This window comes from Arthrobacter sp. MYb221 (assembly GCF_002979835.1).
In the GTDB taxonomy this organism is placed as follows: domain Bacteria; phylum Actinomycetota; class Actinomycetes; order Actinomycetales; family Micrococcaceae; genus Glutamicibacter.
The window spans coordinates 230687-287582 of the sequence record NZ_PCPW01000004.1; the positions used below are offsets into that span (position 1 = coordinate 230687).

The following is a 56896-nucleotide window of genomic DNA, read 5'->3' on the forward strand; positions in this document are numbered from 1 at the left end:
CCGACATGGAAACGCTGCTCAAGCTCTTTGTTTTGCTCTCTTCGCCACGGGACCGGTTTGGCTTTGCGCGCCCGCAGCCCTTGATGATGCACGAAACGACCGAAAAACTGGCCGATTTCATCTCTACCTGGGGGCCATTGCGGAGCAAGGAACTGCACCTCGGCGACGCCCAACCGGTGGAACAGGTTGAGATCGACGGCACGCTGAACGGCTACTACCAGCTTCACAAGATTCTCAACGATGCGGGACCCAGTGATGATGGGCAGATTCTGATCGCCGAGGCCGAGCAAGATGGAGAGAACGTTTATCTCGTCATTCTTCCCGGGACTCAGGGGGAGGGCAATGGCAATAATCCCTTTGACACCTACGGCATCATCGATGCGTTCAGCCTCGAATCGGAGAACTTCGCCGGACCGATCAGCGAGGCCCTGCACATCACTGGCGCCCGCGAGGGCGACGAGGTGATCCTCAGCGGGTACTCGCAAGGCGGGATTCATATTGCGAATCTGATGAAGAACAGGTTCTTGCGCAAGAAGTTCAAAATGGAAAAGATGCTGACCCTCGGTTCTCCCATTGGCCACATAGATCTTCCCGAGGACATTCGAAGCCTGTCGATTGAGGATTCCAAAGACATGGTTCCGGGTACCGACGGGGTGGAGAACAAACGCAAAAAGGATCAAATCACCGTGAAATTTGACGGTCCGAGGTTTGAGGAACAGCTCGACGAGGGGTTGTTCGGCAAACCGCACGACCTAGATAATTACGGAGACCATCTCGAAGAGCTGGTGGAGAACCCGATCCCGGATCTGCACGAGAATCTGCGGGAATTTGGGCTTCCTCCGGGACCTTTGAGATTTCGCAAATTCAAGATCGAACGCAAAGAGCGCCCGCGAAACACAAAGCATGAAAACTGGGAGGAAGAGAAATACGGCTCAGCCCGCTAGCGCTTAGCGCTTTTCCTTGCCAACGAAAAAGCCGAGGACTGCCGAAACGATCGAGATGATGATGGTGCCGACAATGGCGTCCCACCAGAATGCGTCGATGCTAAGGCCCACCGGCGTGAACTGAGTCAGCCAGCTGGTCAGCATCAGCATCAGCGCATTAATGATCACGGTGAACAGGCCCAAGGTGAGGCAAGTGATCGGCATCGAGAAGAACGAGACTATTGGCCGCACCAACGCGTTGATCAGGCCAAAGATCACGCCCACGATCAAATAGGCGATCACGGATCCAAGGAGGCCTTCGCTGATGGCGCTGATCTGGATTCCGGGGACAATCCATACCGCTGCGGCAAGGGCCAATGCATTAACAATGACTCGAATCAAAAAGCTCATGAGACAACTTTGCCATAAAAGACTGGAAGCCCGGTGAGCAAAGAATCTGCCGATTGACCTACCGAGGGCTAGGCTTTGATGTATGAGTGAGAACCCCGTGACCCAAGATTTGGTGCAACCTCGTTCAGTAGTTGCGCGCTTGCCAAAATACGCCGCCGGCAAACCACCGACAGCAATCGAAGGACTTGAATCTTTCAAGTTGTCCTCCAATGAGATCCCTTTTGGCCCATTGGATGAGGTGCGTCGGGCGGTCATGGAACAGGACGCGCTGAACCGCTATCCGGACAGCCTCTCCACGAAACTGCGCGAGAGCCTCAGCGATTACCTCGACGTACCAGCCGAAGATGTCGTCACCGGTGCAGGATCGCTCGGCGCGCTGGCGCAGATTCTGACGACCTTTGCCGGTCAGAACGAAGACGGCGTCCAAGACGAGGTTATCTATGCATGGCGCTCCTTCGAGGCCTACCCAATTTTGGTGCAGAGCGCAGGCGCGCTGCCGGTAGAAATTCCCGTGCTGGAAGATGGCCGCCACGATCTTGAATCGATGATCGAAGCAGTCAACGAAAATACCTCGGTCATCTTGCTTTGCACGCCGAACAACCCCACCGGCCCGATCCTGACCCAGAGCGAGGTCGATGACTTCATAACGAGAGTGCCGCGCAATGTGCTGATCGTGCTGGACGAGGCGTACATCGAGTTTGTGCGCGATCCCGAAGCGGTGGACGGAGTCAACACCTACCGCGAGAATGAAAACGTGGTGTTGTTGCGCACGTTCTCCAAGGCCCACGGCCTGGCGAATCTGCGGGTTGGCTACAGCGTCGCGCACCCGGAAATCACCGACAATATTCGTGTCGTCGCCACACCATTTGCGGTCTCTTCAGTGGCGGAAGATGCCGCCGTCGCCTCCTTGGAAAACATCGATAAGGTGCTTGAGCGGGTCAACACCTTGGTGCAGGAGCGCGAACGCGTGGTGGCTGCATTGAAGGCGCTGGGCTGGGATTTCCCGGCAACCCAGGCGAACTTCGTGTGGTTGCCGCTAGGCGGAAACACACAGGCTTTCACCGAACGAGCCCAGAGCCAAGGGCTGTCGGTTCGCGGGTTTGCCGGTGAGGGCGTGCGGATCTCGATTGCCGAGGCAGCGGCCAACGACCGGATCATTGAATTATGCAAGAATTCTCTCGATTTAAAGCAGAGCTGACCTGCTTCTAATTCTCGCGTTTTAGACGCCTTGAGATATAGGCTGTTCATTAGTTAAGCCGCTATATGTCCCATAGGGAATGTATTCCTTGTGGGGCATATAATTGATCGAAGGAAGTTTTATGCCGCGTGCCGCAACCGAGGCAACGGACCAGGATCTGATTCAGATTCTGACCCCGGAAGGCCAGCGTCTGCCCAACGAAACTTATGATTCGTATTTGGGCGATGTTGACGATGACATGTTGCGTGGTTTTTACCGCGACATGGCGTTGACCCGCAGGTTCGACCAAGAAGCCACGGCCCTGCAACGCCAAGGTCAGCTCTGCCTCTGGGTCCCGCTGCGTGGGCAGGAAGCGGCGCAAATCGGTTCGGGCCGAGCCACCCGCCCGAAGGACTACATCTTCCCGACCTACCGCGAGCATGGTGTTGCGCTCACCCGCAATGTCTCCTTCTCCGAGATGCTGCGCTTGTTCCGCGGCATCTCCGGCGGCGGTTGGGACCCGCGGGAAAACAACTTCCACATGTACACCATGGTGCTTGCCGCCCAGCTGCCGCATGCCGCCGGCTACGGCATGGCGATTAATCTTGAACAGCATGGCTGGGATGAAGCGAAACGCGCCGAACAGGGTGACGCGGTGCTGACCTACTTCGGCGACGGCTCCTCCACCGAAGGCGAAACCCACGAATCGATGGTTTTCGCCAACTCCTTCGACGCACCGGTGGTGTACTTCTGCCAGAACAACCAGTGGGCCATTTCGGTGCCATTCGAAGTTCAGTCGAAGGTCCCGCTGGTCACCCGCGCCGCTGGCTACGGAATGCCGGGAATCCGCGTGGACGGCAACGACGTGCTGGCGGTCCTGGCGGTCACCCGCTGGGCCATGGAGCATGCGCGAAGCGGCAAGGGACCGGTGCTGATCGAAGCGGTTACCTACCGCCTCGGTGCGCATACCACCGCAGATGACCCGACCAAGTACCGCCAGAGCGAAGAAGAGCTGGCCTGGGCGCCGAAGGATCCGCTGATCCGCATGGAAACCTACCTGCGAGAGAGCAACATCGTCGACGAAGCGTTCTTCGAACAACTCGAACGGGACGGAAACGCGATGGCCGCTCAGGTCCGCAAGGATGCCATGGCCTTCCCCGTTCCGCCGCTGTCCAAGTCCTTTGAACAGGTGTACGCCGAAGCTCACCCACTAGTCCAGGAAGAACTGCAATGGCATCTGGACTACGAAGCCGGGTTCGCGGACGAAGCCGGACAGGGAGAGAAGTAAATTGACGACAACCATGACTCTTGCCAAGGCCATCACCAACGGCTTGGACAAGGTGCTTGCATCCAATGACCGCGCCATCCTCATGGGCGAAGATATCGGACGCCTCGGAGGCGTGTACCGAATCACCGAAGGGCTGATCGACAAGTACGGTGCCCACCGCGTGATCGATTCCCCACTGGGCGAAGCCGGAATCGTGGGCGGCGCGGTCGGCATGGCACTGCGGGGGCACAGCCCGCTGGTGGAAATCCAGTTCGACGGCTTCGTCTTCCCCGCCTTCAGCCAGATCACCACCCAGCTGGCCAAGATGCATGCCCGCTCCGAGGGGCGGCTGACCGTGCCCGTGGTCATCCGCATTCCTTACGGCGGCGGCATCGGTTCCATTGAGCACCACTCCGAATCCCCGGAAGCCCTGTTCGTGCATACCGCGGGTTTGCGCGTGATCACCCCCTCCAACGCGCACGACGCCTACTGGATGATTCAGCAGGCCGCCGAATGCAAGGACCCGGTCATTTACCTGGAACCCAAGCGCCGCTACTGGCTCAAGGGCGAGGTTGATACCGAAGCCCCGGCGCTGGACGCATTCAAGGCTCAGATAGTTCACCCCGGAGAAGACGCGACCATCGTCGCCTACGGCCCGCTGGTTCCCATCGCGCTGGCTGCCGCGGAAGCCGCCCGCGAGGACGGCCGCTCGGTTGAAGTGATCGACCTGCGTTCGCTCTCGCCGATCGATTTCGACACCATCACCGAATCGGTGCAGAAGACCGGACGGCTGATCATCACCCACGAAGCGCCGACCTTTGGCGGTCTCGGTGGCGAAATCGCCGCGCGCATTTCCGAACGCGCCTTCCTGTCCCTGGAAGCACCTGTGCTTCGCGTAGGTGGATTCCACATGCCATACCCCATCTCGAAGGTCGAATCCCAGTACCTGCCGGACATCGACAAGCTGCTCGAAGCCCTCGACCGGTCCTTCGCTTACTAAGCGCCAAGGAACCAAGGAGAAAAACATGACTGTCTTTAATCTTCCCGATGTGGGCGAGGGGCTAACCGAAGCCGATATCGCCTCCTGGAAGGTCTCCGTGGGAGACACCGTCGAGGTCAACCAGATCTTCGTGGAAATCGAAACCGCCAAATCGCTGGTCGAGCTTCCCTGCCCCTTTGCCGGGGTAGTCACCGAACTGCACGCGGGCGAAGGCGACACCGTATTGGTGGACCAGCCGCTGATCACCATCAACGAAGAAGGCGACCCGGTGCCACCTACCGGTGTCCCCGAACCTTTGGAAGCCGCCAACACCGAAACCCCGGTGGCCTCCGAGGAGCCTGGCCCGTTGGTCGGCTCCGGCCCGGCGGCCGACTCCGCGGTACGCCGCAAGCGCACCAGCCGTCCGGCGCCTTCGGCCGCAGCAGCGCGGCCCACCCCGCCTCGCGGGAGCGCCAGCGCCGCCGGCCTGGCAGATACGATCTCGCGTCGCGCCCAGGGTCTGGGCCAGGCGGTGGCCCGCGAGGTCGACCGCCGCAAGCCTGCCATGGCCAACTTTGTCGACCGGGTGCTTGCAAAGCCTCCGGTGCGCCGGCTTGCCAAGGATCTTGGCGTGGACATCAACGAGATCGTCGGTACCGGCGTGCAGGGTGAGGTCACCCGCGAAGACGTCAATAGCTACCAGGGCCAGCGCGAAGCCGAGCGCGACGCGGCACCAACCTACTGGGGACACGGAGCCGAAGGCGGCGCGCTCATCGAACGCACGCAGGTTCGCGGGGTGCGCAAGGCCACCGCAAAGGCCATGGTGAACTCCGCCTTCAGCGCCCCGCACGTTTCGATCTTCGTGGACGTGGACGCAAGCCGCACCATGGAGTACGTGCAACGGCTGAAGAAGTCCCGCGACTTCGAAGGCATTAAGGTTTCCCCGTTGCTGGTGCTGGCCCGCGCAGTGATCTGGGCGGCCGCACGCAACCCCTCGGTCAACGCCTCCTGGGTGGAGACCGAGAATGGTGCGGAGATCCACCAGAAGCACTTCATGAATCTCGGCATCGCCGCAGCCACCCCGCGTGGGCTGCTGGTTCCGAATATCAAGAATGCCCAAGAGCTGAACATGCGTGAGCTCGCGATCTCCCTCAACGAGCTGGCCACCACCGCCCGAGCCGGCAAGACCAGCCCGGAAGAAATGCGCGACGGCACGTTGAGCATCACCAATATCGGTGCGTTGGGCATTGATACCGGAACCCCGATCATCAACCCGGGCGAGGTAGCGATCGTCGCCTTCGGCACGATCCGCCAGAAGCCATGGGTTGTCGACGGCGAGGTGGTGCCCCGCTGGATCACCACCCTCGGTGGCTCCTTCGACCACCGCGTGGTTGACGGCGACCTGTCGGCCCGCTTCATGGCCGACGTCGCCTCGATTATGCAAGAACCGGCCATGCTGCTGGACTAAGCGGTGAAATCAACCCGCCCGGTGAAGTGCCTGAGCACCTCACAGGGCGGGTTTTCCCGCGCCCGGTTACTCAAACTATTATTGATATACTCGGGGCACTATGACTCGACCGTTCGCTGCAGTCCGTTCCTTGCCCCGATTTGGAGCATTGCTCCTGCCGCTGTTGGCGCTTCTCGCGCTACCGCTCCCAGCACAGGCCCAAGACCTCCGGTCAGAACCGGTTTACCCCACCGTGCAATCAAGCGCCCCGGCGGAAGACGAAGAACCAATCCTCATTCCGCGTGTCACTGCGCAGCAAGAGAACTTCTACCTTGCGGTCAGCGACGCGGCTCAAGGCTCGGTCGATACGCAAGAAATTCTCGATCAGGTACGCCAATCCATGGATCTTTCAAATGCAAAGATTCTGGTTGGAGTCGACCAGAAGCCAAACAACCTCACCGGAGCCGCGCAGCTGGTGCGAGGCATGCTGCTCTTCGGTGACAGTGACGCGCTCAGCGATGACTGGGTCGAAAACGGCCAGGAGCTGGGGTACGTCGGCAAAGGCTGGATTGTTGTCGGGGTCATGCTGCCCGAAGCCCCGGGAGCACCAACTGAGGTTTCGGTGGAACCGGGCCGCAACGTCACGGCCGTCGGGTCGGGCGCCGAAGACCGCATCCAAGGAGCCGGCCAGCAGCAGTTCGACGCCCAGAACTACACCCAAGGCCTCATCGAGGTGGCACGGGCCAGCGCCACCGAGCTGAAGGCGCCCAAAGACAGCACCACCGCAAAAATCATTGGATTCGGCGTGCTAGGCCTGATCGTGGTTGGAGCGGTGCTCGCAACCTTGATCGCGCGGCATCGCAAGAATCGTGCAGCGGCTGCCATAGCGCGCAGCAAACGCGGTGACATGCTCGTGGAGCTGCTCCGCCAGCGCGCCTTGCGACTGGACAAGCATGGCGCGCACCCAGCTGCCGGCAACCCGGAAGGACCCAGCACGCAGGCGAGCGCGGCAATTAAAAACGCGATTCCACCGCTTAATGCTCGCGCCCGCCAATTGGCCGAACAATACCAAGACGGCGGTCCGCTCGATGCCGATCGGTTGGCAACCATGGAAAGCACCTTTGCCGATCAGGAAGTGCTGGTCGCGGGGAGCAAAGCGCTCAATAGCCTGCTTGGCTCGAAGTTCCGGAACAAGGACGACTGGAACGCCATCGTGCTCACCCACCGCGAACGGCTCGAAGATACCGCACAATTCCTCAACATACCGTCAGTCGGGCAGCTGGAGTGTGTGCCACGATTGCGCACATTGATCATCGAGCACACAAACCGGCTGGATGAGGTGCGTCAATGGGCAGGCGGAAGCCAGCAGCGAAACCAAACTACTGGGCAGGTACTGGATGCGCTGTGGATCATGCGCCAAGAACTACAGCGGGAACAATCAATGGCAGTCCAACAGGTAAGAGCCGCAAATTTGAAACTCATCGATTCATTACGCGAACGCATGCTGGGTGTCCCCGGGGCCGAGAATAACTCCGATCCGCTGAGCATAGTGGACCGCGCGTACACGCGTGCTAAAGAGCTAACTGGGAAGAATCAACAGGTGAATTCATGAGCCTGGACAATATGCTCGATTCGCGCGGTCGTCGCTTACGCCGCCCGCGGTCCTGGGCCGCACTTGCCGCGATACTCATGGCCATCATCACCACTCTGGTCGCAGTGCGTGGATACACCTCCATCCCGGAGAAACCCCGCCACGAGGTGTCGATCGTCGTTGAGGGATCGCACGACTGGAATATCAGCCAGTCCACGGTGGACGCGGCTCTTGAAAAACAGCCAATCAAGTCCCATAAACCATTGACGCTCACCGTCACGGACAGGCATCTCAGCGGGGACGAGCTTCTGCGCGGCGAGCTGCCGGACTACGACGTCCTGCTCTCCACCCAGACGCAGAATCTTGAAGCCGAAAACCAAAGCATTGACGAGCGGTTCTCCGGCAGCGCGCTGAAATCCGAATTCGTTTCCGGAGACGACGAGTATACGGATGCACGCTTCGAGATTAGCAATGCATTTTGGGACAATGTCGGGTTAGGCCACGGGCCGCAAGCGGTGCTCGCGGCAGCCGAACGTGCGGCGTTCGTGCTCTCCGATGCCCCGGTGCAAAACCCGCTCTACTGGTTTGGAGCGATCGGCTTGTGCGCCATGCTCACCGCGGTGCTGTTGTACTTTGCACTGCGGTACAGTTCGCGGTGGAGCTCCAGATATCGTCGCTTGATTGCCGCGCAACGCAAGCTGGCCCGAGTAGTCCTAGACCTCGAAGCCTTGGAAGCGACCTATGCAGCCGCGCCGGAGAATTCGCGTCCAGCAGGGTTCACCAAAAACTGGAACGACCTGCGAAGCCTGTCCTTGCAGGCGGCACGCAACGAAGATCCGCTGGTCGCTGCGCTTTTCAGCAAAGCTGAGGCCCTGAACCAGCACACCGGTGCCAAACTGGCCGACTTTGAAAACACCAGTCGGAAGCTCACTCAATTAGCCGATTCGCTGATGGGGGCCGGGTCGGTTCACGCAAATCTCGCTGGAACCGGAAGCACCTTCGATAAGCTCAGCCGCCCGATCTATGAGGCCGCTACCGCATTGCTGATTCGCCTGGATCAAGCGCCAGGGCGAATGGTCTCGGGTCAGGACCTGCAGACTTTGCGCACGGAGCTTGGCGAGCTTTTGGATGCTTCGACGGGGGACACCGACAGCAAGCAGGCGGTCGCCCGGTGGCGGGAAGCCGAACATCAACTTGCCCGGCACACCCGCACGCTGATTACCTCGCTGCGCCGTTACCCGCACGGCCGTATTCCCGCCGCGGCGCAGATTTCCCAAGACCATCGCCAACTGCGTGAAAGCCTGGGCCTCGAAGCACCAGAAAAATCTAGCGCCTTGCACCACCTGCGCTTGGCCAATGCCCTGGTGCGAGCAACGCTTGGAGACACCCTCGCCTCGGACGGCGGCCGGCAAACGCCCGACGCCGGCGCCATGCCCGACACCGCGATTGCTTCGGCTCGGGGAAGGCGAGGTACCGCCGGTACCGAGGAACCGGCTCCGCGCCGTCGCGGGCTGCTGATCACCCTCGCGGTGTTGACGCTTCTGGGCAGCATGGTTGCCGCCGGATTGCTGGTGGCCAAGCTGACCGCAAGGCCCGAAGTGGCCAGCGATGGCAGCGGGCAAGGCGTGAGCTTTGAGGTAGATGACCCAGCGGGGATGCTCGTCGAAGAGGATGTCTTGCGCTATATGGACACCGACTTCGAAAGCGACAGCAGCTTCACCCTCGCGGTACGGGATGCCGAAAGCTATCTTGAATTCCGTCCCCCGGAGTCCGGGAGCACCTTCCGCGATGTTCGGCCCGTCAGCATCCTGGAGGCGAAATGGCGTTTGAAGGGTGAATTCAAGGACAAAGTAGATCCGGTTACCGGTGAGCTTCTGCCCGAGGAGGCGATCATCCCGGTGCTGGTCACGGACGCCGAAAGGACCGTCGTTCCGGGAATCATCAGCTCCGAGGTGCAACGCGGCGAGTATTCCTGGGGTCGCTTGAACGCCTGGGAACACGGGTCGATCAGTGAATCCAGGTATTTGGAGATGGAGGTCGCCGGAACCCTGGACGACTACAACGAGGCGCTGGAACGCAACGGGTATGAGCGAGCCGGGTTCTCCTCGTCGAGCCTCTTCTGGATGCTCAGCTTCATGTTCTTCTTCACCGTCGTCAACCTGGTGCTCGTCGTGCGGTACCTGCTCGGTGCCACGAGCCGCATCAGCCGATTCGGACGCGGTGCGGGGGCCTTGGCTCGGGCGAAGAAGCAGCTCGAAACGTTGATGCTCGGCTTGGACGATGCACAGCTCAACGCGGTGGCGGTGCTCGGTTCCGGCGGCCAAGGGCGCGCAGATGAAGCCGGGCAGCGGCTCTTCGAACGCGCTCTGGTGATGGCGTGGCACGAAGCGGAAGAACTCTCGCAGCTTCCCATGTCCGAACGCTTGCACCAGTCATATGCTCACCGGGTGGCCCACCTGGAACGCTTGGTGGCGATGCTGGGTGAACGCGATGCAGATGTCGCCCGCCGCGCCAAGGCCCTGGTGGCCGCGACTCGTGGTGCTGGCGGAGATGAGCCGGCCTCGGTCATCCTTCCCGGAAATTTGGGTATTAGGCTTCCAGAACAATAAAGAGGAAGGCGAGGAACCGCGGGTCTTGGCGGCCGTTGAAAAAATCAGGGAACTTCTCCACGGCTTCTGGAGAGGGGGCAGGCTCTTCGAGGTGCGTCAGGCGAAAACCTGCTGCTAGGAAGGATGTCAGCATGGCCGACAAGGACCTGTCCCAGAAGGTCAGTTCGGTTTCTTGCCCGTTCATCTGCCAATTCTCGGTTCTTGAACGGGTTTCGAAGTAGTTTGTCTTCACTCCGGCCTCACGCTGGCCGAGCCAGGTCGCGAACGGGTGCTCGACCGAGAGGATCAGGCGACCGCCCGGTTTAAGCACACGTTTCATCTGGGCCAGGGTGTCCTGCCAGTCTTCGAGATAGTGCAACGAGAGCGAACAGAGCACATCATCAAAGGTATTGTCTTCGAAGGGCAGCGGTGCAGCTAGATCGGCGACTCTCAGGTCCGCCTCGGTCCCCAGCCGATCGCGGGCAATTTCGAGCATGGCGGCGCTGCCATCGATGCCGATAACTGTTGCCCCGAGTCCAAGCAGGTCGACGATATTTGGACCTGATCCGCAGCCCGCGTCCAGCACGCGATGGCCTTTGACCTCGCCAAGCAGCGCGCGGATGGCCGGACGATTGTAATACTCGTTGAGCAGGCTTGAATCGTTTTCGGCGGTATAGCCATCGGCAATGGCGTCGTAGGCCGCAGCGGCGGACTTCTCTTCTACATCTGGGAGCTCCATGCAGCTATCTTGGCACAGATAGCTGTCTTTGGAGCAGGACTTTTGATCCTGCTCACCTAGGGATATGTGCTGAAGATGATGGGAGCTACCTGTGATCGCGTCATCCCTGGCGGGCGGGCACCGCAGGAGCCAGAAGCGGGAGCGGCGGCCAAGCTCCCAAAACTTTCAGAGAGGCACGACCGCCGCCTGAGCTAGCAGTATCGGCTAGCCGAGCACCTCGGGCAACGGGTTGGGCTCGTTGCCTAGGACGTTTTGTGAGAGGAACTCGAAGATCACCTGGTACCAGATCTTGGCGTGTTGCGGAGTGAGAACCCAGTGGTTTTCATCCGGGAAGTACAGGAACTGATGGACGGTGGTTCCGTCCGCCTCCTGCGGAAGCCCGGACTCGGCCAATAGCTCGTACCACAAGCGCAAGCCCTCCCCAATGGGTACGCGATAATCCTTGTCGCCATGAATCACCAGCATGGGCGTCACAATATTCGCCACCGAGTTATGCGGGGAATTGACCTGGATCATTTCCTTGCTCATCTCACGTGTCCAATAGAACGAGGCATCGGTGGTCTTGCCGAAACCTTCCAGCGCCCACAGGCTCGCATGAGTCACGATTGCCTTGAACCTATCGGTGTGCCCGGCGATCCAGTTGGCCATGTAGCCACCGAACGAGCCACCCATGGCCGCGGTCCGGGTCTCGTCGATATCCGGGCGGGACTCGGCGGCATCGGTGATGGCCATCAAATCCGTATAAGGCTCGAAACCCCAACGCCCCCAACCACGCTGGATGAACTCCTGGCCGTAGCCGGTAGACAGCGAAGGGTCGGGCAAGAGCACCGCGTACCCTTGAGCGACCGCCAGCCATGGATTCCAACGCCAGCTCCAGGCATTCCATGAACCCAGCGGGCCGCCGTGGACCCACAGCAGCAACGGTGCCTTGGACTTCGGACCGGCAGTTTCGGGAAGCGCCAACCAGGCACGCACCGGGGTTCCGTCCTCGGCGGTGGCCGTGACTTCGGTGAGCGTGCCCGGAAGCTCGGGCCGCGCTGCGGGGGAACGCAGCTCGGATACCCGCGCGTATTCGTTCTCTTCCAGATCCGAGAGGTGGGTAAGTTCCACCGCCACCGGTTCCGCCGGATATTCGTAGCTTGAGCGCAAAGCGTAAGCGGTCCGCGAATCCGGGCTGATCAGTACGTTGGCGTATGCTCCGGCATCGGTCAGGCGAGTGATCTTGTCCCGGTCCAGCGACAGGTGGAAGATCGGGCTATGCCCGTGCTCGTCGGCGACGATCAGCAGCGAGTGGCCGTTAGGGAACCAGATGATGTCTTCCGCCCAGCGGTCCCAACCCACTGCGATTTCGTGGGTTTCTCCGCTGGCCAGTTCCATAAGCCAAAGGCTCATAACCGGCGCGGTCTCGGGTGTGGATCGGGTCCAACGGCAGTAGATCAGTTTGGTCGAGTCCGGGCTGATCTTGCCTACCGTGTACTCGTAGTCCTGGTCCGGAGACAGGAGCATCTCCTGTTCGCCGGAATGCAGATCGATGCGCATCAATCCTGTAGCCACCGAGCCGCGGCCTTCCGGTACCATCCACTCGGTAATCAGGAACTCGCCGCTATCCGCGGCAGTGAACTCAGCTTCTGTCTGATTCGCACCGATGCCGGGAGTTAGGTCCTTGAGCGTGCAAGCATCGGCGCTTGAGCTTTCCGGCAGCCGGGTGGCATAGAAATGTGGTGTTTGCGGTCCAAGATCCGCATCCCAATATCGCACCGGATAACTGGTGTGCAGGATGGCGGAGATCTTCTTCTCTTTGCGTTCGCCGAGGATTTTTTCCTCGTGTTCCAGGTCCTTCGCGCGCGGCAGCCCGGCGGCGCGTACCAGGAGGTCCTTCTGGTTCCGGGCGAATGTGGTGACCGATTCGATGCCTGCCGGATGCGACAGGATCGACCGCGCCTCGCCTCCCGCCTTGGGCAGCAGCCAAGCTTCGGGCTTGGCGTCATCCTTGGCGGAGCGCTTGGACAGGAAGAGCAGATCGCCGGTGGCGGTGAAGTTCGGCTGCGATTCGCCGTTTTCGCCAAAGGTCAGCCGGCGGGCCGGTTCGTGCCCGCTGGGGTCGATCTCCCAGAGGGCAGAGCTGTATTTTGTTGTGTCCTCGGCAAGCGTGCTCACCGAGGTGACTAGCCGGGTGCCATCCGGTGAGAGCGCCAGCCCGCCGAGCCGGGAGAGGGAAATGTAGCCATCAAGATTATGAAATGGTTGCTTTGCATGTGCCATAGGACACATCATTCCACTATTGCCGCTCAGGCACTAGTGCAATGCACAGATGCGTTCCAGGCAGAAGCTGCGTCGCATCACGCGAGTTGCGTCCAAGACTTAATGCTTTTGATATTGGAATGGCGTGCCGGATAGGGGATCGTGGGAGCGAAGGGCCCCGCACCCGCTAACCGCGGTGTGCCGGCCGGCTCGCCGATCCGCAGGGACTGCTAAGGAGCAAAGGGTGAAACAACTACAACTATCGCTGCGACTGCTGTCGCTAACGGCACTCTCCGCGCTCGCGTTGGCTTCGTGCTCGACGAATGATCCAAGCCCAGAACCGGCACCGAGCGAGAACACCCAAGCCCCGGACGCCTCGGAAGCAGCGCCCGCGCCAAGCCCCGGCGCCGCGCAGAGCCCAAGCGCGGACGAATCCGATAATTCGAGTCGAACCGGAGAAACCGACCTATCTCAAACTCAAGAGATTATGGGCATCGGCTTCCAGCTGCCCGCGGAGTGGTACGTCGAAGAAGATTGCGATGGCGAATGCATCGAGTACGACAAATGGGAGATCAAGGATCGCAGCGGCGCACACGTGATGACCCTGCTCCCGAATACCGCGACCTCTCCGGACGGCGACATGAACCTCTATGAACGCGAGCTGCTCAAAGAAGTTCCGATACCCGCACTGGAAACTCCAACGAGTCTAATCGCCGAGTTTTGGACGGGCACCAGCCAGGAAGACGGCGAAAAGGAAAGCGGTTTCTCCTTGGCGCTCGTCGATGACCAGGTCCTGAAAGAGCGCACCGAACAACCCGATCTGGACTATTTCAAAATCGGCGACAGCCAGGCGCCGATGCTCTGGGTGGAAGAGGAATATATGGAGGATCAAGGGATCGGCGACGATCCCACTCGTGAGGGCGTGGACAACTTCCTGGCCGGCGACGAGTACCGAACCATCGAAAACATCCTGCTCACCGTGCGCCATGCGGCAGGTTAAACACCAATGGTGTGGAGCCCGCTAGGACTCCACACCATTGCCGAATCACTAGACCAAGGCCTTCTCATTTCCCGAGTCGTCATTGCTTGCGCGCTCTGCAGCCAGGCGTGCGCTTGCCAGCTCGTTGATCCGCTTCCGGCTGGCGTACCAGCCGAGAACCAGCAGCGGAACGATGATCGCCAACGAAGCGATGGTCCAGGTACCCACCGGATTATCGAAGGCCATCATGACCAGCACCGCGGCGAGGAAGACCAGCGTTACCCATCCGGAGATGGGAGCCAGCGGCATCCTGAAGCTCGGACGCTCCAGGCTGCCGCGGCGTGCGGCCTTGACCAACGCCATCTGGCACAACACGATCATGCCCCAGGAGGCCAAGATTCCCACGGCGGCGAAGTTCAAGACGATTTCAAATGCTTTTGCCGGAACAAAGGCATTGAGGACCACGCCGAATACCGCGACGGCCGCGGTAATCAAGATGCCGCCATAAGGCACACCGGACTTGTTCATGCGTCCGGCGAAACGCGGGGCCGAACCGTTCAAGGACATGGAGCGCATGATGCGCCCGGTGGAGTACAAGCCGGCATTCAACGAAGACAGCGCGGCGGTGAGCACCACCAGGTTCATCACCACATCCATGCCCTGAATGCCGATGGAGCCGAAGAACGTCACGAACGGGGATTCGCCGGCCTTGTAGGCGGAGTAGGGAAGCAGCAAGGAAAGCAATACCAGCGAGCCGACGTAGAACACCGCGATGCGGATGATCACCGTGTTCACCGCCTTCGGCATGACCTTCTCGGGATCCTTTGCCTCGCCGGCCGCGGTGCCGATCAGCTCGATCGACGCGTAGGAGAAGACCACACCCTGCATGAGCACCAGCACCGGCAGCAAGCCATTGGGCAGCAGTCCGCCATTGTCACTCAGAATCGAGAAGCCCACCTCGTGGCCGTCGATCGGGGTGCCGAAGATGACGAAGTAGCAGCCAACAATGAGGAAGCCCACCAGCGCGACAACCTTGATCAAGGCGAACCAGAATTCCATCTCGCCGAAGGCCTTGACCGAAACCAGGTTCATGCCGAGCACCAGGGCAAGGGCCGCCAATGCCCAGACCCACTGCGGAACCGCGCCAATCCAGGAAACGTATTTGCCGAAGAACGCCATGTACAGGGCCACCGCGGTGATATCCACAATTGAGGTCATGACCCAGTTCAGCCAGTACAGCCAGCCGGTGGCGAAGGCTGCCTTCTCGCCGTAGAACTCGCGGGCATAGGAAACAAACGAACCCGAGGTCGGGCGGTGCATGACCAGTTCGCCCAGTGCGCGCAGGATCAGGAATGCGAAGAAGCCGCAGACCGCGTAGCTCACGACGATGCCCGGACCGGCAGCCGCCAGGCGCCCGCCGGCGCCCATGAACAGGCCAGTGCCGATGGCGCCGCCAATGGCGATCATCTGCATCTGGCGGGAAGAAAGTCCCTTGTGGTAATCGTCGTCACCGGCGGTGAGTCCCGCCTCGGGCACGTGCGCCGCGGTGGCGTGGGTGGTGGAATGCTCCATCGGAATCCTTGCGTGTTAGTCGGAGAGATTTGCCAGGCGCTCTGGCTTGAGCAGTTCGTTCAGGTCTGCGGCCGAGAGCAGGCCGCGTTCGAGCACCAGCTCGGCCACGCCGCGTCCGGAATGCAACGCTTCCAGCGCGATCGAGGTGGACTGGGCGTAGCCCAGCCGTGGGTTCAACGCGGTGACCAGGCCGATGGAGTTCTCCACCTCGCGGCGCAACGCGTCCTCATCGACGGTGATTCCATCGATGCAGCGGGTGGCCAGGGTGAGGCAACCGTTGGTCAGGTGCTTGAGCGAAAGCCCAATGGAGTGCGCGATCACCGGTTCGAAGGCGTTCAGCTGGAGCTGGCCGCCCTCGGCCGCCATAGTCACCGTCATATCGTGGCCGACCACCTGGTAGGCGATCTGGTTGACGACCTCCGGGATGACCGGGTTGACCTTTCCTGGCATGATCGAGGACCCGGACTGCACGGCCGGCAGCTGCAGGTCGTTGAGTCCGGCACGTGGTCCGGAAGAGAGCAGGCGCAAATCGTTGCAGATCTTCGAGATCTTCAGCGCCACACGCTTGAGCACTCCGGAGAGGTGCACGAAGGCTCCCACGTCGCTGGTGGCCTCGATCAGATCGGGACTGGTGGTCAACGGCAGGCCGGTCAAAGCGGCCAGGTGGCCGCGCGCCGATTCGGCGTAGCCTGCCGGTGCGTTCAAGCCGGTGCCGATCGCGGTGGCCCCGAGATTGATCTCGGTGACCAGCGACAGCGATTCGGCCAGCCGATCGCGGTCCTCGCGCAAGGTGACGGCCCACCCGCCAAATTCTTGGCCGACGGTCATCGGCACCGCATCTTGCAACTGGGTGCGGCCCATCTTCACCACGCTGCGGAATTCGCCGGCCTTGGCCAGGCAGGAATTCTCCAGCACCAGCATGGCTTCAAGCAGCGGCTGGGTGGCGAAGTGCGTGGCGATGTTCACCGCGGTCGGGTACGCGTCGTTGGTGGACTGCGAGAGGTTCACATGGTCATTGGGGTGCAGGTAGGAGTACTCGCCCTTTGAATGGCCCATGATTTCCAAGGCGAGGTTTGCAATGACCTCGTTGGCGTTCATATTGGTGCTGGTGCCCGCGCCGCCCTGGATGGGGTCGATGATGAACTGTTCGTGCAGGGCGCCGGCGGCGATCTTTTCGCAAGCCTGGTCAATGGCCCCGGCGCGCTCGGCGTCGAGCAGGCCCAGCTCGTGGTTTGCCCGGGCGGCCGCCTGCTTCACGCGGGCCAGCGCGGCAATCAGGTGCGGGTTGCCGGTGAGGCTGGTGCCGGTGATATCGAAGTTTTCCTTGGCGCGCAGGGTATGCACGCCCCAGTAGGCGTCGACCGGGATGTCGCGGTCGCCGATCAGATCGTGTTCGCTGCGTGTGACGGGAGCCTGAATGGTTTCAGACATGAGTGCTCACTCCTGATTTTAGGCGCACTAAATGCACCATGGGTGTTGGATAGAAATTGAAAATCGTCGGGTTAGAGTGCTGTCAGTTCGCCGACAGGCTCTCCGCCGCCCAGGGCGGGGGAAGATGCCAAATCTTCCAGCGCCGTGGGCGTCTGGTCTCCAAGATGGCTGGCCAGCAGCTTGACGGTGATCGGCATGCGTGCCCGGTCTGAGCCGTCGGAGATCTTGACCGCCAGCGAGGAACCGTCGGGCAGGCCAACGGCCTGGATTCCTTCGAAACCATCCTTGGCCACGGCACCGGGCACCGCGCGCATGAGCTCGGTGACGTCGCGCCCTTCGCCGGCGACCAGTTCTGGATAGGCGCGCATGGAAGCAGCTACGCGGCCCTCGGCGGTGTCCGGCGCGGCCTTGGCCAATTTGGCGAAGCCGCGAGCCAGCGCGGCGAGGGTCATGGGGTAGACCTGGGTGCCGCAGCCGTCGGTGCTGATCGTGGTGATGCGCTCTTCGGTGAGTTCTTCAACGATCTCGCGCAGTGCCGCCGCCAGCGGGTGGGCGGCAGCCAAATAGTTTTCGGTCGCCCAGCCGTTGTGCTTGCACATGGCCAGCAGCGCCGCATGCTTTCCCGAGCAGTTCTGCGCCAGTTGGGTGGCGCTACCGCCGTCGGCAAGCCAGCTGGCCCGTTCGGCCACACCGTAGGGCAGGTCGGTGGAGTTCCCCAGCTCCGCGAGCTCCAGCCCTGCGTCGCGCAGCGTCGAATGGGCCACGTGCTGATGGCGCGGCGCACCGGAATGGCTGGCGGCAGCCAGCGCGATCTGCTCCTGGCTCAGTTCCAGGCCGGAGCGCAGAATGGCCACGGCAAAGAGCGGCTTCAGCGCCGAACGCGGGTAGAAGCGCGCCTGCTGATCTCCCAGCGCGGTGATGACCTCACCCTGCGGATCGAGCAGCACCGCCGAACCGTAGTGGATCGATTCGAGCATTTCGCCACGGCTGGCGGAGACCAGCGGCACATGTTGTGGAAGCTCTGCACCAGCGCACTGCGCCAATCCCGCGGATGCGGCGGCTGAGGGGGTCACTTGGAACTCCTGACGATAGTTGAAACTGCTTGTTGCACGGCGCTCAGGTGTTCGGCCATCGCCTGGCCGGCGGCTTCGGCGTCGGACGAGCAGATGGCTTCCAAGATCTTGCGGTGCTCGGAATTCGAGGGGGAGCGGCGTCCGGTGACGAGGTTGACCGTTTCGGATTGGCGGGCCATGGCCTCGCGGATGTCGCCCACGACGCGGTCGAAGACGGAGTTGCCGCTGGCGCGGGCGATCGCCGCATGGAAGGCGGCATCGAGTTCCACCCAGGCTTCGGCGCCGTCTTCGGCTTCCATCTCCTCGATGAGTCCGTTCAGCCGCTCCAGGTCCTCGGAGGTGCGCCGGGCGGCGGCCAATTCGGCGGCGGGGATCTCGATATGCGGGCGTGCCTCATAGAGGTCCGCCGAGGAGAAGGTGCCGAGCACCAGATCCCGGGTGGGCCGGTGGGAGATGACGAAGGTGCCGCGGCCGGTTTCGGTGCGGGTCAATCCGAGCGCGGCGCAGGAACGCAGGGCTTCGCGGACCACCGAGCGGCTGACCCCGTAGGTCGAGGCCAGACTCGCTTCGGAGCCGAGCTTTGCGCCGAGCGGGATCTCCTGGGCCTCGATGGCTGCGCGCAGGGTGTTGAAGACCGCTTCGGAGGCGCTGGTCCGGGCGATCGGTTGCTGTCCGGCTGTCCAGCTGTCTGACAGGTTCATGAGTACCAGTGTGCGGGTGTGATGCACCCTACGTCAAGTTGATTCGGCAGGGCTTGCGATCGGACTAGTCAACGGCGTGCGGACACCGGGAGAGTGGGGCGCTGCCCACTCTTCCGGCAGCCTGATTCAGCGTTCCGTGGATTCCAGGATCTGCTTCAAGGCCCGCAGGTCCGCGGCGTTCGCGCGGCGCATCAGCGGTGCCATGAGCGGAGCGAAGATCCGCCCGAAACCCGCCGGCTGGCCATCGTTGCGCAGGCGCACGCGGGTGCTGTGGGCATCGACGGTTTCGAAGCGGTAGCTGGTGCGCATCGGAAACGGGCCCTGCGCGGTGGACATCACGAGCAGCTTCTCAGGCACCAGCTCGATCACCTCGTAGACGTAGGACAGCTCCCGGCCTAGGAAGCGGGCCTCGAAGGCGGCGCGCGCTCCGATCGAGAATTCCCCGTCCGTCAACCGGCGCACCGAGCGGATGTTCCGGTACCAGGCCGGGGCATTAAGCGGATCCACTGCGTAGTCGGCCACCGCCCGAAGCGGGCGGTGGATGACGATGCTGGTGGTGACGTCGACCATGCTGCGTGGCCCCTACGCGCCGCTCGGAACTCGGCCGGTGAAGGCGACCAGTCGATCGAGGCTGCCGGCCGATTCGGCAACCACCGTTTGCGGCCCGAAGGAGCCGGATTCGCGTTGCGCTGCGCCGACGGTTCCTTGGGCAATTCCCAGCACGTAGTCGGCCAACCCCGGATCCACCGCATAGTCCTGGCCGGTGGCTTGGGCCAGGTCCCAGCCGTGCACCAGCAGTTCCAGGTTCAGAATTCCGGCGACCACCGGAGCGGGCAAAACCGCAAAACCGAGGTCGATCTCTCCGGCCAAGCCGCGCGCGTTGAGGGCTTCGAGGGCCGCTTGGGCGAGATTCGCGATGCGCGGTTCCGGCGCCAGCTCGGGAGCGTCGGCTAGCTGGGCGCCAAGGGCCGATCCGATGCCCGCGAGATTGCCGGCCAGGTGGTCAATCAGCTCCGAAACATTGAAATCCTCGCAGGGTGTAGGGCGCGTGGCATCCTCGGCGGTGAGGTGGTACAGCGCGAGCTGCAGTGCCGTGAGGGCGGCTTCGGCGGCTTGGATCGCGTTCTCCGGTTCCGGGGTGGCGTTCCATTCATCGGCCACGGCCTGCCCGGTTTCGGCGAAGCGCGCCAGCCGGTCCAGGAAGTGGTTCCAGCCCTCGGCATGGCCGGCGGACTGCTCGGCGTTCAGCCCCTCGTGCCGCAAGGTGACCGCGGTGCCTTGGGCGAGCGGTTCCAACGTGATGAAGACGGTGGAGTCGCCCGGCGGCACGGCGTCCGAGCCTTCCCAGCCCCAGGTGAAGACGAGGCGGCGGCCCGGCTCGATTTCGGTGAATGTGCCCGATGCCTGGTGGCCCGGACCCATGGTGAAGCGGAATCCGCCGCCAACGGTGAGGTCTACGCGGCAGGCGACGGTTTGCCAGCGGCGCAGGCGTTCGGGTTCGGTGACCAGTGCGAAGGCCGCGTCGGCGTCGACTGGAAGGATGACGGTTCTCTCGTAGCTCATGATGATTCTCCATCTCTCGGGGTTGCTGACGGGGCGGGCAGCTCTGCGGCGAGTTGCTTGGCCTCGGCAACGAGGAGGTCTAGCTCGTTGTTCCAGAATGAATCGAGCAGGGCTTTTAGCCGCAAGACCCCCGTGGTGTTGAGCGAATAGTAGCGGCTGCGGCCTTGCTTGCGGGCGTCCAGAAGCCCGACCTCGCAAAGCAGCAGCAGGTGCTGGGATATCGCGGAGCGAGAGACGGTGAAGTGTTCTGCCAGTTGCGACACCGTGCATTCACCTGAACCCAGCAATTGAAGCAGCCGCCTGCGGTTAGGCTCCGCGGCAACTTCCAGTAAATCCTGCATGGTTAATACGTTAGCGTCGACTAACGCATTAAGGCAAGGTTTTTCTCGGTCTATTTCGCCAGTTCCGTCGATACCCGTGGCGTTTTGATTGGCCGAATCGGGAAAGCAGTAGTCACCCGGGTTGCCTCGCGGGATATTGAGCGGAAAGTTTAATCAAAAAAAGGGGAGGACCGAGCGTACGCTCGGTCCTCCCCTTTGGGGATTCGTTGCTACTACGGGATCGTGATGATCTGCCCGGCGTAGGACAGGCCGCCGCCGAAGGCGAAGAGCAGGGCCTTGGAGCCCGAAGGCAGCGGATCATCCGAGGCCATCAGCTTGGAGAGGGCCAGCGGCACCGAGGCGGCGGAGGTGTTGCCGGAGTAGACCACATCGGTGGCAACCCGGGCGTTCGGTGCACCGATCTTCTCGGCCAGCGGTTCGATAATGCGCAGGTTCGCCTGGTGCAAGACGATTGCATCCAGCTCTTCGGGCTTCATATCTGCGCGCTCGATGATCTTCGAGGCGATCTTTGGAAGCTGCGTGACAGTCCAGCGGTAAACGCTCTGGCCATTCTGCGCGAACTTCATGTCGTTCTCAGCTTCGATGCGCACCGCGTCGGAAAGCGAAGGAACCGAGCCCCAAACCACCGGGGAAATCTCAGCGGTTTCCGAGGCGGTGATAATGAAAGCGCCCGCGCCATCGGCGGTCAGCACGCAGGAGGTGCGGTCGGTGAAGTCGGTGTAGTCGGTCAGCATTTCCGCGCCGATCACCAGCGCCTTGGTCGAGCTGCCGGCAGCGATGGAACCCTGGGCCAGGCCTACCGCGTGGGCAAAGCCGGAGCAGGCAGCGTTGACGTCCATCGTTGCCGGGCCCTGCTCCATGTCCAGCGCCTGCGCCACGCGGGCGGCCATATTCGGCGAACGGTCCTCGGCGGTGCAGGTGGCCACGATGATCAGGTCAATGTCCGTGGCATCGATATCCTCGGCATTGTCCAATGCCATTTTTGCGGCCTTGATGGCCATGGAATCGACGGTCTCGACCCCGGTGCCCCAACGGCGCTCCTGGATGCCAACGCGGCGGGTGATCCATTCGTCACTGGTTTCGACCAGCTTCTCCAACTCGGTGTTGGGCACGATGCGCTCTGGCTGGAAGTGGCCAAAGGCTACGACTTTGCTGCCGGTCATGAGTTTAGCTCCTTGGAAAATTAATACTCTTGCACTCAAGGTTAGTCGTTTTGTTGCCTACTCGCTGTTCACATCTGCTCTGCGGCATATGAGATTGACCGGAAAACCGGCGAAGCCTCCGAGAAAAGCGTACTTTTCACGGCTTTTCGGCCGGATTCATGACGTTGTGGTTCGTTGTTCACCTGTCGGCCAACAGCGTGCGGTGCAATGGTGGGAAAGCTCCGGATCAGGAATCGAGGATAGGGGAGAACGATGTCTGCAACTCACGTAAAGACTGCCGAACTAATGAGCCTACGCCCGGTTCCGGGAATCGGGCCGAACCGGCTCTATCGGGCCGGCGCCCTGAGCAGCTTTGGCCCGCGTGCTATGGAACAATTCCAAGGTTTAGACGTGGGCACGCTCATCGATCTGCGCGAATCTCAGGAGATCCAGCCAGAGTCCATTCCGGTGCTGGCGGGGCTGCGCTACCGAGCGATCTCGCTGTATTCCGGTCAGCTGCCGGTGGACAGGACCCTCGGCGAGGTGCACCGAATCCTCCTGGACGGCCGGGGTGCGCGGCTAGTGGCGGCCCTTCGTGCGATTGCCAATGCCACCGGCGGAAGCACCGTGGTGCAATGCCGAACCGGCGAAGAGCGTACCGGGTTGGTGATCGCTCTGCTGTCGGCGGCCCTCGGCATGGACCGGGCCCAGATCGTGGCCGATTTCGCTCCAGAGTCTTTTCGAACTGCAGACACGCAATGGCAACGTGACCGAGCGACCCTGAGCGACACCCTCGATTGGTTGACCGATAGCTACGGTTCGATCACCGGCTACCTGCTCAGCAAGGGGTTCACCGGGGCAGAACTTCGACGGCTGCAATCGCTGGCCAAGCATTCGGCACCCCGTGAGCTGCGCAGCTTGGTGGCAAGCTGATGAAAACGCTGAACGTAGTTCATCTGAGCGACACCCACCTGTGTGCCGAAGGCAAGCTCCTGCACGGCACCATCGACGCGTGGGCTCGCTTGCGCGCCGCGCTCCACGCGGCCAAGCACTTCACTCCGGACGTTGTGGTGGTGACCGGGGATATCGCAGACCGTGGGGCACCGGTCCATGAACGAGCCGCGAAGCTATTTGCGAAGTTCGAAAATGAACTGGGCTGCCCCATCATTGCCGTGCCGGGCAATCACGACCCCCAAGAGTCGGTCAATGAAGCATTTAATACCTTCCGCCTGTCCACCGGACCCCATATCGCAAATACCGTGCATGAGATCGACGGACTGCGCATTATCGGTCTGGATAGCGGAGGCTATCGCGAGGCTCGCGGATGGCTCGATGCGCCGCAACTTCGCTGGCTATCCTCTCTGCTCACCCAGCCGGCCCCACGCGGTTCGCTGATCCTGATGCACCACCCGCCGGTGGAAGCAATGGCCGCGGAGCTATCCGGACGCGGACTGGCAAATCCCGAAGACCTCGCCCTGATACTGAGCGGCAGCGATGTGCGCGGAATCCTGTGCGGCCACTTCCACCAAGCCGGTGTCGGGCAACTGAAGGGTACAAACGTTTTCATGGCCCCGGCAACCTCCTATAACACCAACGCCTACGCACCACAGGAGATCTTGAGCGGACCGGAAAGCTCATGGTTTTCCTTGCTGCAAGTTGATGCGCAGTCGATCCGGAACAGTCCCATCCCGGTCCGGCACGGTACACGCAAGAACAAGAACCAAATCGCAAGTAAAACGACTAACGCAACACGTGCCAGAATTCCGGCACATTCGAGAGAGACATCATCATGAACGCAACAGAAATCGTCTTCGTGCGGCACGGAGAAACCGAATGGAATCGCGCCGGGCGCCTGCAAGGCCGCAGCGACCTGCCCATGAACGAAACCGGGCGCCGCCAGGCCCAGCAAGCGGGCATGGAACTGGCAGCGACCGGGGCATGGGACGCGGTAGTTTCTTCCCCGCTTTTCCGCGCTCGCCAGTCTGCGCAGCTCATCGCCGATCTGCTCGCCGTGCCCCGTGTGCAAGAGTTCTCGGAGCTGATGGAACGGGATTACGGCGACGCCGAGGGCACCATCGTGGCCGGGTTGAGCGAGGAAAATATCCACCGCCTGATGGACCTGGGGGAGAGCGAAGAGCACCTGGTGGAACGCGCGATCAACGTGCTGTTCAAGATCTCCGTGCAGCACCCGGGGCAGCGAGTAGTTGTGGTCAGCCACGGTTCGCTGATTCGCTCGGTGCTCACCGAGTTGCACGGCCCGGGTCAGGAGAGGGTTGCGAACGGAGCGGTCATCCGGGTAGAGGCCGAGCTGCTGACCAATTATGTGGCCCGTGAGCCACTGTGGCACTGACTCCGTACTGAAAAGAGAAATCCACGTTGACCTCAAGTCAACGTGGATTTCATTTTTCGGCTGGCAACTGCCGCCGAGCTAGAGCGAACGCAGGAGCACCGAAGTGCCCTGACCGCCGCCGCCGCAGATGCCGACTGCCCCGAGCGAACCGGAGCCAAGTTCCTGCAGCTGGCGAGCCAGCGTACCGATGATGCGAGCGCCGGAGGCCCCGATCGGGTGGCCCAGCGCGATTGCGCCGCCGTGCGGGTTCACAATCTTGGCATCAAGGCCCAGCGTGGCCGTCGACTGCACCGAAACGGCGGCGAAAGCCTCATTGATTTCCACGACCTGCAAATCCGCGGCCTTGGCTCCTGCCTTGTCCAACGCGGTATTGATCGCGTTGGACGGCTGGTCGTGCAGGGTGCGGTCCGGGCCGGCGACGAACGCGTGGGAGAGGATTTCGGCCAGTGGCTTCAACCCCAGACGTTCCACGGCGGCATCGCTTGCCAGCACGACCGCGGCGGCGCCGTCGGTAATCTGCGAGGAGTTGCCGGCGGTCACGGTGCCGTCCTTGGCGAAGGCAGGACGAAGACCCGACAGGGAATCGACGGTAGTCTGCGGGCGAATCCCGTCGTCGGCAGCAAATACGGTATCGCCCTTTCGGCTGCTCACCGTGAAGGGGGCGATTTCCCCGGCAAAGAATTCCCCGGAGGCTGCGGCGCGCTGGTGCGAGGCCGCGGCGACCTCGTCCTGCGGCTGGCGGCCCAGCTTCAGCGTGGTGTTGTGTTCCTCGGTGGAGATGCCCATGGAACGCTTCTCATGCGCATCGGTCAAACCGTCATAATCCAGGGTGTCGAGCATTTCAATGGCACCGTACTTGGTGCCCGCGCGGGCGCGCTGCACATGGGGTGCCAAGGACATCGATTCCTGGCCGACGGCCAGCACCACGTCAACCTCGCCGCTGGCGATCAGCCGTTCGCCGGCCACCACGGCTTCGGCGCCCGAAAGGCATACCGCGTTCAACGTGATGGCCGGAACGTCCAGCCCCACCCCGGCGCCGACCGCGGTCTGCCGTGCCGGGTTCTGCCCGGCGCCAGCCTGCAATACCTGTCCGGCGATCACGCGCTGGACCTCGCTCGGTGCAACTCCGGCGCGTTCCAGTGCAGCCTTGGCCGCGTGGGCGCCCAGCTCGGTTGCGGGGATGCTTGCCAGCGCGCCGTTGAAGCGCATAAACGGGGTGCGTGCGTAGCCTACAATTTTGACGCTCATGCTGTGAGGTCCTCCTGGAGTTCGACGATGAATTTTGCTGCGGTGATGTCCTTGATGCTTTCCGGAGTTTCGCCCGGGGCCACCTGGCGTAGCACCAGTTTTGCATTAACTATGTCGAAGACGGCGCGGTCCGTGATGATTCGATCCACGACGCCGACCCCGGTCAGCGGCAGGTCGCACTTTTCCACGATCTTCGAGCTGCCATCCTTGGCCACGTGATCGGTCAGCACGATGACCCGGGGGGTGCCTGCGACCAGATCCATGGCGCCGCCCATGCCCTTGACCAGCTTGCCCGGGATGGTCCAGTTGGCCAGGTCGCCGTTGGCGGCAACCTGCAGGGCACCGAGGATCGCCGTTTGCACGTGGCCGCCGCGGATCATGCCGAAGGACATGGCCGAATCGAAGAAGCTTCCGCCGGGAAGAATCGTCACCGTCTGCTTGCCGGCGTTGATCAGGTCCGCGTCCTCTTCGCCTTCGAAGGGGAAGGGGCCCATGCCCAACAGTCCATTCTCGCTTTGCAGCTTGACCGAGACGCCCGCCGGTAGGTTGTTCGCCACCAGGGTGGGAATGCCGATCCCAAGGTTTGCGTACTGGCCGTCGGTCAGTTCGCTGGCGGCCAGTGCCGCCATCTGATCTCTATTCCACATGCTTAGGCCTCCTGCTTCGGGCGGACGGTGCGCTGTTCGATGTCCTTGACGTCGTCGGCATCGACGAGCGTCGAGACGAAAATACCTGGCGTTTCCACCAAAGACGGATCGAGGTAGTCCGCACTAATGTGCTCGGCCTCGGCGAAGGTATGCCGCCCGGACATGGCGGCAAGCGGATTGAAGTTCTTCGAGGTCATGCGGTAGCGCAGATTGCCTTCGCCGTCCGCCTCATAGGCGCGGACCAACGCGATGTCGGCGACGATGCCGCGTTCCAAGATCGCCAGCTTGCCGTCGAATTCCATGACTTCTTTGCCCTCGGCCACGGGGGTGCCGACGCCGGTCGGCGTGAAGAAGGCCGGGATCCCGGCGCCCCCTGCGCGCAAGCGTTCGGCCAAGGTGCCCTGGGGGACGAATTCAACTTCGAGATCCCCGTCGAGGAACTGCTGGGCGAAGAGCTTGTTTTCCCCCACGTAGGAGGCCAGCACCTTGGAGACCTGCTTGTTCTCCAGCAGCACGCCTAGCCCTTTTCCATCAACGCCCATATTGTTGGACACGATGGTCAGGTTGCGAGCGCCCGAGTCGCGCAGGGCGGTGATCAGGCGGTTGGGTATCCCGCTGAGCCCAAAACCGCCGACGGCAACGGTCATTCCGTCCTTGACCACGGCGGCAAGTGCCTGAGCGGCGTCCTCACGATACTTCGTTGACATTTTCTGACTCCATCCGTCCATATTATGGATTTGAGTGTTCCCTATCTTCGAAGGTAGTAACTCCAAGTCCATAGCTCAATAGATATGGGAAAAGAACCCGATATTGCTCGACAGGTGAAGAGCAATACCCAATTCGTTCACACTATGGACACTTGGAGGAGTAGTAGCCGCGCCGCCCAAAGTGCATCCGCGCCATTGCGTTGGGCCGCTTATTGAATGCGTCATGTTCCTCATATTATGGACTGCTTCGTTCATAATATGGTCATGAGCAAATCTCCTGCCGGTGCACAGGTCGTCGGACGCTTGGCCGCGGTATTGCGTGCGGTCAGCACCTCCATGCCGGAAGGAATCACGACCACGCAGGTCGCGCGGCTTACCGGGCTCGCGCGGCCGACGGTGCACCGGCTGCTGACAGCGCTGGTCGCCGAGGGCTTCTGCGACCACGACCACCGGGCGGGGCGCTGGCTACTGGGCCCCGAGCTCTATCTGATGGGTGCGGTAGCGGCCGAACGCTACGACATCAGCGAGCTCGCCAGGGGGCACGTGACCGCGTTGGCCGAAGAATCCGGGGAGAGCGCCTTTCTCTCAGCCCGGCGCGGAGACGAAACGGTCTGCCTGCTGCGCCAAGACGGAGCATTCCCGATCCGTTCGTTTGTCCTCTATGAAGGCCGGCGCTTCCCGCTCGGGGTCGCCTCGGCAGGCATCGCGATTCTCGCCTTTCTTCCCGAAGAGCTCGTCGAACGCTATCTGGCTAGCAACAACCTCGTGGCCGAGTACGGCCAAGCGCACAGCGCCAAGCAATTGCGCCAAAAAGTGGAAGAGACCCGCACCCTTGGCTACTCGGTTAATCCGGGGCTCATCGTCGAAGGCAGCTGGGGGATAGGCGCCGCGGTCTTCGACGCCTCGGGCCAGCCGGCCTGGGCGCTGAGCCTGACCGGAATCGAATCGCGCTTCGAGGTGGCCCGGCAAGAATCGCTGGGCCAATTATTGCTGCACCACGCGCATGAGCTGTCGCTGAAACTTCGCGGATCGGGACTGCCGGCCAACAGATAGGCCAGGTCGGCCGATCCCACGCCAGGTCGCTGGGACTCGCTGGGTGTCAACGACGAGCCGGACATTTTTCTCGGGTAACGTACGAATCAGATCGTCCGAGCACGAAGAGGAAAGCTGGCATTGGTGAACACCATCCCGCAAGGCTTATTAACCCCGCAAATCCTGGTCGACGTCGATATTCTCGAGCGGAACATCGACCGCGTGGCGCAGAACGTTGCAGGCAAGGGACTTGCCTTGCGGCCGCACGCGAAAACGCACAAGATGCATGAGATCGCCGCCCGCCAGCTCGATTCCGGAGCAGTGGGACTGACGGTCGCAACCATCGGGGAGGCCCTGACCTTCGCGCTGCACGGGGTGGCGGATCTCTTTGTCGCTTTCCCCTTGTGGGTCTCCGAGGTCCAAGCGGCACGCATTCGCAAGTTGCTGCGCTATGTCAGGCTCTCCTTGGGCACCGACTCCGTTGCAGCCGTCGAGCAGCTTGCCCGGCAGCTGGGAGACAAGGCCGACAAATTAGGGTTGATGATCGAGATCGACAGCGGTCACCACCGCAGCGGTGTGCACCCCCGCGGCGCATTGGATGTCGCCCGCGCCGCCCGCGATGCCGGGCTGAACGTCATTGGCATTTTCACCTTCCCAGGTCATAGTTATGCACCGGGCCGGGCGCAAGAGGTAGCCGCGGAAGAACAGCAAGCGCTCGTCGAAGCGGCCGGCTTGCTCCGCGAAGACGGCTTCGAACTCAAACGCATCAGCGGCGGCTCCACGCCGACGGCAGAGCTTGCGGACAATTCGTTGCTGACCGAGGTGCGCCCCGGCGTTTATGTATTTGGCGACGCGCAGCAGTTCGAACTGGGACGCTGCCGCTGGGAAGACATCGCCTTGAGCGTTGCTTCCACGGTGATCAGCCGGCATGAAGGGGACGAACTCATCCCGCGGCGGATCGTCCTGGACGCGGGCAGCAAGATCCTCGGCGGCGACCGCCCCGCCTGGACCAGCGGATTTGGCCGGATCCTTGAAAACCCGGACGCGCGGATCAGCGCGGTATCCGAACACCACGCAACGGTGCTGTGGCCCGAGAACCAGCCGCTTCCCGCCCATGGGGAGCAGCTCCGCGTGATCCCCAACCATGTGTGCGTGGCGGTGAACCTGGTGGATCAGGTCACCGTGCTCCGCGCCGGCGAGGTCGCCGAACGGTGGGACGTGGCGGCACGCGGGCTGAACTACTAGGGTTTCGTATCTCGGATTCACTGAGGGGACGAAAGGCAATATTTCGCGTTCAGGCAGTCTAAGCATCCGGGAAGGCCTGTAGCGCTGATGCGACTTCGCACCAGCGCTACAACGTGGTTAGACGTGTGCGGCGTGGTTGTCTGACCGCACTGTTGCGGCCGGCGAAATCTGGTACGCCGGGTCAAGGTCGATTTGCGACATATGCTCAAGGTATCCGCGCTGGATATCGATTTGCTCCGCGACATATTTGGCATCATGCCAAACTCCCCAAATGAAGCTCGAGCCGCGGCTTGACTGCCAAGGCTGGCCCAAGAAGTAGACGCCGCTCTCTTCGGATACACCTCGCTGATGGAGAGGCCTTCCCTGCTCATCGAAGGTATCCACCTGCAGCCACTGGTAGTCGACAGCAAAACCCGTGGCCCAGATGATAGTCGTAACTCCAGCGGCCTCCAGATCCATCTCCAGGATGGGATGGATAAGTTCTTCCGGATCATCGCCGAGGACTCGGGCCTGCGGCTCTTCGGGGAAGTTCAACCCATTGCGCGCAATGTAGGCATCCGCCTCATCGAGTACTGACAGGTAGTTCGCATCTCCATTGGCAATGTTGCGGGCCAGATCCGGGGCGAAACGCATTCTCCCCATCGAATAAGTTTCGGTGCGTCCGAGCAGTTTGATGCCGCCTGCCGCCAGTTCGCGGAAGTTCACGGTATGTCCGCCGTTGGCGCCGCTGACCGCGATGGTGACGTGCTCGGCACCCTTGGGAGGCGCTGCGGCTGACCATTTATCCAGAACGCCAAGCCACCAGCAGAAGTCCTGGCCGCGATACTGGCGCGGCGGTCGATCGTGGGGACCAACCGACAGGTAGACCTGCCGGCCGGCTGCGCGCAGCTCGTTGGCGATCTGCACCCCCGAAGATCCTGCTCCGACTACCAGCACGCCACCATCGCGTAGCTGCTGCGGGTTTCGGTACGAATGCGAATGCATTTGGGTGAGCGGGGAAGAATCCGCGACGATGGGAGGAATAACGGGTATCTGGAATGGGCCGGTGGCCGCAACGACGAAGCGGGTGTTTATGATCCCCTCGGACGTTTCAACTTTAAAGCCCGGCTTGCCGTTGTTCCTCTGCACGGATTTAACTTCGACGCCGCTGCGAATTGGTGCCCCAAAGCCTTCTGCATAAGCGGCGAAGTAATCCGCAACGCTCTCCTTGGGTGCAAATCCGTCGGCGGGAACATCCGCAAAAGTCATGCCTGGGAAACGGTCATGCCAAGCCGGGCCATTGGCAACTAGCGAATCCCAGCGTCCGGTGCGCCAGCGTTCGGCTATGCGGTCCTTTTCCAGGACGATATGGGGAACCCCTAGATTTGTTAGATGTTCGCTCATCGCGACTCCGGCCTGTCCTGCGCCGACAACTAGAACTTCCGTCTCTTGACTCGACATGCCAACCTCCATTGCTATTAATAGTCAGATTCGATGCGACGTGGCACTGTCGTGTGCTCCCGATTCACCGCGTCGCGGGGAATCTTTCGTCTATTGGGGTACCTTCAGAAAACCGTATTTCAGCACATCATTCAAACATTTGTTCTCGCTAATCTGCATCGGATTTTCAGATGTAGAGTGGCGCTCAAACCAGGGTGCCGGTGCGCCGATAGGCGATTCGAATTCCAGCCATCGAAGAATTCGCGGTTAGGCAACCCAAGCTGAGCGGGAACGATGCTTCTGCGCTTTGCTATGCCAGCGGAACGCTCGCCGCGACGCCAGTTAAGTTAGCGGGCGAGAGCAAGGTGTCGAGGAGGCCGGGATCCACCAGGCCGTAGGACAGCACTAATTCCTTGATGCCTTGCCCGCTGGCTAGGGATTCCTTGGCTAGGCTCGCCGCGTTCGCGTAGCCGATATGGGGTGCTATTCCCGTGATGATGCTGACCGATTCGGACATGCGTCGTGCCAGAACTGGTTCGTTGGCCGTAATGCCATCGACGCATCTGGTGCGCAGGGTATGGCAAGCGGAGGCCAACCACTGCAGCGACTCGAGGAGGCAATCGACCATCACCGGTTCAAAGGCGTTCAGCTGCAACTGGCCGGCTTCTACTGCCATTGTCACGGTTGCGTCGGCACCCACCACCCGGAAGGCAACCTGGTTCACGACCTCCGGAATCACCGGGTTCACCTTTCCCGGCATGATCGAAGAGCCGGCTTGGACCGCGGGCAGGAAGATTTCATTAAATCCTGTTTGCGGGCCGGAGGAAAGCAGGCGCAAATCATTGCAGATCTTCGACAGCTTGACGGCCGAACGCTTGAGCACGCCCGAGAGCAGCATGAATACTCCGGTGTCGGAGGTCGCTTCAACCAGATCGCGGGCGGATACCAATTCCAGGCCGGTCAGGTTGTTGAGTTCTCGAGTTACCAATGCGCGGTACTCCGGGTGGGCGGTGATTCCGGTGCCGATGGCCGTAGCGCCGAGGTTGATTTCCGATAAGTGCGCCGGGAGCTCGGATAGCCGGGCCAAGTCTTCGCGCAAGGTTTCGGAAAATGCAGCAAATTCCTGGCCTAGGGTCATCGGGACGGCATCCTGCAGCTGCGTCCTGCCGATCTTGAGGATCTGGGCAAACTCGAGTCCTTTGGCCGCAAAGGAATCAACCAGGAGCTGGTGTTCGGCGCTGTAGTCTCGCAACGCCGAGAGCAAGGCGATCTTCACCGCGGTGGGGTAGGTGTCGTTGGTGCTTTGGCCCATGTTGACGTGGTCAATCGGGTCGAGCTCGTGGTACGCGCCCTTGGCGAATCCCAGAATCTCCAGTGCACGGTTGGCGATGACCTCATTGAGGTTCATATTGGTGCTGGTGCCGGCGCCGCCCTGGATGCGGTCAACGGGGAAATGCGCGTCGAAGAGCCCGTCGCGGACCTCCAACGCGGCTTGGTCGATGGCGGCCGAACGTTGCGGATCGAGCAGCCCCAGGCTGGTGTTGGCCCTGGCCGCTGCGCACTTGACTGCGCCAAAGGCCCAGACCAGTGAGCGCAGGCTGCCCACGGGGCGCCCGCTGATGGGGAAGTTCTCGACGGCTCGGAGGCTGCTGATGCCCCAATATGCATCGGCCGGCACTAGGCGTTCGCCAAGCGAATCACGCTCAAGGCGTGTGGCGGGAACGTGGCGCTCTTCGGCTCCGGCGGCATTGGGTAGAGAGGTATTCATGATCGGTTCACTCGTTTCCTGCGTTTCGGGGTATCCCGACAAAATCCAGTGCCGTCAGCGCCAAAGCGATGGCACCGTCGTGGATGGCAAGGTTGGCCGCGTCGCCAATGCAATGTGCGGCAAATTCGGGTTGGTGATTGGCCGCAGGAAAGCAGCCCAACCCGATGTAGGGGTGGATCGCAGGGACTATTTGGGAGACGTTGCCCATGTCGGTTGAGGCGCGGTTCATGGTGGCTTGTTCTGGCGGGGCGTCGAAGGTTCGGCCCAGTGCCTGGGCATGGGCCGTATAGATATCCAGGGCCCGCTGCTCTGTGCGGAACTCCGAGTAGGGTTCGGACTCCGGGGTGATCTCCAGTTGGGCTCCGGTTGCCAAGGCCCCTGCTTCGAAGCACTTGTTCACGCGCTCGTGCAGCGGTTCCAGTTCGGCCAGTGTTTCGGCGCGGACGTACCAGCGGCCCCGGGTGGTCTCCGGAATCGCGTTGGGCGCTTCCCCGCCCCGGGTCTGCACTCCATGGACGCGGGTTTCCTGGGGCAGCTGCTGGCGCAGCAGCCCCAGGGCCACCTGGGCGATGACAAAGGCATCGTTGGCATTGATTCCTTGGTCTGGATACGCCGCGGCATGGGCAGATTTCCCGCGGTACTCCACCTGCTGGTGGGCGACGGCGAAGGGATTCGCCACCGCGGAGTCAACGGGGCTGGGGTGGACCATCATCGCCAAGTCGAGGCCTTGGAACGCGCCCTTCTTGAGCATTTCGATTTTTCCGCCGCCGCCTTCTTCCGCCGGGGTTCCGTACAGCTCGATGCACAGGTCGTACTCGTCGGCGAATCCAGCCAAGGCGCAGGCTGCGCCCACCGAAGCAGCGCTGATGATGTTGTGCCCACAGGCGTGGCCCAGCCCGGGCAGCGCGTCATATTCGGCCATCAGTCCGATACGGCGGCTTCCGGTGCCGAAACTGGCGCGCAGGGCTGTGGGAAATCCCAGGTATCCACCTTCGATGATGAATCCGCGCTCCGCCAAGAATTCTGCGGTCCAGCCCGCGGCGCGGTGCTCTTCCCAACCGAGCTCCGGATTCGCATGAATCCTCTCGGAGTAGGCGACCAGCGCTGGCTGTTCCCGGCGGACGGCATCCATCACGCGTTCCCGATTGGTGGCGAGGCCTGCCGTCAAGGGCGATGGTGGATTATCGATCATCGCCGGGCACTCCATAACCCTCGGAGAGCAGTGGATCCAAGCCGCGAGTCACGTAGGCATCTCGCTGCGGCATCCAGATTTCCAGCAGCTTGCCCAATTCGGCAATCGGGCGCTCATGCCAATCCACGCGCAGATCGGTATCCCGCCACCCATGCCCAGAGACCACCGACATGCCTGCGGAATAGACCGGCCCGGCTTCGCCGCCCGCGGCGATGGCAGCCTGGAGGCCCGCCAGCAGCTGCTCTTCAAGTTCGCCATCGGCCGTTTCGAATGCGTCGCAGGCTGCCTGCAGAACTCCCGGGTCGGCCAGCATGTTGCCGGCCGCTACGCAGGAAGCTCCCTTGCCCTGTCCGTAGACGCCCAGCGTCCGGGATCCGTTGAAGACCGCGGAACCGCCCTGGGAGTCCAGGACGACGAGCTGTCGGAAGTCGATGTTTTCGGCCGAGTCGGTCACGGCGTCCAATGCCTGTTGTGCGCTGTCTCCCGCTTCGAGACGGTCAAGCAGGGCCGGCCCCAGCCGGGGGTCGGTGATGTTCTGCGAGCTGACTGCCCCGACCCCGTCGCGCAGATGGATGCATCTGGCCGCAACGGCAGGAGACGAGGAGCAAACTGCCATGCCGAAGCGGCCATTGCCGTCGGTGCCTGCAATGCTGAAAGTCATTTTCTCTATTCCCCCGAAAGCACTGCGGTGGCATCGATTTCGACAAGCCACTCGGGGCGGGCCAGCGCCGAGACTACCAAGCCGGTGGATACGGGGAAGACGCCCTTGAGCCAACGGCCCATGGTCCGGTATACGGTTTCGCGGTAACGTGGGTCAATCAGGTAGACGGTCACCTTGACGATGTCCTCAAGTGATCCTCCGGCTTCCTCCAGCAGCATCTTGATATTGGCCATGGCCTTGTCGGTCTGTGCTTCCACATCGCCGAGGCCCACCGATTCGCGGGTGTCCAGATCCTGGCCGATCTGACCACGGAGGTATACGACGCCGCCGGCTACAACGGCCTGGCACAGGTCGTTGTCCAAGTTCTGTTCGGGGTATGTCTCTTTGGTATTGAAGGTGCGGATACGAGTGTGCTTCATTGTTTTACAACCTTTTCCTCTGATGGGTGGATGTCGGAATGCGCGCTTGGTTAGGGGCCATTCGTTGCCTCGGCACCCGCGCCAGTTGGCACGCGTGCTTTGACTCCAGCATTCACCGCGCCATCAAATCTGTCTAACAGTTTTTTTCGAGAAACTAAATCTGATATTCAGATTTAGTGGAATTTGCTGGTTGGCTGCCATGCCTACGCGGATGGGGGCGCAGCCGGTTTCCGTTTTTCGATGTTGGCGGGCTGCAAGGACTGCCGGCGCGGTTGCCGTAGCCTGCGCGGCATTAAGCGTGGGCTAGTTCCTTTGAGGGGTTCTCGCGGGATCCTTCGCTTGCTCCGCGACTGTGAATCCGCGCTTGGCCGCATCTTCTCGATCCAGCGTCATCAAGTCGATGCCCTTGGTTTCTTTCATGGTCAGCAAGGTCGCCAGGCCGAGGATGCCGATGGCGATCATATAGAAGGCCGGTGCCATGATATTTCCGGTTTCTGCGATGAGCCAGGTCAAGATCAGCGGGACGGTGCCGACGAAGATGGCTGCGGTGACGCTGTAGGCAATGGAAAGGCCGGATTGCCGGGTGCGCGTTGGAAAAATCTCCGCGACGGTAACTGCATGGACGCCAAGGACAATGGCCAAGATGACGCCCAGTCCAATGGTGCTCACCGTACCGGCCCACGCGGTGTCCAGCTGCATGATCGAAAAGAGCGGGTAGGAGCAAACGATCATCAGCACCGCAGAGCCAACCATCAGTGGTTTGCGTCCAATCCGGTCGGACCAGGCGCCGAATAACGGCACAAGGACCAAGGCGGTCACAGAGGCGACGGTCGAGAGCAAGGCGGCCGACTCAATACTCATGCCAATGAATTCTTCCTGGTAGGTCAGCAGGTAGACCAAGACGATGTAGAAGGCGACGTTCATCATGATCTCGATGCCGCTGGTCTGCAGCAACTGTTTCCAGTTGTTCCGGAACACCTCCTTGAGCGGGCTTTGGGCGACTTCATCCAACTTCTCCAAGGCCTTGAACTCTGGAGTGTCCTCTACCTTCGCCCGGATATAGAAGCCAATGATGCCCAAGGGAGCGGTCAGGATGAACGGAATGCGCCAACCCCAATCCTGCACTGCTTCGGGACCCAAGACGTTGTTCATCAGCAGAACCATCAGCGAAGCGCCGAGGAAACCCAATAGGCTGCCGACCTCCAGCCAGCTGACGCCGAAACCGCGATGCCTGGCCGGGGAGGCTTCCGCCAGGAACGCCGCGGCGCTGCCGAACTCGCCGCCTGCGGCCAAGCCCTGGACCATCCGGGCGGCGACCAGCAGGATTGGCGCCCAGATGCCGATCGTGTTGTAGCCCGGGAGCAACCCGACGACGAGGGTAGCGACGGACATGGAGATGATGACCATGGACAATGTGCGCTTGCGGCCGAACTTGTCGCCGATATAGCCGAAGAGCAGCGCACCCAAGGGGCGGACTCCGAACGAGACGGCAAAAACGGCAAAGACGGCCAGCAAGCCTGCGGTCTTGTCCTGTGCGGGGAAGAAGACTGCGGCAATGGTGGAAGCCATGTAGGCATAGATGGCCCAGTCGAACCAGTGGACAAGCACGCCGATGGAGCCGGCGGCCACTGATTTGCGCAGGCTCTTCTGTTCGATCGCAGGAGACGGTGGGATGCTCATGGTGGTCCCTTCGGTGAAGATGAACGCGGGGTCGAAGCTGGCATGGCGGCGGCCCGCTGATGGTCGAATGCTTGGTTCGTCTAAAATGCAGCTGAATTTCAGCTGCATCGATCCGCGGCTCCGGTGCAGTCCCCGCCGCGGAGGCGAGCGTCGTGCCTTGTGGTTGACGTGCAGGAGGCTCAGGTCGAGCGAGTTGCACCCAAGCGTGAAGTCCGCTGTCCGGCGGGCAGCTGACTAAAGTATTCACGGCGCCATGAAACCTGTCTAACAGTTTTTTCAGAGGGCTGGCATCTGATATTCAGATGCAGTGGTCTATGCTGTAGGGATGGATGTCACTCTCACTCAAATGAGGTATTTCGCCGAGGCGGCGGCCCGGCTGTCAATGACTGGCGCCGCCGAGCGGCTAAACGTCGCGCAGTCTGCGGTCTCCAGCGCCGTTGCCCAGCTCGAACGCCAAATCGGTTCGCAGTTCTTCATCCGCCAACGCTCCAAAGGGCTGGTGCTCACTCCCGCGGGTGAGTCATTCCTCAGGGACGCGCGAGCCGTCCTGGCCCATGTCGAAGAGACCGTGGAGCACGCCCGCGGTGAACAGACGGCGCTCGCCGGACGAGTGCGCCTCGCCTGCTTCAGCACCTTGGCGCCATTCCTGCTTCCCGGTGTGCTCGGCAGGTTGCATGCAGAGCATCCGGATCTTGAACTGGAAGTGGTGGAGGCCGATGCGGCAGGCTGCTCGGCGGCATTGCTGAACGGCCAAGTTGACCTGGCGCTGTGCTATGACCTGGGGCTGCCAGAGGAGGTGGCCGCCACCTCGGTGCATGCGGCCCGCCCCTACCTGGCGTTGCCTCCGGAGCACCGTTTCGCGCAGCGCAAGGAAGTGGAGCTCAAGGAACTGCGCGATGAACCGTTCGTGTTGCTGGATCTGCCGCATACGCGGGAGCTGATGCTTTCCATCCTTGCCGCGGCGGGCCTGGAGCCGAATGTACGGTTCCGCTCTGGCAGCTATGAGACGGTGCGCACCTTTGTTGCCAACGGCCATGGGTATTCCATCTTGCATCAGCGCCCGCGCCATGACTTCACCTACGACGGCGGACGGGTGATACCGGTTGCGCTCAAGGGAAAGGTGCCGGAGTTGCAGACCGTCATTGCCCGATTGCGGATTCAGCGCCCGACGGCAAGAACGCGGGCGGTGGCGCAGGCGGTGCGGCAGCAGATCGCCGGGCTTCTGGCAGAATCCCCGGAGGGATCCAGCTAGTTCTTCGCCTAGGAGATCCGCTCCAGCATGAAGTCGATCAGCCGGCGCTGGCGAGAGCCGCTCACGGTTTCTGGATCGAGCATCGCGGTGATGTGCAATCCCATCATCGTGTTCAACAGCTCGTGGGCAACCAGGTCGGGATCCCCGAAGGCCGCCTCCGGCCTGTCAGTTAATTCTTCAGCGAGGCAGGACATGATCGCCGCATGCCATTGGGTAAGCGCATCTCGGCCCACCCTGCGTAATTCGTGGTCGCTCTGTGCCCGTTGCCAGAAGGATACGGCCACCCTGGCCTCCACCGTGGTCAGGTCCTCGGCCGGGATGATCTCGAAGCACAGCGCGCGCAGGGCGTGCCGGCCCCGCTTGGCCTTCGTCGACAACGCAATGCGCTCATTGGTTCGTTGGCAGATGAGTTCATAGGCCGCTAGGAGCAGCGCGTTTTTATTGGGAAAGTAGTGCGCCAGGATCCCGGGGGCCGCGTATCCGCATTCGCGGGCGATGTCACGCATGCTCGCGTTCTCGATGCCCTGCTCGGCAATGATTCTCCATGTAGTCTCGATGATGACTTTACGGCGTTCGGTGTGGTCAACTAACCGGGGCATGGAGTTACTCCTTGAAAGATGAGGGGCTGGTGGAGGCCCTGAGCGTCTCCACCAGCCGTCACTGTACCATCGCCGAAGGCGAGCGCTATGGCAACTATTCGCCGCTGCAGCCGGTGGGGGTGCAATGGCCTGTCGCCGAAGCCGGCAGATTCAGGGTTGGATTCTGGTCGAAGAATCCATGGGGCTTGAGCTTGAAGCCCGTGGTGTCAACCGGCATGATCGGCCAATCTTCGGGACGGGGGAAGTGCGTGAGCCCGAATGAGTGCCACAGCACCAGATCCTGGCCATCGATATCCCGATCCTGCGCGGCGTATGCGGGAAGGCCCGCTCCGCCGGGATGCTGGTTGACGAAGTCTCCGGCGGCGTAGAGCTCGTTTTCCGCGAAGCGGGTGACCCACAGGTGATGGCGGGCAAAGGCGGCGCGTGCGGCAATGGAGGAGTCCTCGGCCATGGCCAGGGTGGGGGCGCCTTCGGGGTAGAGGGTGTAGCCGACCGGCTCGTCCATCTGGTTCAGCGATTCCGGGTTGCTGATATGCCAAACCCTGCCCACGCTGCCGTCCGCGTCGCGGATGGCAGCGGTTTCGGAGCCCAGCACCTTCCGGGTTTGGGTGAACGCATTGCCGTGCGGATTGCCGGGCCCCTTGGGCAGGCGTTTCAGATCCAGCTCCTCCACGCGGTTGGTGGCCCCGTCGATCATCATGTCCATGCGGGCGCTGAACAGGTGCTGGTGGTAAGGAGCGCCGAGGCCCGGCGCGATCTCCGAGGCATATTCGTAGCCCTTGTGCGGCAGCGCGGCGGTGAAGACGATGCCGGTGGCCTTGGCCTCGAACTCGATCGTGCCATCCAGATAGAGGTACCAGTAGAAGCCGTAGTCGTAGTTCCCCACGGTGGTGAAGAAGGAAACTACCAGGCGCCGGTTGCGGCGCACCTCGTTGGATCCGGCCCACTCGTCGGTGTGCTTCCACGCGATCCCGGCGTCTTCCTCGTGGATGCAGATGCCATTGGGAATGGTCCGTGGATTGCCGAAGTCATCGGCCACCACGGGGGAGAGGTAGGTGATCTCGCCCAGGCAGTCGCAGCCGAGCTGCAACGAATTCGCATCGCGGCCGACCAGGTATTCGCCTGAATCGAAGTAGTTCTGCCAGCTGCGGTAGGGCGCCGGGTCCCCGTAGGGGACGACCATTTCGGAGATGGCGGCCCGGTGCATCACCGGACGTCGCCGGCCGTCGAAGGTGTGGTGCAGCTGGTGCAGGACAAGTCCCTCGCGGGCGTCGAAGCCCACGCGCAGGTCCCAGCCTAGCCAGGACAGGTGGTTTCCCTCGAGGGTGAAGCTGGCGCCTTCGGGCTGGATGACCTCGATCGGCTTGAGGTCGGTGCGCAGCTCACCCTGAATTGCCGGATCGGTGTAGTTGCCGTTGACCTCCGGCACCGGGACCGGGCCGTCATCGATCAGGTGGTTCACGCGCCGGTTCTCCACGTCAACGAAGGCGACCAATCCGTCGATCGGGTGTGCCCAGGCGTGGTCCCCGGGATGGTCCTGGCGGAACCCCAGGCCGCGCAGCAGGCGCTTGCCGGTTTCGTTCTCGTACTCGAAGACCCCTGCGGACAAGGGTGCAACCCGGACCTGCTCGGAGGTCAGCCCGCGGGAAGCCAATGCGGCGATCCACTGCTCATCCGCGGCCAGGATTTCCTCGATGATCTCGAACTCTTCGAGCAGCACCGGCATTTGTCCATCCACTGCGGGGTCGAGCTCGCGCTTGGTGAGTACGGCCCGGCTGTCGAGGGACAGGGTGATGTCGAGGGAGCGGGATAGCGCGGCATCCCAGAGCATCACCCGGACACGGCGGTCAATATCGCTGGACGGGACTGGATACAGGGCTTCCTTGGCAGGTTCAAGCAGACCCACATAGGCGAACCTGGTCGAATCCAGCACCAGGCCTGCACCTTCCAGTATGGCGCGAGTTGCCTGGTATTCGTCGGCTGTGAGCTGTTCCAGGGGATGCGCGGGGCGCGTCACTGCGCGATCGCTTTGGAGTGTCATGGGGCTTCCTTAATGCATGGTTTTGATGATACAACTGTTCAATCAACAATTTTATGTTACCCAAGTCACCCCCTCTCGTAAAGGGGTGTCTTGAAAAGAATCAGCCACCTGCCCGGAGAAGTCGAGATCCGAACATGGACCCAAAAAACAAGAGCTCGAAAACGCTGTGCGCGCTGCGCTATTTGCTGAGCATCGTGGTGCTCGCGGTTTCGGCCGCGCATGTGCTCGCCGCGTTTCAGGGGCCCAAGTCCATGTTTTTGGCCATGAGCGCGATGGGGGTCCTGTGCCTGGTTTGCCTGCCGCATCTCGTGTCGGCGACCTGCGAAATCGAGAAGTCGACGCTTCAGGTCATGCTCATGTCCGCTGCAATGGCAGTGGCCCATTTGCTCTGGATCAGCATGTCCGGCCACCGGGGGCACGGGCAGGCGCATGGGCACGTCGCCGAGCGGCTCTCCCCGCTTGCGGCAGACGCTACCGGGCAGCACTCCGCCACGATGCTTGGCCTGATTGCCCTCGAACTTGCGACGTTGGCGGTGGCATCCATCGTGTTGCGCGCTAGCCGTGCACTGCGCAATCAACCAGCTCTGCCAGTCAATTAACCTGTCACCCAACCAACCCAGATACCCAACCAACGGAGATCAACATGAGAAACCAAACCCTTTCCTCCTGGGATGCCGCCGCAAATGCCCTGCGAATCGACGGGCGCGCCTTCATCGGCGGGCGGCGCCAGGAGGCCTCGTCGGGAATCCAGCGACTGACCACCAGCCCTATCGACAACCGTGAGCTGGCCTTGCTGAGCTCGTGCGGCCAAGAGGAGGTCGATTTGGCTGTTTCTGCCGCCCGGCGTTCATTCCCGGCGTGGTCGCGTTCGGGGGCGGAGAGCAGGAAGGCTGTGCTTCTGGCCTGGGCGGACCTCATGGAAGCGCAGGCCGAGGAATTGGCGCTGCTTGAGAGCCTCGACAGCGGCAAGCCGATCCTGCAGACCAGCACGGTGGACGTTCCCGGCGCCATCTCCACCCTGCGCTGGTATGCCGAGGCCATCGACAAGCAATCCGGGGAATTGCCTGCTGTTCCGCCGGGAGCCACGGCACTGGTGACGCGCGAGCCGCTGGGTGTGGTGGCGGCCATCGTGCCGTGGAACTATCCGCTGGAAATTGCCATGTGGAAGCTGGCGCCAGCGCTGGCAGCCGGGAACTCGGTGGTCTTGAAGCCCGCGGAGCAGACGTCGTTGAGTATCTTGCGTACCGCGGAGCTGGCGGCCGAAGCGGGGGTGCCCGATGGTGTGTTGAGCGTGCTTACCGGCTCTGGGCGAGAAGTGGGTTCGGCGCTAGCCCTGCACATGGATGTTGACGCCCTGGCCTTCACCGGCTCGACCGCCGTTTCGCGGACGCTGCTTGAAGCCTCGGGGCGGAGCAATCTCAAGCGTTTGAGCCTGGAGGCGGGTGGCAAAAGTTCCAATCTGATTTTTGCAGACACCGCCGATCTGGCGGCGGCCGCCGAGAAAGCTGCTTTCGGTGCTTTTTATAATCAGGGCCAGGTGTGTTCGGCAAATTCTCGGATTCTGGTCCAGCGGTCGGTCCATGATGAGTTCGCCGAGTTGCTCGAGCAGGCGACAAAAGCCTACCTGCCGGCCGATCCGCTGGCTGGGGTAGGCGGAAATGGGGCACTGATTTCAAGTGCGCACACGGATTCGGTCGAGGCGTGGATCGACCGCGGACGCAAAGAATCCGCAGTGCTTTTCGGCGGGCGCAGGTTGGAGATACGCGGGTCAAGCGCGTATTTGGAGCCGACGGTGCTAGGCGGACTGGATTCCGCGCATGACGTGCACCGGGAAGAGATTTTCGGGCCCGTGGCTGTGCTCCAATCCTTCGATACGGAAGCGGAAGCGATTGCCATGGCCAATGCCACCGATTATGGGCTGGCCGCTTCAGTGTGGACCGCCGATCTTGGGCGGGCGCACCGGGTAGCGGCGGAACTGGTGGCCGGTACGGTTTCCGTCAACACGGTTGACGCGCTGGGCAATACCACGCCGTTCGGAGGCTTTAAGCAGTCAGGGTTCGGGCGTGATCTTTCGCTGCACGCATTCGATAACTACACGGCCGCCAAGACCACCTGGATCCAATTCGGCTAAGCCTGTTCGTGCGGTAACCGCGACCGGAGAGGCTGCATCTATTATTCAGATGACCCGCATCGCACGAAACTTCTTTACGTGATGCGGGTCATAGCTTTAGCGTTGACCTAAGTTCACACCCCCGGTGCCGAGTTTGTTGCACTTTGCCGCTCCCAGTCAGGAATGCCATGAGTACTCACAACTACTCCCAGTTATTTGAAATTGAGCAGGAATCCATCGCGCCCATCCCTGAAAATGCCAGGCACGGCAAGGCAAAAGACCTGTTCACCATCTGGTTTGGCATGAACATGACGCCATTGACGGTAGTCACCGGCGCCACCGCCACGACGTTGCTGGGCCTTCCGCTGCTTGGCTCGCTTATTGCGATCCTGCTGGGCCACGCGCTGGGCGGTGTCGGCATGGCTTTGCACGCCGCGCAGGGACCGGTGCTAGGCGTACCTCAGATGCTGCAGGCACGCGGGCAGTTCGGTTCCAAAGGTGCCAGCCTGATCGTGGCAGTGGCAATCCTGATGTTCGTGGGCTACTTTTCGTCGAATCTCATTGTTTCTTCGGAATCGATTATGACGCTCCTGCCGGGCGCCAACAAGACGTTCTTGATTGTCGCCTGTGCAGCTTTAAGCTTTGTAATCGCCGCATTCGGCTACAACTTAGTTCGAAAGGTAACTCAGCTAGGCGCGGTCATCGTTGGCGGCCTAGTTGTGGTTTCCTTTATTGCCCTATTCCTGAACGGGGACTTTTGGGGCAACATATCCGCCGGAGCATTCACCTGGCCCGGGTTTTTCGCCATGCTGGCCATTGGCATCGTCTGGCAGCTGACTTACGCGCCGTACGTTTCGGACTATTCCCGCTATATGCCCGCCAGCTCGGGCACCAAGGGTGCGTTCTGGGGCACCTATCTCGGCTGCGTTATCTCCAGCGCGCTACTTATGGTGCTCGGCGCGGGCGTCGGACTGGCGGTCAATGGCGTCGATGCGATGGCGGGCCTGCATGGAATCCTGGGTCCGGTTTTGGGCGCGCTGGTCCTGATCGGTTTTGCCCTTGTTGCTGCGTCGGGAAACGCCGTGAACGCATATTGCAGCGCGCTGTGCGCCTTGACATTGGTCGAGACGTTCCGCACCGGCTGGCATCCGGGAGTCAAGGCCCGCCTGATGACTTCGACCATCCTGCATGTGCTCGGGGTCGGCTTGGCGGTGACGGCCGCCAGCAGTTTCGCTTCGTCCTACTTCAGTTTCCTGAGCGTACTGCTCTACGTGTTGATCCCATGGTCTGCCGTAAATCTGGTGGACTACTACATCATCCGCCATGGCTCCTACGCGGTCTCGGAATTCTACGCTGCGGACGGCGGACGCTACGGCGCATGGAATACCGGAGCGTTGCTGGTATTTGCCGTCGGAGTGGCGGCCCAGATCCCCTTTATGGCGACGGCCTTCTACACCGGCCCGCTAGCGGCAGCATTGAACGGCATCGATATCGCATGGTTTATCGGCTTGACCGTCAGCTCGGTCGTTTATGTGGCAGTAGCCCGTTTTGCTCCCGCTCTGGTGCGTTTGGACAACAACACCGAGCCCACCAACTCCCTCCGAAAGTAGGCAGTCATGACATACGCAGATCTGCTGTTCGCCAACGGACCGGTTTTGACAATGGACACCGCCAACCCCCGGAGCCATGCGCTGGCGGTGAAGGATGGACGGATCCTAGCGCTGGGCGATCGAGCCCTCGGTCTTCGCGGTCCCGGAACACAGGTCATAGACCTTTCCGGAAAAGCACTGCTCCCTGGCTTCCAGGACGCCCACGTGCACCCGCTCATGGGCGGGCTGCAGATGGTGGCTTGCGACCTTTCTGAAGTGCATTCATTGTCAGAGTACCGAAGGATCATCGCAAATTATGCCCGCACGCATGCGGAGCAAGACTGGGTTGAAGGCGCCGGCTGGTATGGAGACGTCTTCGACGGTGGATTCCCGCACCGGGACTTGCTCGACGAGCTAGTCCCGGACCGCCCCGCCTATTTTCTGAGTCATGACGGACACGGAGCGTGGGTCAATACCAGGGCCCTGGAATTGGCAGGGATCACCGATTCAACGCCTCACCCCGATGGGGGAATCATTGCCAGGGAAGAAAACGGCCGTGCGACCGGCATGCTCATTGAACACGCCGCCGACTTGGTGTCCAGAATGCTCCCGGCGCCGGATAAATCGCATATTAGAAATGCCTTGCTAGAGGCGCAGAAGTTCATGCATTCCAAGGGGATCACCGCTTGGCAGGATGCCGCGGTGGGAGAGGCCCTCGGTTCCCCGGATGCTTTTGAGCACTATCTGGCATTGGACGAACAAGGACTTCTGACCGCGACCGTGACCGGGGCGCTTTGGTGGCATCGCGAACAAGGACTGGAACAACTTGAGTTGTTCCGGGACCGGCGTTCCCGAGCTCGGGGCAGGTTCCGGGCATCGGCGGTCAAACTCATGCTGGATGGAGTGTGTGAAAATCTGACGGCCGCGATGACGCGTCCCTACGTGGGGCACCCGCAGCAGCGGGGAATGACGTTGATCGAGCCCGAAGTGCTGTGCGACATCACCCGATCGCTGGATGCCGAAGGGTTTGATCTGCATCTTCATGCGGTGGGCGACCAGGCGGTTCGGGACAGCCTTTCGGCGTTGGAACTGCAGGCTAGGACGGGGTGGGATCCACGGCACCAGATAGCGCATCTGGATATCATCGACGCGGGCGACATTGCGCAGTTCTCCCGGGTTGGGGCCATCGCCAATATCCAGCCGTTGTGGGCCCGGCAGGACCCGGTGCTGACGGAGACAAAACTTCCCTATCTCGATTCAGCCCACCAAAGCATGCACTTTGCCTTCCAATCCCTTCACGAGGCGGGCGTGCCGCTGGCTATGGGCAGCGACTGGCCTGTTTCGAGCCCTGATCCGATGTGGGGAGTCCATTCGGCGGTGAATCGTACGGCACCACCAGCCGATCCACATGCCAAAGATGAACGATCGCAAAACAGCCCCCTGCTCGGCCACGAAGCTATTGCCCTGGATGCGGCCTTGCATGCGGCAACCGCCGGAGCTGCATTTGCCAACAGGCTTGATCAGGATCGTGGAACGCTCCGCGAGGGCATGATCGCCGATCTTGCCGTCCTGGAGGCTGACCCCTATGCCGTGCCCGCCCGCGCTCTCGGCGATTTAGCGGTTGAACGAACGTATGTGGATGGGGTGCTGATCTTCCATCGGGCAACTAGCGAATAAATTCTTAATCCAGTTTTTGATGTTTTTCAAACTAGCGGCAACGCAGATCTAGAACCAATTCCTAGATCGTGTCATTTCTCGGTCCCAGCGACCGCAAATTCCACAATCAGTTACGACAGAGGACTGAGCATGAAAAATTCCGAATCGTCCACGTTTCTTGCACAGGAGCAGAGCAAGCATCTGCAAAAATCCCTAGGCAGAATGGACATTCTCCTGCTGGTGGTTGCAGCAGTTATCTCCATTGAAGTCTTGGGCCAGGTCTCCGGTTTTGGAGGTGAGACGTTTACCTGGACGTTGGTTCTCGCTATTACCTTCATGATTCCCTACGGGCTGATCTTTGCGGAGACTGGCGGTGCCTTCACCGAGGAGGGTGGCGTTTATGTCTGGACGAAGATGGCCTTTGGCCGAGTAGTTGCGGCCATCGCTTCCCTCTTCACTTGGGTGACTCAGCCGGTATGGGTTGGCGGTGCGATGGCATTCGTTGCCGTGGAAACCTGGTCGGAGTACGTGGGGCACATTGAGGCTGGTGGGGTGGGCGATTATCTATTCAAGCTCGGGTTCATCTGGATCACGGTCACCTCGGCGGTTATCAGCCTCAAGCATGGCAAATGGCTGCCATCGCTTGGAGCGATACTCAAGATCCTCTTCCTTTTCTGCTTCTTGGTGGTAACCGCAATCTATGGATTCAAGAATGGATTTAACGGTCTGAACCTGGGGTTCTTCTCGCCGACGATGGCCGGCTTCCTCGGGGTCACCCCCTTGCTGCTTTTCTCGTTCCTTGGCTTTGAATCGGGGAACAGCGCCGCAGGGGAGATGAAAAATCCTGCCAAGGATGTTCCGGTCTCTATCGCCCGCACATCCATGCTCGCAGCCGCGAGTTACTTGTTACCTGTCTTAGCTATTTTGCTGGTCGTTCCGCTGGACGAAATTACCGGTATCGGCGGACTCTTCGGGGCAATTGCGACGGTCTTCACGGTGTTCGGACCGGCCGCCGATGCCATGCTCGCGTTGTTTGCCATCGTATTCTGCTTTGTCCTGGTTTCGCAGGGCGCCGCCTGGATGATCATCAGCGACCGCATGCAGGCCATGGCTGCTGCGGATGGGTCGTTCTTCGGTGGATTCTTCGGGCACTTCAATCCAAAACTCGGTACTCCAATCCGAGTTAATACTCTTTCGGGTGTAGTCGCTACCATCTTCATGCTTGCCGCAATGCAGATGTCAGGATCAAACGGGGCGATGTTCGGAGTGGTCCTGACCATCTCGATTTCGACGTTCCTCCTGAGCTATTTGATTGCGATTCCCGCCGTGGTGATGCTCCGGTTCAAGTACCCCTCGGTAGTACGCCCCTTTAGAGTTCCAGTTTCAAACTCAACGTTTGCGGTGCTCGGGGGTATCTGTTTCGCATGGATCCTCATCGGTTCCTGGATCGCCGTATTCCCAGGCAGCCTGGAATATGCCTTTGGCATGGACTATGACTTCGAAGCGATCTGGGGTCTTTCATGGAGCCAGTTTGAGTCGTTTGCGCTAGGCACCTTGGCCAGCATCCTCGCGCTGGGCATCGTCGGATATATTCTCGGCAGAAAAGTCCGCGAAGAAGAGCGAACCGAGGTGGACGCAATGGCGCCTCCGAAAGTTTCCGTTTCTCATAAATAAGCATCCATTGCTATCTACGAGGCCGCCCGAGCAAGGGTGAATGAAAAATCATTCACCCTTGCTCGGGCACCAAGTACGTGGGTGGTTCTCCGGTTGCCAAGACCTTCTATCGGTGGACTCCTAGTTCCCGGAGGTTCTCAGCTGAGGCAACGGGTTGATCGTCGGCTGCTGGAGCAGCTCGAAACCCCCAGTGCAGGTTGCGTTGCCGAGCTAGCCGAGGCCTTGGCGAACTACGCCGAATCGTGAATTCCAATGAGCCAGTTCCCCTGAATAATCACCGAAAGTCCACCTCGCGTTTAACCTGAATCCGTGGGTATCGGGCATGATTGGAGGCATGGAGAATACTGCAGCCCCGGCCTGGGTCGCCAACTATCAGCCAGGCGTCCCTGCCGAAATCAAGCTTCCTACCGAGTCGCTGAGCCATATGTTCGAGCGTTCGGTCCGCGAGGCCGGCGAGAGCCCGGCCACCGAATTCTTCGGTCGACGGATGAGCTACCTCGAATTGGGCCGACAAGTCGAGAAGGCCGCCGAGGGGCTGCGTCAGCTGGGTGTGAAGCCCGGAGATCGGGTTGCGCTGGTCCTGCCCAATTGCCCGCAGCACGTCGTCGCGTTCTACGCGGTGCTTCGGCTGGGCGCGGTGGTTGTGGAGCACAACCCGCTGTACACCTCGCGCGAACTGCGCCACCAGTTCGAAGACCACCAGGCGCGGGTGGTGATCGCCTGGGACAAGGTCGTGCCGAACCTGCAGCAGTTCCCCAAAGACGTGCGGATCGATACGATCGTCGCCGTCAATCTGCTCGAAGCATTCCCTGCGGTCAAGCGCCTGGCGCTGAACCTGCCGGTGAAAAAGCTGCGCGAAACCAAGGACTCGCTGACCGCCTCCACGGCAGGCACCATGGCATGGAAGCAATTGCTGAAATCCGGGCGATTAAATCCGGCACATCGATACCCCGAGGTTCAGGATCTGGCGGTCATCCAATACACCTCGGGAACCACCGGGCATCCAAAGGGCGCAATGCTTACCCACTACAACCTGTATGCCAACGCGTTGCAGGGCGAAGCCTGGATGGAAGGCGCCGAAGAGCGCAAGGAAATCCTGTATGCAATCCTGCCGATGTTCCATGCATTCGGAATGACCTTGTATCTGACCTTCGGGGTGAAAAAGCAGGGGCTGCTGGTGCTCTTCCCGAAGTTTGAACCGCAGATGATCCTGGATGCGTGGAAGAAGTCCCCGGCCACCGTGTACTGCGCGGTCCCACCGATCTACGAGCGCACCGCCATGGCAGCCAAAGAGCAGGGCATTTCGCTGCGTTCGGCCAAGTACTGCATCTCGGGTGCGATGAATCTGCCTGACCACGTGGTGGAGCTATGGGAGTCGATGTCCGGCGGACTGCTGGTCGAAGGCTACGGGATGACCGAATCCTCACCGGTGGCCTTGGGCAACCCGTTCCACCCTTCGCGTCGAAACGGCACCATCGGGGTGCCATTTCCTTCGACGCTGATGAAGGTTGTGGATGTGGATGAACCTGGCCGTGAGGTTGCCCAGGGCGAAGCGGGCGAGCTGCTGATCAAGGGGCCCCAGGTGTTCCGTGGATACTGGAATAACCCGGAGGAGACCGCGAAAACACTTACCGAGGATGGCTGGCTGCACACCGGCGACGTAGTCACCGTCGACCAGGACGGGTTTACCCAGATCGTTGACCGCGCCAAGGAGCTGATCATTACCGGCGGCTTTAATGTCTCGCCCAGCGAGGTGGAGAACGCGCTGCGCCAGCATCCTGCTATCGCCGACGCCGCGGTGTTCGGCAAGGCGCTGGAACGCGGCGGCGAAATGGTGGTCGCCGCGGTACAACTCGACGAGGGGGCAACCCTGGACGAGGCCGACCTGCGCGAACACTGCCGCACCTTGCTGGCGGCCTACAAGGTGCCCAAGCGCATCGTTGCCATCGAGGAAATGCCCCGCTCGATGCTGGGCAAGGTGTTGCGCAAGCAGGTCCGCGAACAGTTCGGTGAAGGGCTCTAGCCCGAACGATACGGTTCGAACCGGCAATGCCGCGGTTGCTAACGCAGCCGCGGCATTGCTGTCAGCAGCGAGCGGGTGTACTCGTGCTGCGGGTCGCCGAACACGTCGGCGGTAGCGCCCTGCTCGACGATGCTTCCCCGGTACATCACCGCTACGGTATCGCTCATATGCTCGATGACCGACAGATCGTGGCTGATGAACAGGTAGCTGGTTCCGGTCTCTTGCTGCAGCCGGTCCAGCAGATCCAAGACGGTCGCCTGAATTGAAACATCCAGGGCCGAGACCGGTTCATCCAAGACGAGCACCTTAGGTCTCGGTGCCAGTGCACGGGCGATCGCCAAGCGTTGGCGCTGCCCGCCGGAAAGCTCGCGCGGATTGCGCGAGCCCAGCGCCGGATCCAGTTCCACCTGTTCAAGGAGTCGGGAGACTTGGGTCCGGTAGCTCGCCCCGCGTTTGCTGCGACCGGCGGAGAGCGCATCGGTGAGCAACTGGCCCACGCTATAGCGTGGGTCGAAAGAACCCAGCGGGTTCTGGTAGATCGCCCCGATGTTTTCGCGCAGGTTTCGGCGCTGGGCTTCGCGTTGCGGTGCAAAATGCTCGCCAAAGAGCCGCACCGAGCCGGTATCCGGACGTTCCAAGCCGAGCACCAGGCGGGCGGTGGTGGTCTTGCCCGACCCGGATTCGCCGACCAGGCCCAGCGTCTGTCCTTGCTGAACGACGAAACCGGCCCCCTGCACCGCGGCATGTTTGCCGAAGCTTTTGGACAGGTCCTCCACCACCAGAGCCGGCATCCGAGCAGGCTTCGCCGGTTCTTGTGCCACGACAGCCGCCTTCGGGGGAGCGAGGCTCAAGGGCTGAAAGCGGGGCACCCCGGACGGGATTGCACGTAAAAGAGTGCGCGTGTACTCGTGCTGCGGGCGGTTCAGCACCTGGTCGGTGTCGCCGGCCTCGACGATCTTTCCGGCACGCATCACCGCGATCCGATCCGCCAGCTGGGCAACCTGTGCCAGATCGTGGCTGATCATCAGCACCGCCCGGCCCGCATTCTTGAGCGCCCGGAGTTGTTCGAGCACCAGGGCGGTCAGCCTGGAGTCCAAGGCGGTGGTCGCCTCATCGGCGATCACAACTTGCGGTTCCCCGATCATCGCCTGGGCAATGAGCACGCGTTGGCGCATGCCGCCGGATAATTGGGAGCTGCGCTGCTTCATCCGCCACGCAGGTTCGGGCAGATCCACCGCTTCCAAGGCCTCGCGGACCTTCTCCGTGCGTTCGGGCTTGGACAGCGAGCTGTGTTCCTTCAGCACGTCGGCGATTTCGCGGCCCACCGGGCGCAAAGGATCCAAAGCCATGAGCGCATCTTGCAGAATCATCGCCACGGAATTTCCGCGCATCTGCTGCCAGGCCCGCTCGCTCATCGCGGTGGCGTCCTGCCCCAAGACCGAGAATTTCTCGGCGCTGACCTTGCCGCCGGACAGGCCCAGCAGGCTACGGGCGGTGACGGACTTCCCGGACCCGGATTCACCTACCAGCGCCAGGCATTCGCCGGCGGACAGCTCGAAGGACACCGAGTCCACCGCGAGCTGCCCGGCGAAGCCCACCGAGAGGTTCTCGACTTCTAATAGAGGACTCATGCGGCGTTGACCTTTCCGCCCAGCGAACGCCCGATCAGTGTGGCCCCGGCCGCGACCACCACGATCGCCAAGCCAGGGAAGAAGCTCAGCCACCAGGCCAGATGCAGATAGGTGCGCCCGGCCGAGAGCATGGCACCCCATTCGGGAGCCGGTGGCGGGGTGCCCAGGCCGAGGAAGGACAGCGCGGCGGCCCAAATGACCGCCTGTCCAATGCCCAAGGTCACCAGCGCCAGCAAGGGGCGAAGGGCGTTGGGAACCAGGTGGTTTTGTACCTTCAGCCAGGTGCCGCGGCCGAGCACCGTGGCCGCTTCCAGCATTTCGGAGTTCTTCACAGAACGGATCTGGCTGCGCACCAAGCGGGCGTAGCCCGGCGCGGTGGAAAGGCCAACGGCAACGATTGCCGGCCCTACCCCGGGGCCGGTAAAGGCGATGATCAGCAGTGCCAGCAGCAGCGAGGGCACCGCGTAGAGGGCTTCGAGCACACGCAAGATCGCTCCATCGAGCCAGCGCGGGGCAAGCGCCGCGGCGGTACCCAGGACTAGGGCAATGCCCATGCCCAGGGCCGTGGCGGCCAGGCCGATATACAGCGAGTCACCGGCGCCATGGATGACGCGGGTGAACACGTCGCGTCCCGATTCGTCGGTCCCCATCGGGTGCGCCAGGCTTGGCGCGTGGAATGCCTGCGCGGGGTCAACCGCCAAGGGGTCGCCCGGGGCGATGAGCCCCGGCGCAAGCGCGGTTAGCAGCCAGAAGAGGATAAAGACGGTGCCTAGAATTTTGGCGGTTCGGCTCATGACTCGGCCCCCGCCGGGTCGATGAGGCGTTCGATGGCTTCGGTCAGCGCCATCACCACGATATACACGAGGGCGGAGAACAGCGCGATGCCGGTGACCATGGGAATATCGCGGGAGAGCACCGCCGAAAGCAGGGAACGCCCCAGCCCCGGCCGGGCAAAGATCGCTTCGACAACCACCGCTCCGGACAGCAAGGAGGAAAAGGCCCAGCCGGTCAACCCCAAGGCGGGCAACGCCGCGTGGCGCAATCCGTGGCGCCAGAACACCGTCAACCTGCTTTCGCCGCGGGTTCGGGCGGCCAGCGCGAACTGGCTTCCCAACGCGGTGGACAGCGAGTCGCGCATCAGCTGGGTGAGAAAACCTGCCAGCGGCAGCGCGAGGGTGAGCACCGGCAAGACCAGTCCCGCCCCGGTCCCGTTGTCCACCGCGGGGAACCAGCCGAGCATCGAGGAGAAAAGCATGATCAGCACCGCGCCGAGCCAGAAATGAGGCACGGCCGCGGCGATGATCTCCACCGCGTTGCCGACCCACTGGCCGACCCGGGTGGCTCGCATGGCCAGCATCGCAAAGATGAGCGACAGCAGCCAGGCCGCCGCCAATGAGATGAGTGCCAGCGTGATGGTCGGCGGCAGCACCTCGGCGATCACCTGCAGAACCGGGTCCTTCAGCGCATAGGAGGTCCCGAAATCCAGGCGGATCAGCTTGGCCAGAAACATGAGGTACTGGGTAATCAGCGGAAGATCCAAGCCGTACTCGCTGCGCGCGGCGGCCAGGGCCTCGGCCGAGGCCTGCGAGCCCGGGCCGCCCATAATCGCCTCGGCCGGGTCGCCGGGGATCAGCCGCACGCCGATGAAGATGGCGGTGGCCACCAGCCACAGCACCACCAGCGCGCCGCCAACCTTGCGACCCAACCAAGCGAGCATTTTCATCTCTGGATGTGTTCGTTGGCTACTTGTTCAGGAACACGTTGAAGTAGGTCGGGGAGGAGACCGCGGTGGTTTCACCCATGCCGTGCACGTTCTTCGAAAACAGGAAGTGGTTCTGCTGATCGTAGAGCGGGATCACGTAGTAGCCGTCCAAGACGATTTGCTGCGCCCGTTCGTAGAGTTCTGCACGTTTGGCTTCGTCGTTGGTCTGCTCGGCTTCCACCAGCAACCGGTCCAGCTGCGGGTTTTTGATCTGCGCGTTGTTTGCAAAGTAGCCGCTCGGCGCCGGGACGGTGGAATCCGAATGGAACAAGATGCGCAGCACGCTCGGACCGACCTTGGTATACGGCGCCGAAACGAGGTCGTACTCGTGTTTGGCCAGAGCGCCGTACCAGCTGGAGAGGTCGAGCAAGTCGATCTTAACCTCGATGCCAACATTCTTGGCGGCCGCCTGCATCTGCTCGAAGAGCGACTGCTCGGCCGGAACCGACTGGTTCGTGGATACCGGGAAGCTCAGGCTCAGGCGCTTGCCGTCCTTGAGCCGGTAGCCCTGTGCATCGCGTTCGGTCCAGCCTGCCTCGTCGAGGAGCTGGTTGGCCCGCTCAACATCGGTGCCGAATTTTTCTTCGGCCGAAATGCCCAGCGGCTCAACGCTTGAAAGCAGCGAGTAGCTGCGCTCGGCGGTATTGAAGTACAGCGCGTCGATTCCGGTGTTCACGTCGAGGGAACGGATGAACGCCTCGCGCACCGCGGCGTCGTCAAAAGGCGCCTTGGAGCTGTTGAGCTCCACCCGGTTCGAGGCACCCGGACGCGGCGCCGCGAGGTGGCCCAGCCCGCTATCGGCGGCGGTGGCGATGGTGTCAGGCTGCGGATTGTCGATCACGTCGACCTCGCCGGACTGCAGAGCTGCATAGCGGCTGGCTGCCTCCGGGATGAAGCGCCAGGTAATGCCGTCCAGGTGCGCGGTGGAGCCGGCACGCTCGGGGTCAGCTACCGGCGCGGCATAGTCTTCGTAGCGAACCAGATTGACGGCCTGCTGGCGGTCCCAGGACTCAACTTTGAAGGGGCCGGTGCCTGCCGGGGCGGCGCAGTTCGCCGCCTGGTCGCGCTTGAGCCCCTCGGGGGACTGGATTGCCGTCCACGGCATGGACAGCGACTCGAGCAGCGCGTTATCCGGGGCGGAGAGTTCCAGCTGCGCGGTCAACTCGTCGACAATCGTGATTTCGGTGACCTTGCCGACGGCAAGATAACCGGTGGAGGAAGCCGTATTCGGATCCTGCAGGTGCTCGATATTTGCCTTGATGGCTTCGGCGGTGAGCGGGGTGCCGTCGTGGAAGCTGATCCCCTCACGCAGCGTGATGGTGCGCGTCAACCCATCCTCGGAGACCTCGGACTTTTCGGCCAGCCACGGGATGATTTCGCCCTTGGCGTCCTTGCTGAACAGCGATTCCATGAACTGCGAGGCAACCAGCGCCTGCGGATAGTTTCCGCCCACATGCGGGTCCAAGCAGTTCGGCTCGGCATCACCCGATGCGTAAACCAGCGTCCCACCGGCGACGGGCTTCAGATCCTCCGTGGCCGAGGGGTCGGAGGTGGTGGAGCAGCCTGCGATGAGGGCTCCGGCCAGCGGGAGAGCTAATGCTCCGGTGAGCAGGCGGGTGGCGCGCTGTGTTCGTTGCATGAACGGTGAGTGACCTTTGAATAAGTGAGCGATGACGTACTCAACCTTAGTCAACCAAGGCCGAAAGGTCAGATCGTTTCCCTGCCAGAGGAAGCGAGAGCCGAGCCTTCGGCCTTGGCTGGCCGGGTGGCTGGCGTTTTACTTTTCGCTGGCGACGGTGAAGCGGCGGTTGTCGTGCACCGGGGTGTCGATTTCGTCGAGGATCGCTACGGCGAAGTCCTGGGTGGAAACGAAGTCGCCGGCAGGGGAGTTGGTGCCGAGGGTGTAGTTGCCGGTGCGGGTGCCCGGTGCGATCACCGGGGCAGGTGCGGCCATGGTCCAGGTAATCCCGGAGACCGAGGTCAACATGTCATACACGGCGCCACTGCTGAGGGCTTCGGCCTTGTATTCTTCGGGGAATCCGGGGGTGTCGTAGAGGCGGACTCCGTCGACTTCGGTAGCGCCGGCGCCGCCGACAACGATCAGACGTGCCGGGACGAGGGTTTCGGTGATCTCCTCGAAGGCGTCAAGGTATTCCTGGTGGTCGCCACCGGTGCGCGATGGCGGCACGGAGATCACGACGACGTCGTGGTTCTTTCCCAGATCGCGGTAGGCGGCGGTATCGTCGAGCTTGGCGGTGACCGCACTGGTGCCTTCGACGGTTTTGCCGCTGCTGCTGACGGCGGTGACCTCGTGGCCGCGGCTCAATGCTTCAGAGGTGATCTGGCTGCCGACCATTCCGGTGGCTCCGTAGACTGCAATCTTCATGATGGTCCTCTCGTAGTTGTGTTCTTCGTGTTTATAGTATCCTTTAGATACCGACTACTTCAAAGGAACTTGGTTACCAAATGGATAGCGCCCTCACCTACAACGTGCTTGCGCAAGATTGTCCCTCACGTGAAATTATGCAACGTTTGGGGGATAAATGGACCCCTTTAGTGATGCTTAACTTAGCCAGCGGGCCGCTACGTTTCTCCGCGTTACGCCAGCGGATCGGTGCGGTGACGCCCAAGGTGCTGACCAGCACGCTGCGCACCCTGGAGCGCGATGGCCTGGTGGCTCGCACCGTCACGGCGCAGGTGCCGGTCCGGGTGGACTATGAATTGACCGATCTGGGTTCCAGCCTGCTCGAACCCATGGACGCCATCCGCATCTGGTCCGAGGCGCACGCGGCCAAGGTGCTGGCCGCCCGAGAAATCTTTGACGACCGACTGTAGCTGGAAGGCTCTAGTGCTGTCGGAGTCCGGATAGAGCGTGGCTGATGGCTTGAGCGGCTGTCACGAGGATTTTTCCATACGGGGCGAATTTGTCTTCGGTAATTCTGCTCGTCGGCCCCGAAACGGAGATGCTTGCTACGGGGTGGCCAGCGGCATCGACGACTGCTGCGCCGAGGGAAGTGATGCCGTCACTGCGGCCTTCGACGTTGATCGAGAACCCGCGTTCTTGAATTCTAGTCAACTCTGTCAACACTTCGTGACTCTCGGTCAGGGTACTTGAAGTTCTCGCCTCAAGTGGTTGTGAAAGATAGTTGTCGACCACGTCGCGGGATGCTGCCGCTAGGTAGGCGAGGCCCGTCCCTGAAGCGTGCATGGGTAGTGCTGTGCCCAGGGCCAAGAACGCGCGCAAGGTATGCGAGGAATCCAATCTCTCGACGACGATCATATTTCTAGCGTCCGGTATACAGAGGTGAATTGTTTCGGACGTAGCGGTTTGCAGTTCATTTAGGTGATTGATCGACAGGTCGCGAATGCTGCCACGGATTCCCGTGCGAGCTGCGACCGCGTACGCGTGGAAGGTCAGTGACCATTGCGAAGCGGGCGGGGGGCTTTGCTCCAGCCACCCCAATTCCTTCAGTGTTGACAAGGAGCGCAATGCGGTCGCCTTGGAGAGGCCTAATTCCCTGGCTAGATCGGATAGACCGACTGGCTGGCTTGAAGAAACGCATTCGATTATTCGAATCGCGTTGGCGACGCTTTGTGTACTCATGGCACCAGTCTATCGACCCATTGACCAGCAAGCTCCCTGTGAGCTACGCTACACATGATCTTAATAATGAACCATCGGTTCACTTGGTGAACCGAGTGATTATGGTTGAAGGAGGTGCGCCATGGAGGCCCAAATCATTGCACTAGCGATCTTTTGTGGAATCTTTACCTTGGCGACGCTGCGCAAAGTTCACCTTGGCGTGATCATGTTTGCGGCAGCCGCAGGAGTAGGCATCTGGCTTGCTGATATGAAGCTTAGTGAGGTCGTTGACGGGTTCCCCGTTTCCATCTTGGTCCTCTTAGTGGGAGTGACGTACTTTTTTGCAATTGCCCAAGCCAACGGAACCGTGGACAAGATTATCGACCGGGCGGTGGCGCGGGTTGGGGACAGGTCTGCGATTCTCCCATTTGTGTTCTTCGCGA

At 61.6% G+C, this 56896-nt stretch carries 50 protein-coding genes (2 of these 50 cut by a window edge); 22 read left to right on the forward strand and 28 right to left on the reverse strand.

Features of this window, described 5'->3' with window-relative positions:
• Nucleotides 1-944, forward strand: partial view of a hypothetical protein gene (locus CQ015_RS07265; protein WP_105649718.1) — the 3' portion only. It extends 403 nt beyond the left edge of the window; 944 of the gene's 1347 nt are visible here — the last part of the coding sequence; its start codon lies off the left edge, out of view; it ends in the stop codon at nt 942-944.
• 3 nt (nt 945-947) lie between these two features.
• Here CQ015_RS07265 and CQ015_RS07270 read toward each other — a convergent pair whose 3' ends face one another.
• Complete coding sequence (locus tag CQ015_RS07270; protein ID WP_105649719.1) at nt 948-1334, reverse strand: phage holin family protein; 387 nt, start codon at nt 1332-1334, stop codon at nt 948-950.
• An 82-nt stretch (nt 1335-1416) separates the two neighbouring features.
• On the opposite strand from CQ015_RS07270, the gene CQ015_RS07275 reads away from it, so the two are divergent.
• The 6 genes from CQ015_RS07275 (at nt 1417) to CQ015_RS07300 (ending at nt 10404) form a co-directional block, all read left to right on the forward strand.
• Nucleotides 1417-2532: a histidinol-phosphate transaminase gene (locus CQ015_RS07275; RefSeq protein WP_105552786.1), complete on the forward strand. Its 1116-nt coding sequence runs from the start codon at nt 1417-1419 to the stop codon at nt 2530-2532.
• A gap of 121 nt (nt 2533-2653) precedes the next feature.
• Nucleotides 2654-3799, forward strand: coding sequence for a pyruvate dehydrogenase (acetyl-transferring) E1 component subunit alpha (pdhA, locus tag CQ015_RS07280; protein ID WP_105552787.1), 1146 nt, complete (start codon nt 2654-2656; stop codon nt 3797-3799).
• 13 nt (nt 3800-3812) lie between these two features.
• The gene (locus CQ015_RS07285; protein WP_105552788.1) at nt 3813-4778 is read left to right on the forward strand and encodes an alpha-ketoacid dehydrogenase subunit beta; all 966 of its coding nucleotides are present in this window, start codon (nt 3813-3815) and stop codon (nt 4776-4778) included.
• Between the two features lie 25 nt (nt 4779-4803).
• Nucleotides 4804-6225, forward strand: coding sequence for a dihydrolipoamide acetyltransferase family protein (locus CQ015_RS07290; protein WP_105649720.1), 1422 nt, complete (start codon nt 4804-4806; stop codon nt 6223-6225).
• A 100-nt stretch (nt 6226-6325) separates the two neighbouring features.
• Nucleotides 6326-7816 carry a hypothetical protein gene (locus CQ015_RS07295; protein WP_146114030.1) on the forward strand — a complete coding sequence of 497 codons (1491 nt, stop codon included), beginning with the start codon at nt 6326-6328 and terminating at the stop codon, nt 7814-7816.
• Nucleotides 7813-10404 (forward strand): DUF5129 domain-containing protein, encoded by a 2592-nt coding sequence (locus CQ015_RS07300; protein ID WP_105649722.1) that lies wholly within the window; start codon nt 7813-7815, stop codon nt 10402-10404. Before CQ015_RS07295 ends, CQ015_RS07300 begins: the two co-directional genes overlap by 4 nt.
• Here CQ015_RS07300 and CQ015_RS07305 read toward each other — a convergent pair.
• Nucleotides 10385-11122, reverse strand: coding sequence for a class I SAM-dependent methyltransferase (locus CQ015_RS07305; protein ID WP_105649723.1), 738 nt, complete (start codon nt 11120-11122; stop codon nt 10385-10387). The genes CQ015_RS07300 and CQ015_RS07305 overlap by 20 nt on opposite strands.
• A gap of 204 nt (nt 11123-11326) precedes the next feature.
• Nucleotides 11327-13384, reverse strand: a complete 2058-nt coding sequence (locus CQ015_RS07310) for a S9 family peptidase (RefSeq protein ID WP_105649724.1) — start codon at nt 13382-13384, stop codon at nt 11327-11329.
• A 223-nt stretch (nt 13385-13607) separates the two neighbouring features.
• Here CQ015_RS07310 and CQ015_RS07315 point away from each other — a divergent pair, with 223 nt between their 5' ends.
• Nucleotides 13608-14363: a hypothetical protein gene (locus tag CQ015_RS07315; protein WP_146114031.1), complete on the forward strand. Its 756-nt coding sequence runs from the start codon at nt 13608-13610 to the stop codon at nt 14361-14363.
• Nucleotides 14364-14411: 48 nt separating this feature from the next.
• Here the strand turns inward: CQ015_RS07315 and CQ015_RS07320 are convergent, their stop codons facing one another.
• The 8 genes from CQ015_RS07320 to CQ015_RS07355 form a co-directional block, all read right to left on the reverse strand.
• Nucleotides 14412-15914 carry an amino acid permease gene (locus tag CQ015_RS07320; protein WP_105649726.1) on the reverse strand — a complete coding sequence of 501 codons (1503 nt, stop codon included), beginning with the start codon at nt 15912-15914 and terminating at the stop codon, nt 14412-14414.
• A gap of 15 nt (nt 15915-15929) precedes the next feature.
• Nucleotides 15930-17345 (reverse strand): aspartate ammonia-lyase, encoded by a 1416-nt coding sequence (locus CQ015_RS07325; RefSeq protein ID WP_105649727.1) that lies wholly within the window; start codon nt 17343-17345, stop codon nt 15930-15932.
• A gap of 71 nt (nt 17346-17416) precedes the next feature.
• Complete coding sequence (locus CQ015_RS07330) at nt 17417-18418, reverse strand: asparaginase (RefSeq protein WP_258138012.1); 1002 nt, start codon at nt 18416-18418, stop codon at nt 17417-17419.
• Nucleotides 18415-19119, reverse strand: coding sequence for a FadR/GntR family transcriptional regulator (locus tag CQ015_RS07335; protein ID WP_105649728.1), 705 nt, complete (start codon nt 19117-19119; stop codon nt 18415-18417). Before CQ015_RS07335 ends, CQ015_RS07330 begins: the two co-directional genes overlap by 4 nt.
• 126 nt (nt 19120-19245) lie before the next feature.
• Nucleotides 19246-19689, reverse strand: coding sequence for an SRPBCC family protein (locus CQ015_RS07340; protein ID WP_105552798.1), 444 nt, complete (start codon nt 19687-19689; stop codon nt 19246-19248).
• A gap of 12 nt (nt 19690-19701) precedes the next feature.
• Entirely contained in the window at nt 19702-20682 is a 981-nt protein-coding gene (locus CQ015_RS07345) for a TIGR03086 family metal-binding protein (RefSeq protein ID WP_105649729.1), read from the reverse strand.
• Nucleotides 20679-21023 carry a helix-turn-helix transcriptional regulator gene (locus CQ015_RS07350; protein ID WP_105552800.1) on the reverse strand — a complete coding sequence of 115 codons (345 nt, stop codon included), beginning with the start codon at nt 21021-21023 and terminating at the stop codon, nt 20679-20681. Before CQ015_RS07350 ends, CQ015_RS07345 begins: the two co-directional genes overlap by 4 nt.
• Nucleotides 21024-21235: 212 nt before the next feature.
• Entirely contained in the window at nt 21236-22186 is a 951-nt protein-coding gene (locus CQ015_RS07355; RefSeq protein ID WP_105649730.1) for a beta-ketoacyl-ACP synthase III, read from the reverse strand.
• Nucleotides 22187-22471: 285 nt separating this feature from the next.
• On the opposite strand from CQ015_RS07355, the gene CQ015_RS07360 reads away from it, so the two are divergent.
• Genes CQ015_RS07360 through CQ015_RS07370 form a run of 3 tightly spaced genes read left to right on the forward strand, consistent with a single transcriptional unit; the run spans nt 22472 to nt 24515 of the window.
• Nucleotides 22472-23098 (forward strand): tyrosine-protein phosphatase, encoded by a 627-nt coding sequence (locus tag CQ015_RS07360; RefSeq protein ID WP_181150370.1) that lies wholly within the window; start codon nt 22472-22474, stop codon nt 23096-23098.
• Nucleotides 23098-23958: a metallophosphoesterase gene (locus tag CQ015_RS07365; RefSeq protein WP_105649732.1), complete on the forward strand. Its 861-nt coding sequence runs from the start codon at nt 23098-23100 to the stop codon at nt 23956-23958. Before CQ015_RS07360 ends, CQ015_RS07365 begins: the two co-directional genes overlap by 1 nt.
• On the forward strand, nt 23955-24515 hold the full coding sequence (locus tag CQ015_RS07370; RefSeq protein WP_105649733.1) for a histidine phosphatase family protein: 561 nt from the start codon (nt 23955-23957) through the stop codon (nt 24513-24515). Before CQ015_RS07365 ends, CQ015_RS07370 begins: the two co-directional genes overlap by 4 nt.
• A 78-nt stretch (nt 24516-24593) precedes the next feature.
• Here the strand turns inward: CQ015_RS07370 and CQ015_RS07375 are convergent, their stop codons facing one another.
• The 3 genes from CQ015_RS07375 to CQ015_RS07385 are packed head-to-tail and all read right to left on the reverse strand — an operon-like array spanning nt 24594 to nt 27117.
• Nucleotides 24594-25763, reverse strand: coding sequence for an acetyl-CoA C-acyltransferase (locus CQ015_RS07375; protein ID WP_105649734.1), 1170 nt, complete (start codon nt 25761-25763; stop codon nt 24594-24596).
• Nucleotides 25760-26410: a 3-oxoacid CoA-transferase subunit B gene (locus CQ015_RS07380; protein ID WP_105552806.1), complete on the reverse strand. Its 651-nt coding sequence runs from the start codon at nt 26408-26410 to the stop codon at nt 25760-25762. Before CQ015_RS07380 ends, CQ015_RS07375 begins: the two co-directional genes overlap by 4 nt.
• A 2-nt stretch (nt 26411-26412) precedes the next feature.
• Nucleotides 26413-27117: a CoA transferase subunit A gene (locus CQ015_RS07385; RefSeq protein WP_105552807.1), complete on the reverse strand. Its 705-nt coding sequence runs from the start codon at nt 27115-27117 to the stop codon at nt 26413-26415.
• Nucleotides 27118-27381: 264 nt separating this feature from the next.
• On the opposite strand from CQ015_RS07385, the gene CQ015_RS07390 reads away from it, so the two are divergent.
• Entirely contained in the window at nt 27382-28170 is a 789-nt protein-coding gene (locus CQ015_RS07390) for an IclR family transcriptional regulator (protein ID WP_105649771.1), read from the forward strand.
• Nucleotides 28171-28293: 123 nt separating this feature from the next.
• Nucleotides 28294-29394 (forward strand): alanine racemase, encoded by a 1101-nt coding sequence (locus CQ015_RS07395; RefSeq protein ID WP_105649772.1) that lies wholly within the window; start codon nt 28294-28296, stop codon nt 29392-29394.
• 117 nt (nt 29395-29511) lie between these two features.
• Here CQ015_RS07395 and CQ015_RS07400 read toward each other — a convergent pair whose 3' ends face one another.
• The 6 genes from CQ015_RS07400 to CQ015_RS07425 form a co-directional block, all read right to left on the reverse strand.
• Complete coding sequence (locus CQ015_RS07400) at nt 29512-30834, reverse strand: NAD(P)/FAD-dependent oxidoreductase (protein WP_105649735.1); 1323 nt, start codon at nt 30832-30834, stop codon at nt 29512-29514.
• A gap of 289 nt (nt 30835-31123) precedes the next feature.
• The gene (locus tag CQ015_RS07405; RefSeq protein WP_105649736.1) at nt 31124-32581 is read right to left on the reverse strand and encodes an aspartate ammonia-lyase; all 1458 of its coding nucleotides are present in this window, start codon (nt 32579-32581) and stop codon (nt 31124-31126) included.
• Nucleotides 32582-32588: 7 nt separating this feature from the next.
• Nucleotides 32589-33773: a M20 family metallopeptidase gene (locus tag CQ015_RS07410; RefSeq protein WP_105649737.1), complete on the reverse strand. Its 1185-nt coding sequence runs from the start codon at nt 33771-33773 to the stop codon at nt 32589-32591.
• Nucleotides 33763-34434: a DUF1028 domain-containing protein gene (locus CQ015_RS07415; protein ID WP_105649738.1), complete on the reverse strand. Its 672-nt coding sequence runs from the start codon at nt 34432-34434 to the stop codon at nt 33763-33765. Before CQ015_RS07415 ends, CQ015_RS07410 begins: the two co-directional genes overlap by 11 nt.
• A gap of 5 nt (nt 34435-34439) precedes the next feature.
• A complete protein-coding gene (locus CQ015_RS07420) occupies nt 34440-34853 on the reverse strand; it encodes a RidA family protein (protein WP_105552812.1) in 414 nt (137 codons plus the stop codon).
• Between the two features lie 303 nt (nt 34854-35156).
• Entirely contained in the window at nt 35157-36533 is a 1377-nt protein-coding gene (locus tag CQ015_RS07425; RefSeq protein ID WP_105649773.1) for an MFS transporter, read from the reverse strand.
• A gap of 325 nt (nt 36534-36858) precedes the next feature.
• On the opposite strand from CQ015_RS07425, the gene CQ015_RS07430 reads away from it, so the two are divergent.
• Nucleotides 36859-37785: a LysR substrate-binding domain-containing protein gene (locus tag CQ015_RS07430; protein WP_105552813.1), complete on the forward strand. Its 927-nt coding sequence runs from the start codon at nt 36859-36861 to the stop codon at nt 37783-37785.
• A gap of 8 nt (nt 37786-37793) precedes the next feature.
• Here CQ015_RS07430 and CQ015_RS07435 read toward each other — a convergent pair whose 3' ends face one another.
• Both CQ015_RS07435 and CQ015_RS07440 read right to left on the reverse strand, forming a co-directional pair.
• On the reverse strand, nt 37794-38384 hold the full coding sequence (locus CQ015_RS07435; RefSeq protein ID WP_105649739.1) for a TetR/AcrR family transcriptional regulator: 591 nt from the start codon (nt 38382-38384) through the stop codon (nt 37794-37796).
• Between the two features lie 94 nt (nt 38385-38478).
• Complete coding sequence (locus CQ015_RS07440) at nt 38479-40425, reverse strand: primary-amine oxidase (RefSeq protein ID WP_105552815.1); 1947 nt, start codon at nt 40423-40425, stop codon at nt 38479-38481.
• A 134-nt stretch (nt 40426-40559) separates the two neighbouring features.
• Between CQ015_RS07440 and CQ015_RS07445 the strand changes: the two genes are divergently transcribed.
• From CQ015_RS07445 to CQ015_RS07470, 6 genes are all read left to right on the forward strand, one after another.
• A complete protein-coding gene (locus CQ015_RS07445) occupies nt 40560-41024 on the forward strand; it encodes a hypothetical protein (protein ID WP_105649740.1) in 465 nt (154 codons plus the stop codon).
• Between the two features lie 44 nt (nt 41025-41068).
• Nucleotides 41069-42556 (forward strand): aldehyde dehydrogenase family protein, encoded by a 1488-nt coding sequence (locus tag CQ015_RS07450; protein WP_105649741.1) that lies wholly within the window; start codon nt 41069-41071, stop codon nt 42554-42556.
• A 167-nt stretch (nt 42557-42723) separates the two neighbouring features.
• Nucleotides 42724-44145 (forward strand): cytosine permease, encoded by a 1422-nt coding sequence (locus CQ015_RS07455; RefSeq protein ID WP_105552818.1) that lies wholly within the window; start codon nt 42724-42726, stop codon nt 44143-44145.
• A 6-nt stretch (nt 44146-44151) separates the two neighbouring features.
• Complete coding sequence (locus CQ015_RS07460; RefSeq protein WP_105649742.1) at nt 44152-45801, forward strand: amidohydrolase; 1650 nt, start codon at nt 44152-44154, stop codon at nt 45799-45801.
• A 129-nt stretch (nt 45802-45930) separates the two neighbouring features.
• Nucleotides 45931-47454, forward strand: a complete 1524-nt coding sequence (locus CQ015_RS07465; RefSeq protein WP_105649743.1) for an APC family permease — start codon at nt 45931-45933, stop codon at nt 47452-47454.
• Between the two features lie 334 nt (nt 47455-47788).
• On the forward strand, nt 47789-49477 hold the full coding sequence (locus tag CQ015_RS07470) for a long-chain-fatty-acid--CoA ligase (RefSeq protein ID WP_105649744.1): 1689 nt from the start codon (nt 47789-47791) through the stop codon (nt 49475-49477).
• 38 nt (nt 49478-49515) lie between these two features.
• Here the strand turns inward: CQ015_RS07470 and CQ015_RS07475 are convergent, their stop codons facing one another.
• The 5 genes from CQ015_RS07475 to CQ015_RS07495 form a co-directional block, all read right to left on the reverse strand.
• Entirely contained in the window at nt 49516-51108 is a 1593-nt protein-coding gene (locus CQ015_RS07475) for an ABC transporter ATP-binding protein (RefSeq protein WP_105649745.1), read from the reverse strand.
• Complete coding sequence (locus CQ015_RS07480) at nt 51105-51902, reverse strand: ABC transporter permease (RefSeq protein ID WP_105552823.1); 798 nt, start codon at nt 51900-51902, stop codon at nt 51105-51107. The genes CQ015_RS07475 and CQ015_RS07480 overlap by 4 nt, the downstream gene beginning before the upstream one ends.
• The gene (locus CQ015_RS07485) at nt 51899-52831 is read right to left on the reverse strand and encodes an ABC transporter permease (protein ID WP_105649746.1); all 933 of its coding nucleotides are present in this window, start codon (nt 52829-52831) and stop codon (nt 51899-51901) included. Before CQ015_RS07485 ends, CQ015_RS07480 begins: the two co-directional genes overlap by 4 nt.
• A 19-nt stretch (nt 52832-52850) precedes the next feature.
• Nucleotides 52851-54509 (reverse strand): ABC transporter substrate-binding protein, encoded by a 1659-nt coding sequence (locus tag CQ015_RS07490; protein WP_105649747.1) that lies wholly within the window; start codon nt 54507-54509, stop codon nt 52851-52853.
• A 138-nt stretch (nt 54510-54647) separates the two neighbouring features.
• Nucleotides 54648-55256, reverse strand: a complete 609-nt coding sequence (locus tag CQ015_RS07495) for an NAD(P)-dependent oxidoreductase (protein ID WP_105552826.1) — start codon at nt 55254-55256, stop codon at nt 54648-54650.
• Nucleotides 55257-55393: 137 nt separating this feature from the next.
• Between CQ015_RS07495 and CQ015_RS07500 the strand changes: the two genes are divergently transcribed.
• Complete coding sequence (locus CQ015_RS07500) at nt 55394-55705, forward strand: helix-turn-helix domain-containing protein (RefSeq protein WP_308727279.1); 312 nt, start codon at nt 55394-55396, stop codon at nt 55703-55705.
• A gap of 10 nt (nt 55706-55715) precedes the next feature.
• Here the strand turns inward: CQ015_RS07500 and CQ015_RS07505 are convergent, their stop codons facing one another.
• A complete protein-coding gene (locus CQ015_RS07505) occupies nt 55716-56474 on the reverse strand; it encodes an IclR family transcriptional regulator (protein WP_105649749.1) in 759 nt (252 codons plus the stop codon).
• A gap of 121 nt (nt 56475-56595) precedes the next feature.
• On the opposite strand from CQ015_RS07505, the gene CQ015_RS07510 reads away from it, so the two are divergent.
• A protein-coding gene (locus CQ015_RS07510) for an SLC13 family permease (RefSeq protein WP_105649750.1) crosses the window boundary here: on the forward strand, nt 56596-56896 show its beginning. It continues 1088 nt past the right edge of the window; 301 of the gene's 1389 nt are visible here — the first part of the coding sequence; the start codon lies at nt 56596-56598; its stop codon lies off the right edge, out of view.

Bases quoted from the DNA above. Each gene is read 5' to 3' on its own strand.
- CQ015_RS07490 (WP_105649747.1), bottom strand. From the start codon at position 54,509: ATGCAACGAACACAGCGCGCCACCCGCCTGCTCACCGGAGCATTAGCT.
- CQ015_RS07300 (WP_105649722.1), top strand. From the start codon at position 7,813: ATGAGCCTGGACAATATGCTCGATTCGCGCGGTCGTCGCTTACGCCGC.
- CQ015_RS07385 (WP_105552807.1), bottom strand. From the start codon at position 27,117: ATGTCAACGAAGTATCGTGAGGACGCCGCTCAGGCACTTGCCGCCGTG.
- CQ015_RS07425 (WP_105649773.1), bottom strand. From the start codon at position 36,533: ATGAGCATCCCACCGTCTCCTGCGATCGAACAGAAGAGCCTGCGCAAA.
- CQ015_RS07370 (WP_105649733.1), top strand. From the start codon at position 23,955: ATGAACGCAACAGAAATCGTCTTCGTGCGGCACGGAGAAACCGAATGG.
- CQ015_RS07475 (WP_105649745.1), bottom strand. From the start codon at position 51,108: ATGAGTCCTCTATTAGAAGTCGAGAACCTCTCGGTGGGCTTCGCCGGG.
- CQ015_RS07365 (WP_105649732.1), top strand. From the start codon at position 23,098: ATGAAAACGCTGAACGTAGTTCATCTGAGCGACACCCACCTGTGTGCC.
- CQ015_RS07495 (WP_105552826.1), bottom strand. From the start codon at position 55,256: ATGAAGATTGCAGTCTACGGAGCCACCGGAATGGTCGGCAGCCAGATC.
- CQ015_RS07415 (WP_105649738.1), bottom strand. From the start codon at position 34,434: ATGACTTTCAGCATTGCAGGCACCGACGGCAATGGCCGCTTCGGCATG.
- CQ015_RS07480 (WP_105552823.1), bottom strand. From the start codon at position 51,902: ATGAGCCGAACCGCCAAAATTCTAGGCACCGTCTTTATCCTCTTCTGG.
- pdhA (WP_105552787.1), top strand. From the start codon at position 2,654: ATGCCGCGTGCCGCAACCGAGGCAACGGACCAGGATCTGATTCAGATT.
- CQ015_RS07485 (WP_105649746.1), bottom strand. From the start codon at position 52,831: ATGAAAATGCTCGCTTGGTTGGGTCGCAAGGTTGGCGGCGCGCTGGTG.
- CQ015_RS07505 (WP_105649749.1), bottom strand. From the start codon at position 56,474: ATGAGTACACAAAGCGTCGCCAACGCGATTCGAATAATCGAATGCGTT.
- CQ015_RS07405 (WP_105649736.1), bottom strand. From the start codon at position 32,581: ATGAATACCTCTCTACCCAATGCCGCCGGAGCCGAAGAGCGCCACGTT.
- CQ015_RS07400 (WP_105649735.1), bottom strand. From the start codon at position 30,834: ATGTCGAGTCAAGAGACGGAAGTTCTAGTTGTCGGCGCAGGACAGGCC.
- CQ015_RS07375 (WP_105649734.1), bottom strand. From the start codon at position 25,763: ATGAGCGTCAAAATTGTAGGCTACGCACGCACCCCGTTTATGCGCTTC.
- CQ015_RS07440 (WP_105552815.1), bottom strand. From the start codon at position 40,425: ATGACACTCCAAAGCGATCGCGCAGTGACGCGCCCCGCGCATCCCCTG.
- CQ015_RS07285 (WP_105552788.1), top strand. From the start codon at position 3,813: ATGACTCTTGCCAAGGCCATCACCAACGGCTTGGACAAGGTGCTTGCA.
- CQ015_RS07390 (WP_105649771.1), top strand. From the start codon at position 27,382: ATGAGCAAATCTCCTGCCGGTGCACAGGTCGTCGGACGCTTGGCCGCG.
- CQ015_RS07340 (WP_105552798.1), bottom strand. From the start codon at position 19,689: ATGGTCGACGTCACCACCAGCATCGTCATCCACCGCCCGCTTCGGGCG.
- CQ015_RS07290 (WP_105649720.1), top strand. From the start codon at position 4,804: ATGACTGTCTTTAATCTTCCCGATGTGGGCGAGGGGCTAACCGAAGCC.
- CQ015_RS07320 (WP_105649726.1), bottom strand. From the start codon at position 15,914: ATGGAGCATTCCACCACCCACGCCACCGCGGCGCACGTGCCCGAGGCG.
- CQ015_RS07295 (WP_146114030.1), top strand. From the start codon at position 6,326: ATGACTCGACCGTTCGCTGCAGTCCGTTCCTTGCCCCGATTTGGAGCA.
- CQ015_RS07420 (WP_105552812.1), bottom strand. From the start codon at position 34,853: ATGAAGCACACTCGTATCCGCACCTTCAATACCAAAGAGACATACCCC.
- CQ015_RS07325 (WP_105649727.1), bottom strand. From the start codon at position 17,345: ATGTCTGAAACCATTCAGGCTCCCGTCACACGCAGCGAACACGATCTG.
- CQ015_RS07310 (WP_105649724.1), bottom strand. From the start codon at position 13,384: ATGGCACATGCAAAGCAACCATTTCATAATCTTGATGGCTACATTTCC.
- CQ015_RS07350 (WP_105552800.1), bottom strand. From the start codon at position 21,023: ATGCAGGATTTACTGGAAGTTGCCGCGGAGCCTAACCGCAGGCGGCTG.
- CQ015_RS07460 (WP_105649742.1), top strand. From the start codon at position 44,152: ATGACATACGCAGATCTGCTGTTCGCCAACGGACCGGTTTTGACAATG.
- CQ015_RS07445 (WP_105649740.1), top strand. From the start codon at position 40,560: ATGGACCCAAAAAACAAGAGCTCGAAAACGCTGTGCGCGCTGCGCTAT.
- CQ015_RS07355 (WP_105649730.1), bottom strand. From the start codon at position 22,186: ATGACCGGCAGCAAAGTCGTAGCCTTTGGCCACTTCCAGCCAGAGCGC.
- CQ015_RS07275 (WP_105552786.1), top strand. From the start codon at position 1,417: ATGAGTGAGAACCCCGTGACCCAAGATTTGGTGCAACCTCGTTCAGTA.
- CQ015_RS07455 (WP_105552818.1), top strand. From the start codon at position 42,724: ATGAGTACTCACAACTACTCCCAGTTATTTGAAATTGAGCAGGAATCC.
- CQ015_RS07305 (WP_105649723.1), bottom strand. From the start codon at position 11,122: ATGGAGCTCCCAGATGTAGAAGAGAAGTCCGCCGCTGCGGCCTACGAC.
- CQ015_RS07470 (WP_105649744.1), top strand. From the start codon at position 47,789: ATGGAGAATACTGCAGCCCCGGCCTGGGTCGCCAACTATCAGCCAGGC.
- CQ015_RS07335 (WP_105649728.1), bottom strand. From the start codon at position 19,119: ATGAACCTGTCAGACAGCTGGACAGCCGGACAGCAACCGATCGCCCGG.
- CQ015_RS07500 (WP_308727279.1), top strand. From the start codon at position 55,394: ATGCAACGTTTGGGGGATAAATGGACCCCTTTAGTGATGCTTAACTTA.
- CQ015_RS07410 (WP_105649737.1), bottom strand. From the start codon at position 33,773: ATGATCGATAATCCACCATCGCCCTTGACGGCAGGCCTCGCCACCAAT.
- CQ015_RS07450 (WP_105649741.1), top strand. From the start codon at position 41,069: ATGAGAAACCAAACCCTTTCCTCCTGGGATGCCGCCGCAAATGCCCTG.
- CQ015_RS07380 (WP_105552806.1), bottom strand. From the start codon at position 26,410: ATGTGGAATAGAGATCAGATGGCGGCACTGGCCGCCAGCGAACTGACC.
- CQ015_RS07435 (WP_105649739.1), bottom strand. From the start codon at position 38,384: ATGCCCCGGTTAGTTGACCACACCGAACGCCGTAAAGTCATCATCGAG.
- CQ015_RS07430 (WP_105552813.1), top strand. From the start codon at position 36,859: ATGGATGTCACTCTCACTCAAATGAGGTATTTCGCCGAGGCGGCGGCC.
- CQ015_RS07360 (WP_181150370.1), top strand. From the start codon at position 22,472: ATGAGCCTACGCCCGGTTCCGGGAATCGGGCCGAACCGGCTCTATCGG.
- CQ015_RS07345 (WP_105649729.1), bottom strand. From the start codon at position 20,682: ATGAGCTACGAGAGAACCGTCATCCTTCCAGTCGACGCCGACGCGGCC.
- CQ015_RS07465 (WP_105649743.1), top strand. From the start codon at position 45,931: ATGAAAAATTCCGAATCGTCCACGTTTCTTGCACAGGAGCAGAGCAAG.
- CQ015_RS07270 (WP_105649719.1), bottom strand. From the start codon at position 1,334: ATGAGCTTTTTGATTCGAGTCATTGTTAATGCATTGGCCCTTGCCGCA.